Source organism: Mycolicibacterium arseniciresistens, assembly GCF_030519285.1.
In the GTDB taxonomy this organism is placed as follows: domain Bacteria; phylum Actinomycetota; class Actinomycetes; order Mycobacteriales; family Mycobacteriaceae; genus Mycobacterium; species Mycobacterium arseniciresistens.
This window is the reverse complement of the sequence record NZ_JAUMSQ010000011.1, coordinates 1-55,023: the sequence shown is the minus strand read 5'-3', so window position 1 is coordinate 55,023 and position 55,023 is coordinate 1. Positions and strand designations below refer to the sequence as shown.

The window sequence follows — 55,023 nt, the reverse complement described above, 5'->3', positions numbered from 1 at the left end:
ACATGGGCCCGTCGGGCTGGCTCGGACTGGATTTCAGCAGGGCCGACGTCGACTGGAACGAGGTGCGCGAACTCGTCGACGCGTCGTACCGGTTGGTGGCCGGCAAGAAGCAGATCAAGCTCCTCGACGGACTCTGACCGGCCGCGCCGCCGGGCGTGGTTCGATGGCAGGCACCATGAGTTTCGCGAGCCCTTACCCCGACGTCCACATCCCCACCACGAGCCTGTTCGACTACCTGTTCGCCGACCTGTCCGAGGCCGATGCGCAGCGGGTCGCGCTCGTCGACGCCGCACCCGGCACCGAGATCAGCTACGGCGAGATGCTCACCCGCATCGACGCGTTCGCGGGCGCACTGGCCGATCGCGGCATCGGCGTCGGCGACGTGGTCGCGCTGCTCGCCCCGAACAGCTCGGCCTTCGCGATCGCGTTCCACGGCATCCTGCGGGCCGGCGCGACGGCCACCACCGTCAACGCGCTCTTCACCGCCAAGGACATCGCCAAGCAGCTGACCGACTCGGGCGCGCGGCTGCTGGTCACCGTCGGCCTGCTGCTGCCCCAGGCGGCCGAGGCCGCCGAGGTAGTCGGCCTGCCCGCCGACCGGCTGGTGGTGCTCGACGGCCCCGGCCTGGGCGCCGACGGCCACCCCAACGCCGACGACCTGCTCGGCCCCGGCCACCCCGCGCCGGACGTCAGCTTCGACCCCGCCACCCACCTCGCGGTACTGCCCTACAGCTCCGGCACCACGGGAAACCCCAAGGGCGTCATGCTGACTCACCGCAACCTTGCCGCCAACGTCGCGCAGATCCGTCCGGTGCAGGGCATGACCGCCGACGACCGGATCCTGGCCGTGCTGCCGTTCTTCCACATCTACGGCATGACGGTGCTGCTCGACGCGGCGCTGCACGCCAGGGCGCGGCTGGTGATCATGCCGAAGTTCGACCTCGGCGACTTCCTGCGCAACATCGCCGAACATCGCTGCACGTTCGCGTTCATCGCGCCGCCGGTGGCCGTCGCGCTGGCCAAGCACCCGATGATCGACGACTACGACCTGTCGAGCCTGCGCGGGATCATGTCCGGCGCTGCGCCACTTGACGCCGACCTCGGCCGCGCGGTCGCCGAGCGACTGGACTGCGCGGTGGTGCAGGGCTACGGCATGAGTGAGCTCAGCCCGGTCAGCCACGTCACCCCGTTCGACGGCGGCACCGAACTGGTGGGCGCGGTCGCGCCGCTGAGTTCGAGCGGCTGGACCGTGCCCAATTCCGAGAGCAGGATCGTCGACGGCGAGACCGGGGACGAGATCGGCGTTCCCGCAGAGGGTCTGAGCGCCACCGGCGAGCTGTGGTTCCGCGGGCCGAACGTGATGGCTGGTTACCTGAACAACGAGAAGGCCACCGCCGAGACCATCGACGACGACGGCTTCCTGCACACCGGCGACCTGGCGCAGGTGGACTCGAACGGCTGCGTGTACATCGTCGACCGGCTCAAGGAGCTGATCAAGTACAAGGGCTACCAGGTGCCGCCCGCCGAACTCGAGGCCGTGCTGCTGAGCCATCCGTCGATCGCGGACGCGGCGGTGATCGGCGTCAACGACGCCGAGGGCGAAGAGGTGCCCAAGGCGTTCGTCGTCGCGCAGTCCGACGCCGAGCTGACCGAGGACGACGTGATGGAGTTCGTCGCCGGTCAGGTGGCACCGTACAAGAAGGTGCGGATGGTCGAGTTCATCGACGCGATACCGAAATCCGCGTCGGGCAAGATCCTGCGCAAGGACCTGCGTCGCTAGTCGTCCTCGACGTGGGCGCGCAACCGCTCGATCGCACGGTCCCACCGGCTCGACAGCGCGGTCAGGTAGTCGCTGGCCTCGGCGAGCGGCTCGGGCAGCATGCGCCAGATCCGCTCGCGGCCCTGCCGGTGACTGCTCACCAGACCCACCGCCTCCAGCTGCAGCAGATGCTTGGTGGCGGCCTGCCGGGTCACCGGGATCACCTGCGTCACTTCCGATGTCGAGCACGGGCCGCCGTCGCAGAGCCGGATGACGATCCGCAGCCGGTTCGCGTCGCCGAGCGCGTCGAACAGCGGTGCGGTCGCCTCGACGGTGGTACTCACACCTTCTCGTCCAGGGCCAGGTACTTGCCGATCAGCTCGGCCTGCAGTCCCCAGCCCTCGCTGTTGGCCTCGAAGGCCGAGGCCCGGCGCGCGGCCGGAACGGCGTCGAAGCCGGACTCGACGATGCGCAGCAGCACACCGCCGTCGGCCTCGGTGAGGGTGAACTCCACCAGGGTCGTCGGTTCGGCGGAGTAGTCGGCGCCCGGCTCTACGGCATAGGGATGCCACCGGAATGCCAACCGGCGCTTGGGTTCCACCGTGACCACCTGCCAGCTGTCGGCCTGCCCGGCGTACGGCTCCTGCATGCCGGCCACCCGGTCGTCCACGGCCGTCGGCGTCATGACGCCGGTGACGGTCGCGCCCTCGACGAACGGCCCGTCGAAGCGCACCCCGAACCAGCGGCCGAACTCGTCGGCGTCGCTGATCGCGCGCCAGACCCGCTCCAGCGGGGCACGCAGCAGTACTTCCTTCTCGATACGATCGGTATTCATATGCAACCTCCTGGTTGCTTCTCACGCTAACAACCATCCTCAGGAAAGGCAACCATCTGGTTGCACCTTTGTGGTGTCAGACAGCTGCGGCGTCGACCGCCAGGACGTCGGCGGCCTTCTGCGCCAGCCCCATGGCCGAGCGCGCCCACTCCGGCGTCGACCCGGCCAGACCGCACGCGGGGGTGATGCCGATCCGCTCGGCGATCACCGACCGTGCGAATCCGAGCCGGTCGGTCAATGTCACCGCGGCCTTCGCGATGTCCTCGGCCGTTGTCGGCGCGCTCGGGGACGCCGACGGCACCACGCCCAGCAGCACGGCGCGGCCGCTGTCGACGAATTCACCGACACCGTCGAGGTCGCCGACGGTGAGTGTCCTGCTGTCGACCGAGATGGCGTGAAGAGCGCTGCGCAGGAACAGTTTCCATGGCAGGTCGGTGGCGCAGCTGTGCAGCGCGACGTCACCGCCGACCGTGGCGACGCACTCGTCGAGCAGGGCGGCGGCCACCGGCTCGTCGACCGGGTGCACCGGGCTGAAACTGGTGACGCCGGTGAGGCGGCCCGCCAGCGCGGCGGGCAGCAGCGGTTCGTCGAACTGCACCACCACCGGGGTGCCAAGGCGCCGCTGCAGTTCCGCGCGATGGCCCGCCACCCCTTCGGCGAGTGAGGACGTCAGATCGCGTACCGCACCCGGGTCGGTGATCGCGCGATGTCCGCCGGGCAGCTCGAGTTCCGCCGACAGGGTGATCGGCCCGGGCGCCTGCACCTTCACCGTGCGACCGGAGCCGGCCAATCCGGCTTTCTCCCAGGCCTCCTCGAGTGCGTCGACGTCCTCGGCGAGCAGGCTGACCGCCCGGCGTCGCGCCGTGCTGCGGCCATGGGCGATGCGGTATCCGCGCGGCACGATGTCGATGCCGATGTCGACCAGCAGCGCCCCCGCCCGGCCGATCATGTCGGCGCCGACCCCGCGCGACGGCAGCTCGACGAGGTGCGGCAGCGTGTGCAGCTCCCCCACCACCACCTCGGCGGCCTGACGCGGGTCGGCGCCGGGCCAGGATCCGATACCGGTCGCACCGGCGAAAACGCTCACCCGTTTGACGATATGCGACGGGGTTAACCTCGTGGCGACGGAAGGGGTCGCGATGAGCGCTCGCGCGAAGAGCGCTCTGGCCCGGTGGCTGGTGCTGTGCGGCGCGGCCGTGCTCGTGGCGGGGTGCGCCCACACCGTCGGCGGGACGGCGGTGCGGCCGGTGCCCGGCATCGACGACGATTCACGCTCACCCGTCGACGTGGACGCCGTGCTGCTCGAACAGTCGCAGATGCGCGCCATCACGGGCGCCGGCGAGGACCTCACGATCATCCCGTCGATGGACGGCAAGTTCCCGGTCGACATCGAGGCGCTGATGCCGACGGTCCCGCCGCAGTGCGGGTGGGTCTACGCCGAGACGCAGACGTTCGGACCCGACGTCGAGGAGTTCCACAAGACGACGTTCCAGAATCCGCCCGACGGTGGGCTCATCTCGCAGGGCGCCGCCGGCTACCGCGATCCGGTGACGGCCCGCCGCGCCTTCGACGGCCTCGTCGCGCACATCGACCGCTGCGACGGCACCGGCGCCGGGCCGTCGATCGTCGGCGACTGGACGGCGTCCGACGATGCGGCACAGACCCGGCCCGGCGGATGCGGCCGCGACTACCGCCTCAAGTCGGTGGTGCTGGTCGAGGTGACGTTCTGCAGTTTCCCGGACTCGGTGCCCGACATCGTGATGACCAACATCCTGGCCAGGATCCGCGAGTAGCTCCGCCGGGCTGTCAGTCGCTTCCCGCGAACGACGTGACGAGCACGTCGAGGCGCTCCGCATCGTGGCCGGGGCGTAGCCGGCCGGCGCGGGTCAGGGTGACCAGGCCGTGCAGCCCGGCCCAGAACGCCTCGGTGAGCGCGTCCGCGTTCCGCCCGCCGGCGACCACGGCGAGCGCCTGCCGAAGCTCGGTGAAGGCCGCCGTCAGCTGCGGCGGGGTGTCCTGGGCGGCGAAGCGCAGGGTGGTCGCCCGGGTGAACATCACGTCGTAGAGGGCCGGGTTGTCGCGGGCGAAGCCGGTGTAGGCGCGGGAGATCCGGGTCAGGACGTCACCGGCCGCGCCGGGGCCGGTGCGGGCGGCGCGGAGCACGTCGACCAACTCGCCGAACCCGTCGAGGGCGACGGCCTCGGCGATCTGTTCCATGCCGGTGAAGTGCTTGTACAGCACCGGCTGGCTGTACTCGATCTCGGCCGACAGGCGACGCGTGGTGACGGCGTCCCAGCCCTCGGCCTCGGCCAGCCTGCGGGCCGTGGCGACGATCAGCTGTCTGCGGGCGGCCCGCTCGCGCTCGCGGCGATCTTCGATCGGCATACCACACGCTATCACCGCTAACTCTACTAGCGCTGCTATTGACGCCCCGACGGGAGGGGGTTAGCGTTGCTAACACGTACTGGAGCACGGAGTCCCCGACATGGCGTTGAACCTCATCACCAGTGCCGCCGCACTCATCGCGGTGCTCGGCACCGCGGTGGTCTACGGCACCGACGTGTTCTGCGCCATCGTGCTGCGGCCCGCCCTGGCCGCGGTCGACGATGGCGCCCTGGTCGCGGTGACCGGACACGTGCACCGCTACGGCGACCGGCGGATGCCGGTGCCCGGAGTGCTCGGCATCCTCGGCGCCGCGGCCACCGCGGTGCTGGCCGCAGTGGCCGCACACTGGGCACAGGCGATCGCAGCGGCCCTCGCGCTGGTCCTGCTGTCGGTCTGGCTCGTGCTGTACCTGCGGGTGAGCGCACCCATCAACCGGCGACTGACGGCGGCCGCCGACGCCGGGCGGCCGCTACCGGACGGACGAATGCTGCAGGCACGGTGGGACCGGATCATCGGCGCCCGCGCCGCGCTGCAAGGTGTGGCACTGGCCGCCCTGTGCATCGCGCTGATCACATGACCCTCTCGATGCCGTTCTCCCCCATTCCCTCTCAGCTCCAGGAGTCTCCATCATGACCGTCACCACCGTCGCCTACGTGCTCGCCGGACTCATTGCCGCGGCCATCATCGTGATCGGCGCGCGGTTCCTCGTCGCGCCGCGTGCCGCCGCCGCCGGCTACGGGGTGGAACCAGATCTCGATCAGCGTTACGCCGGCGCCTATCTGAGCGTCAAGGGCGTCCGTGACATCGCCTCAGGACTGTTCGTCGCCATCCTCATCGCCGCGGGCGCCACGCACCTGCTCGGCTGGGTGCTGTTGGCAGCCACCATCATCCCGATCGCCGACACGGCCATCGTGCTCGCCAACGGCGGTCCGAAGTCGATCGCCTGGGGAGTCCACGGTGTCACCGCCGCCGTCATGGTGACGACGTCGGCGCTGCTGCTGATCTCCTAGGCAGTCACTCGCTAGCCGCGCAGCGTGGCGCTGCCGAGCACCTCGTCGCCGTCGGGATCGGGGCGGTAGAGCACCATCGTCTGCCCCGGCGCGACACCGCGCAGCGGGGCACGCAGATCGACCGTGAGCAGTCCGTCCACCAGCGCCGCGACACCGTCGGCGACGCCGCCGTGCGCCCGCACCTGCACCGCGCACTCCACCGGGCCGTCCGGCGCCGATCCGCTGGTGAACACCGGCCGCTCGCCGGTCAGCCGCCACACGTCCAGATCGGCCCTATCGCCGACGCGGACCGTCCCGCTGGCGGCGTCGATCTCCGTCACGTAGCGCGGCCGCCCGTCCGGGCCGGGTCCGGCGATGCCGAGGCCCTTGCGCTGTCCGACGGTGAAGCCGTGCACACCTTCGTGTTCGGCCAGCACGGCGCCACCGGAGTCGACGACCGCTCCGCGCCGCACGCCGATGCGGGCGCCGAGGAACGCCCGGGTGTCACCGGACGGGATGAAGCAGATGTCGTGGCTGTCGGGTTTGTCGGCGACGGCCAGGCCGCGGCGGGCGGCCTCCTCGCGGATCTGCGCCTTCGGGGTGTCACCGATCGGGAACAGCGCGTGGCGCAATTGACCGGCGGTCAGCACACCGAGCACGTAGGATTGATCCTTGTCGTGGTCGACGGCGCGCCGCAGCCTGCCCTCGGACAGCCGCGCATAGTGCCCGGTCGCGACGGCATCGAAGCCCAGCGCAAGGGCGCGGGCCGCCAGCGCGGAGAACTTGATCTTCTCGTTGCACCGCACACACGGGTTCGGAGTCTCACCGCGGGCGTAGGACGCCACGAAGTCGTCGATCACGTCCTCTTTGAAGCGGTCCGCGAAATCCCAGACGTAGAACGGGATGTCGAGGACGTCGGCGACCCGCCGAGCATCGCCGGCGTCCTCTTTCGAGCAGCATCCGCGCGATCCGGTGCGCAGCGTGCCGGGCGCGGCCGACAGCGCCAGGTGCACACCCACGACGTCGTGGCCGGCGTCCACCATCCGGGCGGCGGCGACCGAGGAGTCGACACCGCCGCTCATCGCGACCAGGACCCGCATCTACTCCAGCACCCCTGAACTGGCCAGCGCCGCCTGGCGCGCGCGCTCCACCGCCGCGGGCAGGACCGCAAGCGCGGCGTCGACATCGGCGTCGGTGCTGGTGTGTCCCAGCGAGAGCCGCAGCGATCCGCGGGCATTCACCGGGTCGACACCCATCGCGACGAGCACATGCGAGGGCTGGGCCACCCCGGCGGTGCAGGCCGAGCCGGTCGAGCATTCGATTTCCTTGGCGTCCAACAACATCAGCAGCGAGTCGCCTTCACATCCACGGAAGGTGAAGTGCGTGTTGCCGGGCAGCCGGCCGCCGTCGCGGGCGCCGTTGAGGTAGACGTCGTCGATGCCGGAGAGCACGCCGTCGATCAGCCGGTCGCGCAGCTGCTGCACGCGCGCGCTGGTGACGGCCATCCCCTCGATCGCGATCCGCGCCGCGGCTGCCATCGCCACCGCACCCGCGACATCCGGTGTGCCCGAACGCACGTCGCGCTCCTGGCCACCGCCGTGCAGCAGCGGCACGCAGGTGGTGTCGCGGCGCAGCAGCAGTGTGCCGACACCGGTGGGGCCGCCGAACTTGTGGGCCGCCACACTCATCGCCGACAGGCCGCTGGCGGCGAAGTCGACCGGGATCTGCCCGACGGCCTGGATCGCGTCGCTGTGCATCGGGACGTCGAACTCGGCGGCCACCGCGGCCAGTTCGGGCACCGGCAGGATGGTGCCGACCTCGTTGTTGGCCCACATCACCGACACCAGCGCGACGTCGCCGCCGTCCTGCAGCGCCGTCCGCAGCGCGGCGGGCGTCACCGAACCGTCCGGCTCCACCGGCAACCAGGTCACCTCGGCGCCTTCGTGCTCGGCGAGCCACTCCACCGCGTCGAGCACGGCGTGGTGCTCCACCGGGGTGGTGATGATGCGGCGGCGCCGCGGATCGGCGTCGCGGCGGGCCCAGTAGATGCCCTTGACCCCGAGGTTGTCGCTCTCGGTGCCGCCCGCGGTGAAGATCACCTCGGACGGGCGGGCGCCCAGCAGGTGGGCCAGCGCCTCTCGCGCCTCCTCCATCCGCCTGCGGGCCAGCCGGCCGGTGCCGTGCAGCGACGACGCGTTACCGACCGTCGCCAGCACAGCGGTCATCGCCTCGATGGCGGCGGGATGCATCGGGGTGGTGGCGGCGTGGTCGAGATAGACCGGCTCGGACATAACCGTTCAAGGATACCGGCCACCCCTGGGCCGCTCGCTTCGCCTGGTCAGGCCGCCAGGGCGTGCGCCGACGCCGGTGTGGTGGACAGCGCCTGCCGGTCCTGGCCGCGGACCAGTGCCTCGCAGCGTGCGGCGAGGTCGCGCCGGTCGGCGCCGGGCAGCTGCAGCGACGCGACCTCGATGTGGCACACCGTCAGGCGGGCGCCGGTGACCCGGCGCAGGGACTCCACCAGCGTGTCGTCGCCGACGAAGGCGGGCACCGTCGACGGCCTGCCGTCACGGTGGTGGTAGTTCAGCCGCAGCGGCTGCACCGGCCTGCCTGCGTCGACCGCGGCCTGGAACATCGCGGGGCGGAACCGGCCGTAGCCCAGCCCGCACCAGGTGGTGCCCTCGGGGAACGCCACGACGGTGTGGCCGGCCCGCAGCCGGTCGGCGACCGCCGACACGACGGCGGGCAGGCGCCGCAGGCTGGCCCGGTCGATCGGGATGACCTTCACCATCCGCGCCAGGCGGCCGATGGCGGGCCACTCGATCAGGTCCGCCCGCGCGACGAACGACCCCGGCAGCACGGCGCCGATCGCGAAGATGTCCAGCCACGACACGTGCCCGCTCACCACCAGTACGCCCCGCAGATTGCGGATCGGGCCGCCGGACACGGTGATGCGCACGCCGAGGCAGCGCAGCATCAGCCTGCAGTAGGCGCGCTGGACGTGCGCGCGCCCGGGCAGCGGTACCGCGAGCAGCGGCAGCGCCGGCGCCAACAGCAGGGCCATGGTCAGCCGGAGCACCGTGCGCAGCCGCACCAGGACCGGCCGGCTCGGTTGGCCGACGCCGGCGCGGACACAGCTGGAGTCGCAGGAGGCCCGGGGCAGCCAGGGGTGGTCGGCAACCACGGGAGCCGGCAGCGCGGCGGATGCGGAACCGGGCGCCAGGCCGGTCATCGGGCCACCCCTTCGGCCATCGTCGACGCCGCCGAGACCGACCGGAGTCGTTTCAGGTAGCGGGTGTCGGCCTGACGCTTGTCCAGCAGCGCGGGGAAGTCGCCGACGCCGAAGTCCGGATCGTGGGCGGGATCGCCGCAGATCCGGGCGCCGAGACGCAGGTAGCCGCGCATCAGTCCGGGAACGGAGACGCGGGCCGGCGGTTCGATGTCGTCGAGTCCGCGCCCGCCGAGCACCACCGGCCGGTACGGGCGCACGGTGAACCGCTCGGGGGCGGCGTGCCTGCGGCGGACGAAGTCGCGGACCCCGCGGATCTGGCTGCCCGGCGCATCGTCCGCGCCGTCCGTGTGCGTGGGCACCGAGACGCAGCCGGTGACGTAGTCGTAGCCGCAGCGGTCCAGATAAGCCAGGATGCCCGCCCACATCAGCAGCACCACTCCGCCGTTGCGGTGGTCCTCGCGCACCACCGCACGCCCCATCTCCACCAGTGACGGCCGCAGCGAGTCGAGCGCGGTGACATCGAATTCCGTTGCGGTGTAGAGGCCGCCGGCGGCGATGGCGCCCGGAGGTGGCAGCATCCGGTAGCAGCCGACCAGCTCACCGGACCCCTCCTCGCGGACCAGCAGGTGATCGCAGTACTCGTCGAAGCGGTCGGCGTCGCGGCCGTCGGTCGCGCCGGCCAGGGCGAAACCCGGCTCGGAGGTGAACACGTCGTGGCGCAGCCGCTGGGCGGCCTCGATCAGGTCGGAGTCGGTGGACAGCAGCAGCGAGTACCGCGGGGTGTGCGCAGAGGTGGTCTGTTCAGCGGCGATGAGTACAGCAGCAGTGCTCATGGTCAGCACGCTCGCCTAGCCGGGTCTCGGGACGGCGTCGTGTGCATGACGTGTCCGTGAGCGCTGGATGACGAAATGTGGTCGTCGGCGCTCTCAGGAGTCGAGGATCACCACGTTCTCGCCCACCGGGTTCCGTGGCATGACGAGGTGATTGGCGGGGAACGCCGGATCGGCATATCCGATCGACAGGCCGCACAGCACCGTCAGGTCGTCGGGGATGTCCAGTTGCTCGCGGAGCACGTCGGGATACAGCGCGATCGACACCTGCACACAACTGCCGAGACCGCGCTCGGTGAGCGCCAGCAGCAGCGTCTGCAGGAACATCCCCACCCCGAGCGCGTCCACCGGGCCGAAGTCGCGGTGCATGCACACCACCCCGGCCACCGGTGCGCCGAAGAATTCCCAGTTGCGCCGCTGGGCTTTCCACCGGCCTTCCCGGTCGTCCCGCTCGATGCCCATCGCGCCGTACACCAGGGCGCCACACTGCATCCGCCGATACGCGAACTTCGGCGGCAGGCCGGCTGCCGCCAGCGCAGGCGGCGTCGCGTCGACGGCAGCCAGCAGAGCCTCGGCCAGCCGCGCCCGGCGCTCCCCGGTGGCGAGGTACAGCTGCCACGGCTGGGTGTTCGAGTTGGACGGCGCCCGCATCGCCAGCTCGAGCGCTTCGTCGAGCAGTTCGCGCGGAACGGCTCTTCCCGGCAGAAACATCCGGTTGGAGCGACGCGCCCGCACCACCTCGTCGAGGTCGGTCATCACATCTCCCTTCAGGCCGCGGCGCCCCCGCCGTCGGCGTGCAGCGTCGATCCGGTGATGAAGCTCGCTCTCGGCGAAGCGAGGAACAGCACCGCCTCGGCGATCTCCGCCGGGCGGGCGGTCCGTCCCAGCGGCAGCGTCCGGCCGAGTTCGTCGTTGGTGTCGCCCCATTCGGCGTAGACACCCTCGGTGGCGGTCGGGCCCGGTGCGACGCTGTTCACCCGGACGCCCATGGGCCCGAACTCGGCGGCCCAGGTGCGGGTCAGTGACTCCTGCGCAGCTTTCGAGGCGCTGTAGGTGGACGCTCCCGGCACGCCCTTGAATGCCACCATGGAGGTGACGTTGACGATGCTGCCGCCGCCGCGGGCGATCATGCCCGGCACCAGCGCGGCGACCAGGAAGTACGCGCCGCGCACATTGGTGTCGAACGTCGTCTCGAACGAGGCCACGTCCTGGTCGACGGTCAGCGCGCCGGGGAAACTGGCCGCGTTGTTGATCAGGATGTCCACGTCGCCGCAACGGCGGACCAGCGATTCGACCGACGCGAGGTCGGCGACGTCGGCCTCGATGAACCGCACGCCGAGTGTGGCAGCCGCCTGCTCGCCGCGGACGGCGTTGCGACCGGTGACGGTCACCGCCGCACCCTCACGGGCGAGCAGTCTGGCGACTTCCAGGCCGATGCCCGCGGTGCCGCCGGTGACCAGCGCGGACTGACCGGTGAGTTCCATGTCAGCGACCCGCCTGCCAGTCGCCGAACCGGATGCCGGCCAGGATGCCGTCGTCGCCGGTGACCAGGCTGGTGCGCTGCACCGGCGTGCCGAAGTAGGTGGCCTGTTTGTCGACCACGACGCGCTGCCCGCCGCCCTGCCGCTGCACCACCGCACGGGCCATGTCGGCGAACGACATCTTCTCCGGGCCGCCGATGTTGACGACGCCGCCCCGCGGAGGTGCCTGCGCCACGCGGGCGACCTGCTCGGCGACGTCGAAGACGGCGATCGGCTGAATCAACGCATCGGGGGCGTGCACCTCGTCGCCGACGATCAGCGATCCGGTGATCATCTCTGCGAATTCGTGAAACTGCGTGGCCCGCACGATCGTGTAGGGCAGCCCGGAGTCGATGATCGCGCGCTCCTGCACCACCTTCGCGCGCATGTAGCCGCTTTCGGGCAGCCCGTCGGCGCCGACGATGGACAGCGCGACGTAGTGCCCGACGCCGGCGTCTGCGGCCGCCGCGGTCAGGTTCGCCGTCGACCTCGTGAAGAAGTCCAGCACCGGATCGTCGTCGAACGAGGGCGAATTCGTGACATCGATTAGGACGTCGGCGCCGGACAGCGCGTCGGCGAGGCCCGCACCGGTGAGCACGTCGGCGCCCGTCGAGCGGGACGCCGCGACCACCTCATGGCCCGCGTTCTCGAGCAGTTCGACCACCTTCACGCCCACCTGTCCCGTGGCGCCCATGACCGTGACCCGCATGCTGTTCGTCATTTCAGAACCCTCCTCGATTGACCTGCCCTCAGCATCGCCGCCCCGTGGCCGTGGTCGCCCCCTGGAGAGTCCGTGGTCTTGCCCCGCCCACGGACAAGACGGAACCCCGGCGCCGCAGGGCGCCGGGGTTCCGGTTGAGCGTGTGCGTCGACCGAGGGGTCAGCCCTTGCGGGCCTTCACCTTCTCGGTCAGCTGCGGGGTGACCTTGAACAGGTCGCCGACGATGCCGAGGTCGGCGATCTCGAAGATCGGCGCCTCCTCGTCCTTGTTCACCGCGATGATCGTCTTCGACGTCTGCATGCCGGCGCGGTGCTGGATCGCCCCGGAGATGCCGAGGGCGATGTACAGCTGCGGCGACACCGTCTTGCCGGTCTGGCCGACCTGGAACTGGCCCGGGTAGTAGCCGGAGTCGACCGCGGCACGCGACGCACCGACGGCGCCGCCGAGCGCGTCGGCCAGCTCCTCCACCACGTTGAAGTTCTCGGCGCTGCCGACACCGCGGCCACCGGACACCACGACCGTGGCCTCGGCGAGCTCGGGACGGTCACCGGCCACCGCGGGCTCACGCGCGGTGATCCTGGTGGCGTTCTCCGCCTGCTCCGGCACCTCGACGTTGACGACCTCGCCTGCGCCGTCGGACGGCTCGGCGTCGAGCGAACCGGCGCGCAGCGTGATCACCGGCAGCTCGCCGGTGGACTCCGCCTCGACGGTGAAGGCGCCACCGAAGATCGAGTGGATGGCCACGCCACCCTCCTTGACCTCGACGACGTCGGTCAACACACCGGACCCGATGCGGGCGGCGAGCCGGCCCGCGATCTCCTTGCCGTCGGCGTTCGACGACAGCAGCACGGCGGCCGGCGACGCCGACTCCACCAGCGATGCCAGCACGTCGACCTGCGGGGTGATCAGGTAGTTCTCCGCGTCGTCGGACTCGGCGACGTAGATCTTCGCGGCGCCGGCGGCTTTGAGGCCGTCGACGAGCGGCTCGGCGGTGCCGGGCTTGCCCACCACGACGGCGGAGGGCTCACCGAGCACGCGGGCGGCGGTGATCAGTTCGGAGGTGACCTTCTTCAGGGCACCTTCGGCGTGTTCGACGAACACGAGTACTTCAGCCATGGGTTTGTCTTTCGCCTCTTCTAGGAATGTCTGGTCGGGTCGCGGCTAGATGATCTTCTGGGCCACGAGGTACTCGGCGACCTTCGCGCCGCCCTCGCCCTCGTCGGTGACCTTCTCGCCTGCCGTCTTCGGCGGCTTGGGGGTCGACGACAGCACCTTGGAACCGGCATTGGCGACGCCGACCTCGTCGGCCTCGACACCGATCTCGGCCAGCGTGAGCTTGACCACTTCCTTCTTCTTCGCGGCCATGATGCCCTTGAAGGACGGGAAGCGCGGCTCGTTGATCTTCTCGTTCACGCTCACCACGGCGGGCAGCGAGGCCTCGAGGGTGAACACGCCGTCGTCGGTCTCCCGCTCGCCGGTGACCTTGCCGTCCTCGACGCTCAGCTTGCGCACGTGCGTCAGCTGCGGCAGGCCCAGGTACTCGGCGATGATCGCCGGCACGGCGCCGCCGGTGCCGTCGGTGGCCTCGTTGCCTGCGATGACCAGCTCGGCGCCCTCGATGGTCCCCAGCGCGCGGGCCAGCGCCCACCCGGTCTGGACCATGTCGGAGCCGTGCAGCTGCTCGTCGACGAGGTGGACCGCCTTGTCGGCGCCCATCGACAGCGCCTTGCGGATGGCCTCGGTGGCGCGCTCCGGCCCGGCGGTCAGCACGGTGACGGTGCTGTCGTCGCCCTGGCGCTCCTTGATCAGCAGCGCTTCTTCGACCGCACGCTCGTTGATCTCGTCGAGCACGGCGTCGGCGGCTTCCCGATCGAGCGTGTAGTCCCCGTCGGACAGCTTCCGCTCGGACCACGTGTCAGGGACCTGTTTGATCAGGACCACGATGTTCGTCATGACTCTGGTTCGTCCTCCTCGGTGAGGCCGATGGGCCGGCCTGCATTACCACGTTTCAAGCAACTGCCACCATGTTACCCGTCGGTAACTTGTGGTGGCCGTACTGACACCATAGCTGGTCGAAGTTTGCGCGCTGACCTCCCCTAAGCAGGGGCGGCGTGGAGGAACTGTTCGCGAATCGGCCATCGGCGCTTCGCCTGGGTTAGCCTGCCTTCCGATGAGCGCATTCCTGACGGGGGCGGTCGGGGACGGCCCTGGCCGGACACCCCCTGCCCTGCCGCTGACCGGCGAGCGGACCATCCCCGGCCTGGCCGAGGAGAACTACTGGTTCCGCAGGCACGAGGTCGTCTACCGGCGGCTGGCGGCCCGCTGCGCCGACCGCGACGTGCTCGAGGCCGGGTGCGGCGAGGGCTACGGCGCCGACCTGATCGCCGACGTGGCGCGCCGGGTGATCGGCCTGGACTACGACGAGGCGACCGTCGCCCACGTGCGCGCCCGCTACCCGCGCATCGAGATGCACCACGGCAACCTGGCCGCGCTCCCGCTGCCCGACGCCTCCGTCGACGTCGTGGTGAATTTCCAGGTGATTGAACACCTCTGGGACCAGCCGCAGTTCGTCGCCGAATGCCTGCGGGTGCTGCGGCCCTCCGGCGTCCTGCTGATGTCGACACCGAACAGGATCACGTTCACCCCCGGTAGCGACACCCCGGTCAACCCGTTCCACACCCGCGAACTCAACGCCGACGAGCTGACCGAACTGCTGACCGGTGCCGGCTTCGCCCTGGAGGGGATCCACGGCGTCTTCCACGGCCCCGGCCTGACCGCACTCGACGCCCGGCACGGCGGCTCGATCATCGACGCCCAGATCGCCCGCGCGGTGGCCGACGCCCCGTGGCCGGCGGACCTGCTGGCCGACGTCGCCGCGGTCACCGTCGACGACTTCGACCTGACGCCCGCGGCCGAGCGCCCGATCGACGACAGCCTCGATCTGGTGGCGATCGCGGTGCGGCCGTGACAGATCCGAACCCCGGGTCGGCCCCCTACCCTCCGGGTGGGAGGTACCCCCGTCGCTCCTGCCCGCCGAGCCCGAACCCCGCAGTACCCGGGCTCTTCACCCTGGTGCTGCACACGCACCTGCCGTGGCTGGCCCATCACGGCCGCTGGCCGGTCGGCGAGGAGTGGCTCTACCAGTCGTGGTCGGCGGCCTATCTCCCCCTGATGCGCGTGCTGCGCACGCTGGCCGCCGAAGGCCGGGGACACCTGCTCACCCTCGGGATGACGCCGGTGGTGACCGCGCAGCTCGACGAGCCGTACTGCCTGACCGGTATGCACCACTGGCTGGCCAACTGGGAGCTGCGGGCACTCGAGGCCGCGACGCTGCGCACGTCGACCGCCACCGGCGCGGCCTCCGCCCCGGAGGCATTACGCGCGTTCGGGGCGCACGAACACCGGGTGGCGAACGAGGCGCTCGAGGACTTCACTACGCTGTGGCGCCACGGCGGCAGCCCGCTTCTGCGCCAGCTGATCGACGCCGACGCCATCGAACTGCTGGGCGGGCCGCTCTCGCACCCGTTCCAGCCACTGCTCAACCCGCGGCTGCGGGAGTTCGCGCTGCGCGAGGGCCTGGCCGACGCCGGCCAGCGGTTCGCCCATGTGCCCACCGGCATCTGGGCGCCGGAGTGCGCCTACGCGCCCGGCATGGAGACCGAGTACGCCGCCGCGGGCGTCGGGCACTTCATGGTCGACGGGCCGTCGCTGCACGGGGACACCGCACTGGGCCGCCCGGTCGGCGCGTCGGATGTCGTCGCGTTCGGCCGTGACCTGCAGGTCAGCTACCGGGTGTGGTCACCGAAGTCCGGCTATCCGGGCCACGGCGCCTATCGCGACTTCCACACCCACGACCACGTCACCGGGCTCAAACCGGCCCGGGTCACCGGGCGCAACGTGGCGTCCGAGGACAAGGCGCCGTACGACCCGCAGCGCGCGAGCGCGGCCGTCGACGGACACGTCGCCGACTTCGTCGACACCGTGCGGCAGCGTCTGATCGCCGAGAGCGAGCGGATCGGCAGGCCCGCGCACGTCGTGGCCGCCTTCGACACCGAGCTGTTCGGGCACTGGTGGTACGAGGGCCCGGAGTGGCTGGCGCGGGTGCTGCGAGCACTTCCCGAAGCCGGCGTCCGGGTCGGCACCCTCTCCGACGCCGTCGCCGGCGGATACGTCGGCGCACCGGTCGAACTACCGCCCAGCTCATGGGGTTCGGGCAAGGACTGGCAGGTGTGGGCGGGCGAGCAGGTCGCCGACCTGGTGCAGCTCAACAGCGAGGTCACCGAGACGGCGCTCAGCACCGTCGACAAGGCCCTCGCTCAGACCTCGGCCGTCGGATCGCCATCGGCGCGTGACCACGTCGCCGACCAGATCCTGCGCGAGACACTGCTGACGGTGTCGAGCGACTGGCCGTTCATGGTCAGCAAGGACTCGGCCGCCGACTACGCGCGCTACCGCGCCCACCTGCACGCCCACGCCACCCGTGAGATCGCCGGGGCGCTGGCCTCCGGCCGCCGCGACACCGCGCAGCGGCTCGCCGACGGCTGGAACCGCGCCGACGGACTGTTCGGCGCGCTCGACGCCCGGCGGCTCCCGCGATGAGCCGGACCCGGTCACGCCCATGAAGGTGTTGATGGTGTCGTGGGAGTACCCGCCGGTGGTCATCGGCGGACTCGGCCGCCACGTCCACCACCTCGCGACCGCACTGGCAGAGGCCGGTCACGAGGTCGTCGTGCTCAGCCGCCGGCCCACCGGCACCGATCCCAGCACCCACCCGTCGACGGACGAGTACAGCGAGGGCGTGCGCGTCGTCGCCGCGGCGCAGGATCCGCACGACTTCGACTTCGGCACCGACATGATGGCCTGGGTCCTCGCGATGGGGCACTCCATGGTCCGGTCGGGCCTCACGCTGCGCCACACCGCCGACGGCGCGCCATGGCGGCCCGACGTCGTGCACGCGCACGACTGGCTGGTGGCGCATCCGGCCATCGCTCTCGCCGAGTTCTTCGACGTGCCACTCGTCTCCACCATCCACGCCACCGAGGCGGGCAGGCACTCGGGCTGGGTGTCCGGCAAGATCAGTCGCCAGGTGCACGCGGTCGAATCGTGGCTGGTGCACGAATCCGATTCGCTCATCACGTGTTCGGCCTCCATGAGCGACGAGATCACCGAACTGTTCGGCCCCGGCCTCGCCGAGGTCCGGGTGATCCGCAACGGCATCGATGCCGGCCTCTGGCCGTTCGCCACCCGGCGCGCCCGGAACGGCGCGCCACACCTGCTGTTCGTCGGCCGGTTGGAGTACGAGAAGGGCATCCACGACGCCATCGCCGCGCTTCCGCGGATCCGGCGCGCGCATCCCGGCACCACACTGACGATCGCCGGTGACGGCACCCAGGAGCAGTGGCTCGTCGAACAGGCACGAAAGCACAAGGTGCGCAAGGCGACACGATTCGTCGGGCGGCTCGGACACGATGACCTGGTGGCGATGCTGCACACCGCCGACGCGGCCGTGCTGCCGAGCCACTACGAGCCGTTCGGCATCGTCGCACTCGAGGCCGCCGCCACCGGCACCCCCCTGGTGACCACGAACGTGGGCGGACTCGGCGAGGCCGTCATCGACGGGGAGACCGGGATGTCATGCGCTCCGCGCGATGTCGCGGGGCTCGCGGCCGCCGTCGTCGCGGTGCTCGACGATCCGCAGGCGGCGCAGCGCCATGCCATCGCCGCCCGCGACCGGCTCACCTCCGACTTCGACTGGCACACCGTCGCCGCCGACACCGCACAGGTCTACCTGGCAGCCAAACGCGGTGAGCGTGAACCACATCCGCGTCGGCCCACGATCGAACACGCCCTTCCCGGCCGGTAGCCGGTACATCAACCGCCCGACGTCCCCGTCCAGTACTCGGCGATGCGCCCATCGGCGATACGCAGGATGTCATTGCCGGAGAACCGCGCCTCCCCCGAACTGTGCCGACCGTGCCCGATCCACCGTCCGGCCATCAGCTCCCCGTCGGTGAACGGGCCCAGCACGATCTGGAAGGTGAGCTCCTCGAAAGCGGAGCGGGTCTCTTCGATGATCGCCGCCAGTTCCGCCGTGCCGCGGATGTCCCGGCCGGGCCAGTGGCCGACGAAGTCGTCGGCGACCAGGTCGGCGGGCACCGGCCCGCCGGACCACACCTCGTGCACCCACCTCTCGAACAGCGTTGCCGCTCCACCGGACTCGCTCATATCCAGTCCTTTCTCCGGTTCAGACGAGGAAGCAGAAGACGCCGACGGCCATGCAGATGACGAGCATGCCCGTCGCATTGAGGAACAGATTCCGGCCGTAATCGCGTGCGCGGACATGGGCGGCGACGGCACACAGGAAGTACGCCACGAGCGCCGCGCAGGTCAACGCCGCCAGGTGAGGGATCCAGAGCCCGGCCACCAGCCCGGCCGCGGCGGCCAGTTTGATCGGCGGCATCAGCCACCAGAGGCGTTGCGGCCAGTTCACCCCCCGGAAGCAGTCTGCGATGAATGCGGCCGGCTTGATGCACAGAACCGCGTCCACGAGCTGAATGACCGCCAGCACCACGACGGGCCACTGCGGGTCGGGGAGCGGCGTCACGGATCAAAACATACCGTACCGTATGCTTTGGCTCAAGCGTCCGAACCGGGGACGAGCGGCAGCAGCGTCTCGTAGACGCGCCCCAGTTCCTCGGGCTCGACGGGCGGAACCGACACCGCAGCGCCGAGGGCGACGAGATACGGCAGCAGTGCGGCCACCCGCGCATCGGCGTCGGTCGCGACATGGGGGCGCCAGATCCGCTGGAGAGCCGTCAGCCTGGCCCTGTCGATGCGACCCTGCACCCGGTTGACCTCGTCGTCCCAGGTCGCCCACGCACGGACCGCCAATTCGAGCTGGGGACGGTAAAGGCCCTCTCCCCCAGCGGAAACGAGACCGGTGAGCCGGGTCAGCACGGCGCGGGCATCACCGGGCGCCCGCGCGGCGTCGATCTCGCGCTCCATGGCATCGACGGCCATCGCCTCGAAATGCGCGAGCAGTTCCCGCTTGTAGCCGTCGGCACCGCTGAAGTGATGGTGGAACGAGCCCTTCGACAACTTCAGCCTGGCCGCGATGCGGTCGATCCGCAAACCGCTCGCGCCGTCGGCGGCCAGCACCCGAAGGCCGGCATCCAGCCACTTCTCCCGCGTGTTGTTCCTGTTCACGAACGCCTCGACATGAGGTCATATCATACTGGACCGTATGGTTTGGTAGGAGGAGCGACGCGTCGAGTTCCTCAGTTCGGAACAGGGGTCAGCGGGCGGCTTTCTTGCGTTCGATGTCGGCCAGCGCCGCGGCGAGTTCGGCGCGCTGCGCGGCCGAGGTCTCCCAGGCGAGCTTGCGGTTCTTGACCACCTTCGCCGGGGCGCCGACGGCGATCGAGAAGTCCGGGACGTCGCCCCTGACCACCGCGTGCGAGCCCAGCACACAGCCGCGCCCGACGGTGGTGTTGCGCAGCACGGTGACCTTGACGCCGACCCAGGTGTCGGGCCCGATCCGCACCGGGCCCTTGACGATGCCCTGGTCCTTGATCGGCAGGTCGATGTTGTCCATCCGGTGGTCGAAGTCGCAGATGTAGCACCAGTCGGCCATCAGCACCGAATCGCCCAGCTCGATGTCGAGGTAGGTGTTGATCACGTTGTCGCGGCCCAGCACCACCTTGTCGCCGATGCGCAGCGATCCCTCGTGGCAGCGGATCGTGTTCTTGTCGCCGATGTGCACCCAGCGGCCGATCTCCATCGTCGACAGCTCCGGGGTCGCCTCGATCTCCACGCCCTTGCCCAGGAACACCATGCCGCGGGTGATGATGTGCGGGTTGCGCAGCTTGAACTTCAGCAGCCGCCAGTAGCGCACCAGGTACCACGGCGTGTACGCCTTGTTGGCCAGCACCCACTTCAGCGAGGCCACGGTGAGGAAATTCGCCTGCCGCGGATCGCCCAGCCGCGAGCCGCGCCAGCGCTTGTGCAACGGCGCACCCCACATCGTCGTCATGGCCGCAAAGCCTACGCGAGCACCAGGTCTGGTTTCCCGGGTCGCCGCGTCACGCTTGCCGGGTGGCCGGGGCGCCGCCCCACCGGGTTACCCTCACGTGGGCCGCGCATCACGCCCCGGACGAGAGGACTGACGGAGCACTGTGTACCGGCGACTGACCGTGCTGGTGATGACGGCGCTGCTCGCGGGCGTGCTCGCCGGTTGCGGGGACACCGACGGCTGGGTCGAGTCGAAGGCCGCCTCGGGGTGGTCCGCCCAGTACGGCGACGCCGCGAACAGCAGCTACACCGCCGACGCCGGGCCGGGAGCCCTCACGCTGGAGTGGACCCGATCGGTCAAGGGTGACCTCGGTGCCGCCGTCGCGCTGGGTTCCGGCAACTATCTGGCCGCCAATGCGCAGACGCCGGCGGGCTGCTCACTGATGGTGTGGGAGTTCGACAACCTCGCGCGACAGCGCTGGTGCACGCGGCTGGTGCAGGGCGGCGGCGGAGCCAGTCCCCTCTTCGACGGATTCGACAACCTCTACGTCGGCCAGCCCGGCGCCATCGTGTCCTTCCCGCCGACGCAGTGGATCCGCTGGCGCCAGCCGGTGATCGGCATGCCCACCACCCCGCGCCTGCTCACCGACGGGCTGTTGCTGGTGGTGACGCACCTCGGCCAGGTGCTGACGTTCGACGGGCACCGCGGAACGGTGGAGGGCGCGCCGCTCGACCTGGTCGCGGGTGTCGATCCCACGGACTCCGTGCGCGGCCTCGCCGACTGCCGGACCGCTCGGCGCGGCTGCCCGGTGGCGGCGGCGCCGGCCTTCTCGGCGCAGACCGGCACCGTGGTGCTGACACTGTGGGAGCCCGCCGCCGACGCGCCCGTCCTCGTCGGACTGCGCTACCGCGCCGGTCAGCGCCCACTGCTGACCCGCGAGTGGACCAGTGAGGCGGTGGGGCGCGGGCCCCTGGCCAGCCCGGTGCTCTCCGCCGACGGCGCCACCGTCTACGTCAACGGCCGCGACTCGCGGCTGTGGGCATTGAACAGCGCCGACGGCACGCCGAAGTGGTCGGTGCCGCTGGAGTACCTCGCGCAGACCCCGCCGTCGGTGTCGCCCGACGGGCTGATCCTCACCGGCGGCGGCCCAGGCTCCCGCCTGCTCGCCGTCCGCGACGAGGGTGACCGCGGCGAAGTCGCCTGGACCCGCGACGACGTCGCGCCGCTGACCACCGCCAGCCGGGCCGGTGCGCTCGCCTACACGGTGGTCCCCGACGGCGAGCGCGGGCAGGCGCTGTTGGTCGTCGACGCAGGCGACGGCCGCACGGTGAACAGCTATCCGCTGCCGGAAGCCACCGGGTGGCCGGTAGGGGTGTCGATCGCGCACGACGGTCGCATCGTCACCGCCACCAGCGACGGTCAGGTGTACGGCTTCGCGCCGGCCTGATGTATCGGCTCCTAGACCGCCAGCATCGGAGCGATCGCGGCCCGCGGGACCGACACCTGGTTCGCCCCCGCAGCGCCGGCCATCAGCTCGCCCTGGGCGAAGAAGAACACCACAGCGTCGTCGGAGATCGCGAAGTTCTGATAGTTGTCGGCGTTCATTCCGTTTTCAGGGGCGATCGCCACGTCGGGGCCGAGCTGGCGCTGCACCTCGCGCTGGACGATCGGGTAGATCGTGTCCAGCGGCAGCGTGCCGGGCTTGAACAGGTTGTCGAACGTGACCGGCCGCTGTCCGTCGAGGTTGTAGTTGAACGCCTTGAACCAGGTGCTCGGGTGGGCGCCGCCGACGTTCTGGTACACCTCGAACACCAGGCTCTGGGTGCCCTTCGGGGCCATGCCCGAGTGGTAGGTGGTGCCCTTCGCGTCCAGCACGTAGGGCAGGTCGCGGTTGCCGGGCGTCTGCGACACGTTGACGAATCCGTCCCGGGTCTGGGTCAGGTAGGCCGCGACCGCCTGCTCGTCCGGATAGCCGGCCGGGAAGCTGTAGTCCAGCGTGTATGTCGAGGTGGCGGCGTGCACGCGACATGTCTGCTCGCCGTCGAGCGCGCCGCCCAGATCGGCGCACGCCGACTGCGCACCCGCGACGGCCATGCCCGGCCAGCCGATAAGGACACCGGCCGCCAGTACGGCGGCCATCTTGGCAATACCCATCGTCAGTCGTCCTCGCAGATGATGTCGGACACCGGTTCGAGTCACCGGCGCGTCCATGTCAGCGTACGTGTCCGCTCAGCGGTCCGGCCGGCAGATGAACGCCGTTGCCCGGCTTGCGGTCCCGGACCCGAGCCGGGTCAGCACCACCGCGACGTGCGCCGAACCGCGCAGCCGCAGCCGCCGCCGCAGCGCATCGGGGTCCACATCGAGGCCGCGCACCAGGATCTCGACCGCCCCCACGTCGTGGGCCGCCAGCGCATCGCGCAGCCGCCGCTCGCTGAAACCGACCTCGTCGAGCACCTCGAATCCGCGCACACCATCGGGCACCGAGTCACCCGACAGGTAGGCGATGTCCGGGTCGAGTTGCCACAGGCCGTGCCGGGCGGCCCAGTGCCGCACCAGCCCGGCGCGCACCACCGCGCCGTCGGGGTCGACGATCCACCGGCCTGCGGGTCCGACCGGGCAGTCGTCGGGTTCGGTGTCGGTGATCTCCTCGGCGCGGTCGAGCACGGTCGCGCGCCGGGTGACACCGCCGGCGGTCAGCCCCGCCGACCACAGGCATGCCTCCCGCACGCTTCCCGCCAACGACGTCACCTCGACCTCGCCGGCGAATCCGAGGTCCGGAAGCCGGCCGAAATCGATTCCGGGAGCGCACTTCACGACGATGTCGCGGCCGCGGTACACGTCGAACAGCGCATCGAGGGCCGGGGTGTAGTCGCGCGGGTCGAACCGCCGTCGCCCGGCACTGCGGCGGGCGGGATCGAGCAGCACGACGGTGTCCCGGCTGACCGGCCGGAGCGCGTCGGCCCGGCACACCAGGACCTCGGCGCCGCCCCGCGCGAGGTTGTGCCGCGCCATCGACAACCTCACAGGGTCGATGTCGCTGCCCATCACCACCGAGGCCGAATCACGAAGCGCGGCAAGCTCACTGCCGATCGAGCAGGTGGCGTCGTGCACACGCGCGCCGCGAAGGCGACGCGCCCGGTGGGCGGCCACCGGGGCGGCCGTCGCCTGCTGCAGCGCCTCGTCGGTGAGCAGCCAGCCCGACGGGTCGCCGACCTTGGCGACGGCGCGCCTGCGCAGCCGCACGGTCTCCACCAGGACGATCGCGCGCGTACCGAATCGGTCTCGCACAGAAGCGATGTCGCGCACCAGCGTGCTGTCGACCAGCTCCAGGCGCGCTACTTCCCGCAGCGCGCTCGCGCCGGCCTCGCCCTGCAGGTACTCGACGTCGTCGAGCGTGAACGCTACGACGGCTTGACCCCGGTGACCATCACGTTGTAGAACCAGCCCTTCGGCACGACGCGGCGCCAGACGTTGGCGTCCACCCAGCTCAGCGTGGTCCAGCCGTTGAACGCGAACTTCGCCCAGCCCCATCCGAGCTTGCCCGGCGGCACCGTCGACTCGAAGGTGCGCACCGGCCAGCCCAGCATCGCCGCGGTGAACTCCTCGCTGGCCGTCTGCACCGAGACCGCACCGGCGTTGGTCGCCATCTTCTCGAGGTCGGCCGGGTCGAAGGTGTGCAGGTCGACGATCCACTCCAGCGCGGCCGCCCGCGAGTTCTCGTCGAGTTCCTCCTGCGGCCGGCGCCAGCTGCTCAGGCCGGGCAGCTTCATCGCCGCGACGGTGGTCTTCCAGGTCAGGTCGGCCAGCGTGCGGGCGTAGGTGTTGCCGATGGTCGTCGGCTCGCCGGCGAAGACGAACCGGCCGCCGGGTTTGAGCACCCGCACGACCTCGCGCAGCGACAGTTCCACGTCGGGGATGTGGTGCAGCACCGCGTGGCCGACCACCAGGTCGAAGGTGTCGTCCTCGTACGGGATGCCCTCGGCGTCGGCCACCCGGCCGTCGACGTCCAGTCCGAGCGACTGGCCGTTACGGGTGGCGACCTTCACCATGCCGGGCGACAGGTCGGTCACCGATCCGCGCCGTGCCACGCCCGACTGGATGAGGTTGAGCAGGAAGAACCCGGTGCCGCAGCCCAGCTCCAGAGCCCGGTCGTAGGGCAGTTCGCGCTGTTCCTCGGCGGGCACGATGGCGTCGAACCGGCCGCGGGCGTAGTCGATGCAACGCTGGTCGTACGAGATCGACCACTTGTCGTCGTAGCTCTCGGCCTCCCAGTCGTGGTACAGCACCTGGGCGAGTTTGGAGTCGTGGCGGGCGGCCTCGACCTGCTCTGCCGTGGCGTGCGGGTTCGGGACCGGAGCCGAATCGGTACTCGTCATGCAGGGCAGCCTAACCGGCGGCCCCGAAGCTGGCTTTCGCGGCGGCCAGCAGCTGCGGCGGATAGTCGGCGAAGCGCAGGGCCCAGGCCAGCGCGGCGTCGTAGACGTGGTCGGGCGCGACCAGCTCGTCGACCAGCCCGAGTGCATGCGCTTCGGGGGCGCCGACGAACCGGCCGCTGAACACCAGGTCCTTGGCCCTGCTCTCGCCCACCGCGCGGGTCAGCCGTGCTGCGGCCGAGGCGTCGGGTGACCGGCCGCCGAGGATCTCCGTGGACCCGAACTTCGCGTTGTCCCCGCTGACCCGCCAATCCGCGGCCAGCGCCAGCGTCAGCCCGCTGCCCAGCGCGTAGCCGGTGATCGCGGCGACGGTCGGCTTCGGCAGAGCGGCCAGCGCGGCGATCGCCTCACGGGCCGTGCGGGCGGCCGCGTCGGCTTCCTCGGGATCCAGGGTGCGCAGTTCCGGGACGTCGTCCCCGGCGCAGAAGATCTCGTGGCCGCCGAAGACGATGACCGCCAGGACGTCGTCGCGGTCGCCGGCCTCGGCCGCCGCGGCGGCCACCTCCCGGTACATCTGCCGGGTCAGCGCATTGGTCGGCGGCCGCGACAGCAGCAGCGTCGCGATCCCCGGCCGGTCATCGACCGGGCCGTTCCCCGGCTTACCCAGGACGACGTCGACGAACTCCCCCATGTTCAGTCGCCGCTGTATCCCTGCGGGGCGCGGTGGTCCCGGGCGGCGTTGTAGCGGTCACTGTCGAAGAACTCGATCTCCCAGTTGCCGTCGCGTGCGGCCAGGTGGGGTTCGACGGCCTCGATCCTGCGCTCCACCGCCAGCACCTCCGCGACGGTGTGGCCGGCCAGCGAGTCGAGCTGGGTCCACGTCGGCGGCAGCAGGAACGTGCGCCCGGCGGCGAAGTCGTCGAGCGCCTCGGTCGGGGTGATCCAGCCGGCCTGATCGGTCTCGGTGTTGTCGCCGTCGGCGCGCTGACCCTGCGGGATCGCGCCCACGAAGAAGTAGGTGTCGTAGCGGCGGGTGCGCTCCTCCTTCGGGGTCACCCAGTTCGCCCACGGGCGCAGCAGGTCGGCCCGCAGCACCAGCTTCTCCGTCTTCAGGAATTCGGCGAAGGACAGCGACCTGTCGACCAGCGCCTGCCGCTGCGCCCGGTACACCGAGGCGTCGTCGACCAGCACGTCGGGATCGTCGGCGGCGCCCGCGAACAGCACGCCGGACTCCTCGAACGTCTCGCGGGCGGCGGCGCACACCAGCGCGCCGGCCAGGTCGGTGTCCACGCCGAGCCGTCCGGCCCACCATGCCGGCTCCGGGCCGGCCCAGGCGATGTCGGCGTTGCGGTCGCGCTTGTCGACGCCGCCGCCGGGGAACACCATCACCCCGGCCACGAAGTCCATCGCCGAGTGCCTGCGCATCAGGAAGACCTCGATGGGTGCGCCCTGACGCCCGTCGCGGATCAGCATCACCGTCGCCGCGGGCCGGGGCACCAGAGGATCGGGGGATCCCTCGGTCATGCACGCCTCCTGTGTGCCGCGCGGCTGCGGGTGCGCCGCGCGAAGTAGCGGCCGTCGACGTTCTCCAGGGCGATCGACTGGCCGAACGCCGTGGACAGGTTCTCGGCGGTGAGCACGTCGGTCAACAGACCCGAGGCGACCACGTGGCCCTCCGACAGGATCAGGCCGTGGCTGAACCCGCGGGGCACCTCCTCGACGTGGTGGGTGACCAGCACCATGGCCGGCGCGTCGGGGTCTGCGGCGAGATCCTCCAACCGCGCCACGAGTTCCTCGCGCCCGCCGAGGTCCAGGCCGGCCGCCGGCTCGTCGAGCAGCAGCAGTTCGGGGTCGGTCATCATCGACCGCGCGATGAGCACCCGCTTGCGTTCCCCTTCGGACAGCGTGCCGTAGAGACGTTCGGCGAGGTGCTCGGCGCCGACGCTCTCCAGCATGTCGACCGCCTGCGCGTAGTCGACGTCCTCATAGGACTCCCGCCAGCGCCCCAGCACCGCGTATCCGGCGGACACCACCAGGTCGCGGACCACCTCGTCGTCCGGAACCCGTTGCGACAGTGCAGAACTGCTCAGACCGACCCGCGAGCGCAGTTCGGCCATGTCGGCCCGGCCGAGCCGTTCGCCCAGCACGAACGCGGTGCCGCTCGACGGATGCTCCATGGCGGCCGCGATCCGCAGCAGCGACGTCTTGCCTGCACCGTTCGGCCCGATGACCACCCAGCGTTCGTCGAGTTCCACCGCCCAGGTGACGGGTCCGACGAGCGTCCGGCCGCCGCGGCGCAGCGTGACCCGGGCGAAATCGATCAGCAGGTCGGGGTCGGCCGTGTCAGCTGCGGTGTCTTCTTCCGGCACTCGCCCATCGTAGTGTTGCGCCGCCGTCGCGACGCCGGCCGCCTCGCGGCGATTCGCCCGCCGGAATCGTCGGCGCCGACCACCGGCGCCCAGCCGCTGACGGCGAGGAGCCGTTTCGGCGTCAGCCACACGAACATCTGCACGAGCGGCCCGATCCCGAACGCGTAGACCAGCGTGCCGACGCCGACGGTGCCGCCGAGCAGCCAGCCGACCGTCAGCACCGTGACCTCGATCGTGGTCCGCACCAGCCGCACGGACCGGCCGGTGCGTGCGACCAGCCCGGTCATCAGGCCGTCCCGCGGTCCCGGTCCTAGGCCTGCGCCGACGTAGAGGACCGTGCTGAACGCGTTGAGCAGGACGGCGGTCACCATCCAGCCGATCCGGACCGGCATCGACACCGGCGCAGGCAGGACGGCGAGGGTGGCGTCGACGGTGACCGCGATGACGATCACGTTGGCCACGGTGCCCACGCCCGGGCGGTTGCGCAGCGGGATCCAGGCCAGCAGCACGGCGACGCCGACCAACGCGGTGGCGAGGCCGAACGACATCCCGGTGTGGCCGGCCAGGCCCTGGTGGAACACGTCCCAGGGGTCGAGGCCGAGGCCGGCCCGCACCATCAGGGCCATCGAGAAGCCGTAACCGATCAGGCCGGCGAGGAGTGCGGCGCCGCGCAGCGACGCCCTTCGGGTCCGCGTCACGCGTGGTCGGGGAACCGGACGCGGATGGCGTCCAGTTCGCTGCGTATCCGGCGCAGATCAGAGTCCAGTTCGCCCGAGGTGGACCCCACCGGGCGGTATGAGAACAGGTTTGCGAGGCGCTCACCCAATTTTAGTATCCAGTTCGAAGCCATATGACGATTCTGGCCTTGACTGGCTTGCGGTCCAATAGCCAGTTGGCTCATACTGGCTGCAAATGAGCATCGACACGATGGCCCGCGCGCTCGACGAGGATCTACTGGCCCGCGATCTGGGCAACTGGCGCACATCGAGCCGGAGTGGCCCGGCGTACCAGGGCCTGGCCGACGGCATCCGGATGCTCCTCATTGACGGCCGGCTGCCGGTCGGCGCCCGGCTGCCGAGTGAGCGGGCGCTGGCCGACGCACTGCGGGTGTCGCGCACCACCGTCACCGCCGCCTACGCGCAGCTGCGCGACGACGGCTACCTCGTGGCCCGCCGCGGCGCCCGCAGCACCACCGCGCTCCCGGTCGCGGCCACGGCGTCCACCACGGTCGAGGCGTTCACGACACCCGGGATCTCGGTCAACCTCGCCAACGCCGCCCTTGCCGCTCCCGCGACGGCGGTGCTCGACGCCTTCACCACCGCGACCCGGCAGATCACGCCCTATCTGCAGGACATCGGCATCGAACTGACCGGTGTGCTGCCGCTGCGCGAGGCGATCGCCGAACGCTACTGCGCGCGGGGGCTGCCCACCGAGCCCGACGAGATCATGGTCACGACGGGAACGCTGCACGCGTTCGGGCTGATCCTGGCGACCTACACCCAGCCGGGCGACCGGGTGCTGGTCGATCAGCCGACGTACCACGGCGCGATCGCGGCCATCACCACCGCGGGCGGTCGCCCGGTGCCGGTGCCGCTCACCGAGGACGGCTGGGATCTCGGCGCGATGCACGCCGCGATCCGGCAGCTGGCGCCGAACCTGGCGTATCTGGTGCCCGACAACCACAACCCGACCGGGCTCACCATGCCGGCCGCCCATCGCCGGGAACTGGCCGACCTGATCGCCGACACCCGTACCCGCACCATCATCGACGAGACGATGACCGAGGTGTGGATCGACGAGCCCGTCCCCGCACCCGTCGCGAGCTTCCTGAACCGGCGGCGCGACCTGGTGATGACCCTCGGTTCGATGTCGAAGTCCTTCTGGGGCGGCCTGCGCATCGGCTGGATCCGCGCCGAGCGCAGCACCCTGGCCACCGTCGCGGCGCTGCGGCCGTCGATCGACATGGGCACGCCGATCTTCGAGCAGCTGGCCGCCGCGGAGCTGCTGCGGGTGGCCGAGGACGTACTGCCGGAGCGGCGTGAGCTGCTGCGCACCCGGCGGGCGCTGATGTTGTCGCTGCTCGAGGAGCACCTGCCCGATTGGCGGCCGTGCCCGGGCGGTGGCGGCCTTGCGCTGTGGGTGCGGCTGCCCGCCCCGATGAGTTCGGCGCTGTCGGCGGCCGCGTCGCGGATGGGGCTCGACGTGCCGCCGGGACCGCGGTTCGGTGTCGACGGCACCCTCGAGCGGTTCGTCCGGATCCCGTACACCCTGCCGCCGGATCAGATGGCCGACGCGGTGCGGCTGCTCGCGCGGGCCTGGCGCAGCGTCACCGGCTCCACCGGCTCCGAACCCCAGGCCCTGGTGGTCTAGTCGTCGAGGATCTCAACGCGGCGGACCATGCCGTCGACCGCGTCGGCGGCCTCGATCTCCCCGCGGGTGACACCCAGGATGAACAGCACGGTGTCCAGGTACGGGTGGCTCAGCGACGCGTCGGCGACCTCACGCAGCGCCGGTTTGGCGTTGAACGCCACGCCGAGCCCGGCCGCCGCGAGCATGTCGATGTCGTTGGCGCCGTCGCCCACGGCCACCGTCTGCTCCATCGGGACCCCGGCCTGCTGTGCGAAATCCCGCAGCGCCCTTGCCTTCCCGGGCCGGTCGACCACCTGCCCGACGACCCGGCCGGTCAACTTCCCGTCGACGATCTCCAGCTCGTTGGCCGCGACGTAGTCGAGCATCAGTTCGTGGGCCAGCGGTTCGATCACCTGGCGGAACCCGCCCGACACCACGCCGCAGTGGTAGCCCAGCCGGCGCAGTGTCCGGATCGTCGTGCGGGCGCCCGGCGTGAGCTCCAGCTGTTCGGCGACCTCGTCGAGCACCTCGGCGGGCAGCCCGGCCAGTGTGGCCACCCGGCGGTGCAGCGACTCCGCGAAGTCCAGTTCGCCGCGCATTGCCGCCTCGGTGACCTCGGCGACGGCGGCGAGCGCGCCGGCCCGGTCGGCGAGCATCTCGATGACCTCACCCTGGATGAGCGTCGAGTCCACGTCGAACACGATCAGCCGCTTGGCACGCCGCGAGATGCTGTAGTCCTCCAGCGCGAGGTCGACCTGTTCGTCGGCGGACACCCGCGCGAGCGCCGACTGCACGTGCTTGGCGAGCACCGTGGTCGGCACCGACACCCCGAGCTCCAGCCCGGTGACCGGATAGTCCGAGATGCCGCGGATGAAGTCGATGTTCACCCCGAGGAACGCCAGCTCGCGCGCCAGCGCATTGAACGCACCGGCGGTGAACGGCCGCCCGAGGGCGACGATGGTGTGCGTCGACAGGTGCCGCAGAACTGGGGAGTTGCCGCTGGGTTCGACGGTCACCTCGAGGCCCAGCCGGTGGATCACCTCGGTCACCTCCGCGCTCAGCGCATCGCCGTCGGCGAAGGCCGGGGGCGCCGACAGGAGCACACCGAGGGTGAGCCGGCCGCGGATGACCACCTGTTCGACGTTGAGCAGTTCGACGTTGTGCCGCGAGAGCACCTCGAACAACGCCGACGTGACGCCCGGCTGATCCACTCCGGTGACGGTGATCAGCACCGACACCTTGTCTGCTGCGTTCATCCCCTGATGTCGCAGCAGTCCATCAACTGGACGCGTCGATGGGCTTGGGCTCGTCCGCATGGTGGTCGCGACCGATGTGCGCCTCGGCGCGCATCCGCTCCACCATGTGCGGGTAGTGCAGCTCGAACGCCGGGCGCTCGGACCGGATCCGCGGCAGCTCGGTGAAGTTGTGCCGCGGCGGCGGGCAGCTCGTCGCCCACTCCAGCGAGTTGCCGTAACCCCACGGATCATCCACGGTCACCGGTTCGCCGTAACGCCAGCTCTTGAAGACATTCCAGACGAACGGCAGCGTCGAGATACCGAGGATGAACGCCCCGATGGTCGACACGATGTTGAGCGTGGTGAAGCCGTCGGTGGGCAGGTAGTCGGCGTAGCGGCGCGGCATGCCCTCGTTACCCAGCCAGTGCTGCACCAGGAAGGTGGCGTGGAAGCCGATGAAGGTGAGCCAGAAGTGCAGCTTGCCCAGCCGTTCGTCGAGCAGCCGGCCCGTCATCTTGGGGAACCAGAAGTAGATGCCGGCGTACGTGGCGAACACGATGGTGCCGAACAGCACGTAGTGGAAGTGCGCGATGACGAAGTAGCTGTCGGTGACCTGGAAGTCGATGGGCGGGCTGGCCAGCAGCACACCGGACAGGCCACCCAGCAGGAAGGTCACCAGGAAGCCGACCGAGAACAACATCGGTGTCTCGAACGTCAACTGGCCTTTCCACATCGTGCCTATCCAGTTGAAGAACTTGATCCCGGTGGGCACGGCTATGAGGAACGTCATGAACGAGAAGAACGGCAGCAGCACCGCGCCGGTGGCGTACATGTGGTGCGCCCACACCGCGACCGACAGCGCGGCGATGGCCAGCGTCGCGTAGATCAGGGTGGTGTAGCCGAAGATCGGCTTGCGCGAGAACACCGGGAAGATCTCCGTCACGATCCCGAAGAACGGCAGCGCGATGATGTACACCTCGGGATGGCCGAAGAACCAGAAGAGGTGTTGCCACAGCAGCACGCCGCCGTTGGCCGGGTCGTAGACGTGGGCGCCGAGGTGGCGGTCGGCGGCCAGGCCGAACAGCGCCGCGGTGAGCAGCGGGAAGGCCAGCAGCACCAGGATCGACGTCACCAGGATGTTCCAGGTGAAGATCGGCATCCGGAACATGGTCATGCCGGGCGCACGCATGCAGACCACCGTGGTGATCATGTTGACCGCGCCCAGGATGGTGCCCAGACCACCGACGATGAGACCCATGATCCACAGGTCTGCCCCAGCTCCGGGACTGCTGATGGCGTCCGACAGCGGCGTGTAGGCGGTCCAGCCGAAGTCGGCCGCGCCGCCGGGGGTGATGAACCCGCCCATGGCGATCAGCGCGCCGAACAGGAAGAGCCAGAACGAGAAGGCGTTGAGCCGGGGGAACGCCACGTCGGGCGCGCCGATCTGCAGCGGAAGCACCAGGTTGGCGAAGCCGAACACGATCGGCGTGGCGTAGAACAGCAGCATCACCGTGCCGTGCATGGTGAACAGCTGGTTGTACTGCTCGTTGGACAGGAACTGCAGGCCCGGCACCGCGAGCTCGGTGCGCATGAACAGCGCCATCAACCCGCCGGCGAAGAAGAAGACAAAACACGTGACCACGTACATGATGCCGATCAGCTTGTGATCGGTGGTGGTGATCAGCTTGTAGATCAGGTTGCCCTTGGGGCCGAGCCGCTCCGGGAAGGGGCGCCGTGCCTCGAGTTCTCCGATTGGGGGCGCTTCGGCTACCAAGAAATCCTCCCACGCGAGACTCGCCCGCTCTTTGCACGATCTACTGTCCGGGTACGTAGGTTAACGTACTAAGGAACTTAGTACTAATCTTCGTAGTTGGGCGGACTTAGACAATTCAGTAGGACCATCACCCGGGACGACGGGTGTGCCCGTTGGGGCGGGTCAGAGCACCCGCGGCATCGGCTCCGGCACCGCTCACCACGGATGGACGACCGCCAGCCAGGTCCACGCGCGAGTTCGCCGAATATCTATGCACTACGTAGTTGCGGTTTCCATGAGCGGTGGCGTCGTCGGTAAAGCGCTGTCCCGCAATCTCTAATGGGGTGAGCACTCCGACAACCAGCCGTCGAGCGCCCGCTGAGTCGCCTTCGGTAGCTTGCTCGATGAGAGGCATTCGGCTAGCGTCTCGGCCATCAGATAACGAACCGGTAACGTTAAGGAACGTCTCGACTTGGTGGCTGAGCGCCGGATCGCGCGATTGAAATCGCCGACGAAACACCGGTGGGATGACGAGATCACAGAGATCATTCCCATCAACGAGTTCGGCGCGGCCACCTCCCCGATGATCGACAGCGGTCCCTTCGCCACCGACATCGACGTACTGACCGCACCCGAACTCGACGACCTCAATGACTTGCTCGTCGAACTTCCGCGACTGCTGCTGCCTCCCGTTCTCGGGACTCGCGCAGCATCGTCCGCTCCGCGGAGGTCCATCAAGTCCGAACGCCTGCGATGCGGAGAAGCGTCGGCCCACCCGGGGGCGACTTCGGCCGGTCCGCGCCGCTCGCGGCCTACGACGCATCGAAGGCCCTCGGAGGGTGCGGCTGCGGTACACAGCAGGCTTGTCATCTCAGCTATGGCCGCCGGGGCGGTCGCCGCGGGGGCCAATGCGGCAGTGGGCGCGTCGGATGCGCCTCACGAGCAGCCGATCCTGCTGGCGGGCAATGCAGGAGTGGAGGGACTGCCTTCAGATGATCCGCCGGGCTTCGAAGTCGTCCAAGTGGTCAGCAACTTCAAGTCCGCCGTCCATCAAGAAGAGTTAAATCGGGCGGCGGCCTTCGCTCAGGAACGAGCGCAGCGAGAGGCACGAATGCGGCGCCCGCAGTTCGCCTTTCCGGCGCGAGGCATCTTGACGTCGGGATTCGGACAACGATGGGGCACCTTGCACGCAGGACTCGACATCGCGAATGCGATCGGTACCCCGATCTACGCCGCCTCGGCGGGCGAGGTGATCGCCTCTGGTCCTACCCCGGGTTTCGGCATGTGGGTCAAGATTCGAGACGCGGAAGGCACGGTCACGCTTTACGGTCACATCGACACCGCCACTGTGCAGGTTGGCGAGCGTGTGCTGGCCGGCTCTCAGATCGCCACGATGGGCAATCGGGGAAATTCGACGGGTCCTCACCTGCACTTCGAGGTGCACATCAACGGTGCGGAGAAGGCCGACCCCATGTCGTGGTTGCGCGAAAGGGGTGTGCCGAGCCGCTAGCGAGGCTTGCCTAGCTCCAGGAGGTCCGGCACCGTCATCTTCCGAAGTCGGTCCGTCTCCTCAAGCTCTCGACGAAGTCAGTGGTGACGACCCGACGTTCGTTTTCCAATGGCGCGCCTCGCGCTTGAGGCCGCTCGACGCCTAAGCTAGCTACTGCCTGACCCAGGAGGTTGACCATGGCTCGTGTGCGCGGCTTCGGAGAACTCGAGGCAGCGATCATCGACCGTCTCTGGAATCGCGACCCGGACACCGATACGACGGTCAGGGAGATCTTCGACGAGTTGAGCGCTGAACGCCACATCGCCTACACCACAGTGATGTCGACGATGGACAATCTGCACGGCAAAGGCTGGCTGTCGCGAAGACGCGATGGCAAAGCGTATCGCTACCGACCAACCTTGACTCGCGAAGAACACAGCGCCCGGCTGATGCTCGAAGCACTGAGTGGGGGCGGCCGCTCAGACGCGGTCCTCAGTCATTTCGTGGCGCAGATCGACGCCGAGGAATCCGCGGATCTGCGCGCTGCGCTGCGACGCCTGGCCCGCAAGTCGCGACGATGACTGTCGCGGCCGCGTTGCTTCTGTACGTCGTGGCGGTATTGGCGGCAGGTCCGAAGTTGCTGCTCGTCATCACCGCTGACGGCGGTGCTCCACGCTTGGCTATTGCCGCCTGGCTGACTGCAGTGGTGACCGTGCTCGGATGCTCGATCGCTGCAATCGCGCTGCTGTTGATCGAAGCCGCCGGGCATTGGAACAGCCCCGACGCGCTCCTCGTGTCGTGTCTCGAGCGCCTCGAAGCGATCCTCCTCGGACAGTCGGGGGGGCCAGCGAGAGTCGTCGCGACAGCTGCGGTGGCCCTCGCCATCGGAAGTGTCGTCGCCATCGGCGTCCGAGTGGGCTGCGCCCTGAGCCGCATGCGCTCGCACACGTTTGCGCATGCCGATGCCGTGCGCCTGGTGGGACAGTCAGACGGCAGCGACGTGGTGATCATCGAGGCGGCCGAGCCCGCAGCGTACTGCGTGGCAGGGCGTCCGCCGGCCATCGTCGTGACCACTGCGGCTCTTGCGGCACTCGATGAGAGGCAGCTCGCGGCTGTCGTCGCACATGAACGGGCTCACCTCGATGGGCGCCACGCCTACCTCGTTGCCGCAGTGCGTGGTCTGGCTGCGGGGTTGCCCAGAGTTCGACTCTTTGCCGACGCCGCGACGCAAGTCTCGTCTCTGCTGGAGATGTGTGCCGATGATGCTGCGGCTCGTCGCCATGGCAATCATCCTCTCCTCGCCGGCCTTTTGACCTTATCGGGTGCCATCACTCCGGCCCATGGACTCGCCGCGGCCGGTGTCGCCGTCCTCGTCCGCGCCGAGCGCCTTACAGCTGCACGAAACGGGCACACCCACATCCGAAGCCGCCTCACGTTGAGTGGCGCGGTCGCGGCGATGGCTGCAACACCATTGGCTATCGCCGTCCTGTCCCTCTCGGGTGCATTGATCTGCTTCGCGTAATCCGCTGATCGCACCTGCACTGCGTACCTCTTGCTTTGGCTCTTCTGTAGTACGGCAGAGGCCAGTGAGCGCATTGGTTAAGGCTCACCTGCTCCGGTCCGATGCTCGCTTTGCGGCCGACCGTGTTCCCACCACAGGCTACTTGCAGCCCCAGACAACCGCTCCCGCCGCGTGTGCAGCGGCCGGATCGGCGGCCAACAATGCTGTCACCGCCAGGGCGAGTGCCACCAGTAGTGCAGCTGCGATCCACCGACCAGCCCGTCGTGAAGGTCGCGGTGCTCGACGCTCCCGGTCCCACGTCGCCCGAGGCCCTACGCAGGACACGGACGATGCGCTCTCCACACGACCAATCTACTATGCGTCTACGTATGTAGCGAGGCGCTTCGAAAGCAACTTCACTGTGAAGCGGGGAGGCCGTCACCTCCTCGCATTGGTTGAACCTCCGCGCTAAATCCATGCCGGCTCGATCTGACGTCGGCGGGCTGCGGGCTCGCTGATCAGTCCTCGTGGGTGGCCGCATTCCGGGAGTGAACCCTCCTAGGTTGCTGCTCGTGCAGTTGACGTAAGAACGCGTTGTACGAAGCAAATTCGGCGTCGTCGCGTTCGACGTCGGCTTCTCTCCTCGCCGACTCCGACTCCTCGTCACGACGCCAGCGAATGGCGAAGATCAATGTGGTCAACAGCGCGACGGGCTCACCGTAGGACCATGCCAGAGCCCCGGCGATCGCCTGATCGGCCACGGGGTCCACATTCCAATTCGCTGGAGGGTTGGCAAAGGTGTTGGTCAGCGCTCGCGGTGCCATCATCAGAATCACGCCGATGAAGACATGCAGGGGCATCTCGACGAAGATGTCGAAGAAGCGACCGAGATTACTTTGTCGGACCGGCAGCGGACCGGTCGACAAGATCGGCAGAATGAACAGCAGCCCGCTCGCGAGGAAGAAGACTTGCAACGCGACGTGTCCGGCCACGCTGGCCGCCGTCGAATCGAACAGGTCGGACAGATACAAGCCGTAGTAGCTGAACAGGAACACCGGAATGGTGAACCCGGGGTGCAGCACGATCCGGCTCGCTCGGCAACGCAATGCGCCCAACGCCGCGATCAGTACGCAACGTCCGACGCCACGGTGAGGCGTCGACCTGAGCAGCAGCCGGCCGGGCGCTCCCAAGACCAGCAGCGGCGGGACGAGGATCGACAGTGTGAGGTGCTGGAACATGAAGGCACTGAACAACCGGTAGCCGTAGCTGTCGATGGCAAGGCCGGTCACCGCCGCCAAGGCGATGCAACCTGAGAGGAAGCTCGCAGTGCGCACCCACGTCCATTCGCGGCCCTGCGCCCTCACGATCCGAACGGCGAGGAGGTACCACACCGCCAATCCGATTGCTATAACCGGAAGTAATGGGATCGGCGGGACAAGCCAGCCGAGCATCGCCGATACGGAGGGGGGTGACGATGGAAGCACCACCTGACCGATCATGTCGTGCCCTCGCAGCGTCGGGCAGCATCATGGCGACCGGATCTCGGGCCGAGCAGCGTGGTGGTGGCGGCCGCGCGTGCAGTCACTGCGGTGGCTCAGCATCTATCGCGGCCTCGGCTGCGAGTCGTCGGACCACGGGTTCCAGGTCCTCGGCGAGCAGTGCCCGCAGGAACACCGCGGCGACGCGATGCGCCCGGTCCAAGACGATGGTAGTTGGGATCACCGTGGTGGGGTATCTGGCCCCCAGGGCAACCATTGTGCGCATCGGTGGGTCGTAGATCGACGGGAAGGTGACCTTGCGGTCGACGATGAAGTCGATCGCGGCTTGGCGGTTGTTGTCACGGACATCAATCCCCAGGAATGCGACTCCCGCGGCCCTCGTCGCGTCGTAAACCCTCTGTAATTCCGGCATCTCGGTGCGGCAAGGGCCACACCACTGGCCCCATACGTTGATCACTACAACTCGGCCGGCGAAATCCTCAACGGACACCGTTCGATTTGGATCCAACAGGTCCGGTCCCCGAATCGTCCCGGGCCGACCACGATTTTCCGGTGGGTCATAGAGGATGTCGACCTGTCCGCCTGGCGAAACGAATTCGAATGAACCCCCCTGCGCGACGGCGTCGTCGCCGCTCGAGCACGCGGGAACCGCAGCACCCACCACTACCGCGCTCACACCGGCAATGCATCGCCGTATAGCCTGTGCGAGACGGGTAGGTCGTCTCCGGCGCTTGCGGTCAGAGCGCACGAGGAGCCCCGCTGAGCGCCTTGGCCGGCCGGTTGATCGAGTCATGTCCCACTCGTGCCGGCCGCTCTGAGTGTGGGTGGTGCTCGAAACCAACAAGTACGGTGATCAGCTGCGTCATCGGCAGGATCACCTCCAAGACTCAGCGTTTCATGCCGTCACCAACCGATGCGTTCAGAAGCGCCGACGTTACATTCCGCCGAGGCCCCGTCCGCAGCGCCGTCTACGTAGGGACTACGTAAGATGGTAGCGCAATGACTTCATGGCGAATGACGGGACGGCACTGATGATGCGGAGCGGCTTCGCGGCGATACACCGACGCAGAGGCATGTGGGTGACGACGGTGGCACTGCTGGCAATCGCCGGCCTGGCATTGACCGTTAGTGCGTGTGGCGGTCCGACATCGCCGCAGCAGGAGCCCGAGGTGATTGTGGACAAGGGCACTCCCTACAGCGACCTCCTCGTTCCGAGCCTGCAGACATCGGTCACCGAGGGTGCAGTGGGGGTCCCCGTGGATACGCCGGTCACCGTCTCCGCGGAGACCGGTGTGCTTGGCGCAGTGACACTGCTTAACGAACAGGGGCGGGTGGTCAAGGGCGAACTGAGCGCCGACGGCGTCACATGGCGCTCAGCGGAGCCGCTGGGATATAACCGGAAGTACACCTTGACCGCGGAAGCCCTCGGTCTCGGCGGCGTGGCGCGCAGCAGCGCGACGTTTGAAACGCACTCGCCCCAGAATCTCACGATGCCGTACGTGCTGCCCAATGACGGAGAGGTCGTAGGAGTCGGCCAACCTATCGCGGTGCGGTTCGACGAGAACATCCCTGACCGACTCGCCGCTCAGCGGGCGATCACCGTCAAGACGGACCCCCCCGTCGAAGGTGCGTTCTACTGGCTCAACGACCGCGAAGTCCGCTGGCGTCCAGCGCAATATTGGAAATCCGGAACATCAGTCGAAGTCCAGGTGAAGGCCTATGGAGTTGACATGGGACAGGGCTTGTTCGGTCAGGACGACGTCTTTACACGTTTCAAGATCGGTGACGAGGTGATTGCGACGGCTGACGACGCGACCAAGACGATGACCGTACGCAGGAATGGTGCGGTCGTCAGGACGATGCCAATCTCCATGGGCAAGAACAAGACACCGACCGACAACGGTACTTACATCATCGGCGACCGGTACTCCTTCCTCGTCATGGACTCGTCGACCTACGGTGTGCCGGTGAACTCGCCTGACGGGTACCGCACCGAGGTCAACTGGGCCACCCAAATGTCCTACAGCGGCATCTACGTTCACTCGGCGCCGTGGTCGGTGGGCAGTCAAGGGCGAGCCAACGTCAGCCACGGCTGCCTCAACGTCAACCCAGACAACGCCAGGTGGTTCTACGACACGACTAAGCGCGGCGACATCGTCGAGGTGATCAACACTGTCGGGCCGACACTGCCGGGTACTGACGGGCTCGGCGACTGGAACATTCCGTGGGACCAATGGAGTGCCGGCAACGCGGCGCTGTAGTGGCACCTGAGCAACGACGAGGGTTTAGTAACGCCGCGCGTTGTAGATCGGAGCGGACGAGATTGGGGCCACCTTGACCGGGGTTCCATAGGTGGATGCATGCACCATGTTCCCGTCGCCGATGTAGATCCCTGCATGCGAGGCGTCCGAGTAGAACGTGACAATGTCACCGGGCCGGAGGTCGGGCACGGCAACGGGTTGTCCGCCAGCCGCAAGAGCTTGACTTGATCGCGGAAGCGACTTGCCGTTCTGAAGAAATGCCCACTTGATGAGTCCTGAACAGTCGAACGCGTCGGGCCCGGTCGCCCCCCAAGAGTACGGCGCACCGACGCGAGTCAGCGCCGCTTGCACGACCGCCGTTCCACCGCCCGTGTCGGGAAGCAGGCCGGGTGCCGGCGGGGAGAATTCCGGCATCGCCACGATGGCCGGGGCCTCCGGTGGAACCGGCTGCGGGGATGGCACAGGCCCGGGGTCGGCCAAGACGGCACGTTGATCCGGGGTCAACGATCGGTACAACGCCTCCACCTCGGTGATCTGCGCGCGAAGCCGACTTTGCTTGGCTTGTAGCTCGGCGCGGACGGCTGCGGCCTGCTGGGCAGCGGTTCGGGCGCCCAGCTCCGCGGCATCCGCAGCCCGCGCAGCAGTGTCAGCCCGCGATGACGCGGCGCGGAAGGCCGTCATGCGTTTTGAGATCTGGGTGGTCATCACCTGCCTCAGTGAGAGTTCGTCGAGCAGCCGTTGCGGCGATTGAGCGGTCAGCGCCGCGCTGATGCCGTCGGCGGGACCGCCCGTGTACGCCGCCGCCGCCAGCTCGTTCACCGCTCCTTGAAAGCGGATAAGGTCGGCTTGTGCAACGGCCGACACATCGGCTTCAATACGCCGACGGTCTTCGGCTGCGCGCTGCGCTGCCAGCTTGTTCTCCAGATCGAGTTCAGCGGAGTAAATGGCTTCCGCTGTGCGTTCGGCTTCGCGGGAAAGCTCCGTCATGCGGGCCACGGCGTCCGACGCCGGGTCTGCTCGCCCAGCGCCCGAAGAGCCAACGAACGTCAGCGCAATCATCAATGCCACGACGAAACCAACAGCCGATCGGGATACCGCGGCAGAACGGCCCATAGTCAAAACAGATCCTCACAGCGCAGGGAATCTACGGCAGAGCTACGTAGGTCACAGGAAGGTTACGAGGATCACTGCTCAATGTCCATGGGTGCGGGACGCCTGTCGACCACGTGCTATCTACTATGTGTAATAGTAGATACTGACTCGCTCAGTAGGCAGCCCACGGGCTTGGTTTCGAGGATGACATGACAAGCGGAACCGCCATCACGGCGCGCGTTCACTCACTTAATCGACCCAACATGGTCTCCGTCGGGACGATCGTGTGGTTGTCGAGCGAACTGATGTTTTTTGCCGGGCTGTTCGCGATGTACTTCACCGCCCGGGCCCAAGCCGATGAGTGGCCTCCGCCGCCAACGGAATTGAACCTCGCGCTCGCAGTACCAGTCACTTTGGTGCTCATCGCGTCGTCGTTCACCTGTCAGATGGGCGTCTTCGCGGCCGAACGAGGCGATGTGTTCGGGTTGCGTCGGTGGTACGTCGTCACGTTAGCCATGGGCATCTTTTTCGTGCTCGGACAGGGCTATGAGTACATCAACCTGGTGCACGAGGGAACCACCCTCTCCAGCAGCGCGTACGGGTCCGTCTTCTACATGACCACGGGATTTCACGGACTGCACGTCATCGGCGGCCTAGTCGCGTTCATCTTCCTGCTCATCCGCACGCGAATGAGTAAATTCACTCCTGCTCAGGCGACGGCCGCCATAGTCGTCTCGTATTACTGGCACTTCGTGGACATCGTGTGGATCGCCCTGTTCGCAACGATCTATTTCGTACGGTGACAGCGGCGCCGCGTTCCCGTCAACGGATCCGACGAGTCAGCCGGCGCTGTTCGCGTGCTTACTTGTTGGTGCTGCTCGCCTGCACTGTGGTCGGGATAGCTGCACCCGTGCCTACGGCGGCCTTTGTCGCCGCAGACCCGCCGCTCGTGGAATCAACAGTCGTGCTCGTCACTTCCAGCACTACCGCGCCGACGACGCACTTCTACGACGATGCGGACAGCGAGCAACAATCCGAGGGCTCAAGCCCTGCGCTGTGGATTCTGGCAGGCGCCATCGCCGGTCTCGCGGCCATAGCCGCCGTCTTGGCACGCGTCGGTAAGAGACCACGGCATTGACCGCATCAAGGACACCACTCCCGGGGCCACACGACGCTCACCCTCCGAACAAAAGGTACAGACCTGCAAATGTGTACCCGACCATCGTGAGCATCATCGCCAGCTGCCCACTAATCTGATGCCGCTGCGGGAGCAGGCGCAGCGCCCGGTCGTGTGCTGCGATGACGGCCACGATATGACCGATCACCACACAGGACACCTTGATCGTCCATAGCACCGACGGATGCTGCGAGAGCACGTACTGCACATCTGCCGGTTCCAGTCCGAGCAGGTGCCAGCCGCGCCCGAGGGGATCGGCCAGCCGCACGATCGTTTCTTGCCCGCGTTCCACCAGATACGACAGGTAGTGGGCGAAGATGTAGCCGACGACGATCGGAATGAGCGAGTGTGCCAGCTTGCCGGGCAACTGGCGACGTTCATCTCGGCTCACCCCGCCGGTTGCCCGCGCGGCTGCCGAGAAGGTAGTCCCTACTACGCAAACGAAAAAAAGAAGTGCGACGGTACGGAGCAGCGACCCGGCCCAGGCCTCGCTGAGCACGGGCACCGAGACCGCTTGCTGATCGACGAAGTTCCGGAACGCCGGCGCCTGCGAGAAACTGTCGAAAGCCGTGGACCCGAGCAGCACCGCCAGTACGGCAACGATTCCGGGACGTACGGGCAATGTGGTCAGATGATCCATCGGATTGATGGCCGCAATCCGATGGGTGACGGGACTGCGTCGGAAGGGAGCGAGCCGTGACACCGCCATGCTGTACACCTCGAACGGATCCGATCGAGCGAACCACCGCGTCCCGAAGAACCATGCGCCCAACATCATCAAGACGGCATAGGCCAGCAACCAGGCTTTGATCGCCACCTGCGAGCCGGCGTCGGGGCTGGCGAGTTCGAGCCAGACGAACGCGAGTAGACCGCCCGCCGCCGGCCAGTATCCCCACCTCGGCGAATAGCGGCGTAGCGGCGACGTCTCGGATGTCTCGCGACGAGTCATGCCGAGCAATCGATACAGCGTGCGTAACGGGGAGATGACCCGCCACACCGGACCCACGACGACCGAGACGGCCACCAGCCCAACCCACAGCAGCACATAGAACACGCCCGGTAGGGCGTTGGCACTACCCTCCGGCCCCCATACGGCGGCAATCGCCACCCAGACCGTGAAGAAGAAGGCTGCAAGGGCCACCGACCAGCGCAGCACTGCAGAGTCAACGACGTGCGTCACCCACACAGGTAGGTCGCGCCCCGGCCTGTCGGGGTCGAATCGCGGCGTTTTCCATGCCAACGCGACGACGGCGAACGTCGCGGTCAAAGCCCAGGCAGCGCCTATCAGCGCGAACGACAGCGGCACCGGCAGATCGGTTGATCCACCCACGCCGTGCGCCCAGACGGTGACGCTCTGGTTCAAGGTCACGGCCGAACTTGCACGGTCACCACCGTGCGATTGAGGTCGTGCAGCTCGATGTCGACTTGGCCCGGCACGTCGACCGTGAATTCGAAGACCTGGTCCCGGCGCGGTTCGACCTGAAAGGTGTTCTCGGGCGACGAGTGCACGTGCAACTGGTCCGCGACGTCGCTGCTCACCTTGAGGACTATGGGTTTGCCGACGACGCCTTGAGCCTGGCCGTTCGTGGGTGTGACCACTCCACCGGCGATGTTGATGTCCACTGTGGTGGCGTCGTCAGGGATAGATGGCGACGGGGCCGGCGACGCCGACGCAGCGGGCGGCGCACTGGTTGCACTCCGACTCGATACTGAAGTCGAAGATTCGCCAGGGGCGGTCGACGAACTGCAGCCCACAAGAGCGATCGCCAAGATCGCCGCCGCGATGACGCCTATGCGGGGTGCTTTATTACTCATGTGGGCCCGTACCTTTCGTCCTGTGAGTCGCCGGCACTGTCGGGATCGTCGGGATGTCGACGCCTGTCCCGCCGGACGATGTAGAAGACGACCCCAACGATCACCAGGGCCGGTCCGAATGCAGGCAGGGACATCCAGAGCCCGACGTCGGTGGCGACGTAGGAGACATCCATCGGAGTCAGGCTGAGCATCGAGCTGAGTCCTCGACAGAGGCGTGCTTCAGGTGTCGGCGGCGAGGTTCAAGGCGCGACATCGTCTTGGCCTCCTCTCATGACTCTCTACGACGACCGGTAGGCGTTCGCTCCTACCACTTAGCTCCGTACGTACCATCCCCTTACCTAGCAGACCGAAACATACACTGGGCTGTACATGCCGCGGGTGTCCGAGGCCGCGATCGAATCGAGGACTGTGAACGCCGTCATTCGCCTGACTGTGACGATCTTGGTAGCGCTGGCTTTCTGGTTGACGGGGAGTGGCATCGCCGTCGCTCACACGTCACTGGCCAATTCCAATCCGGGCGAGAACGCCAACGTGATCTCGGCGCCGACGGTCATCACGTTGACCTTCACCGAGGACATCAATGCCGCGTTCGCCAATGTCGCGGTTACTGGCGCTGACGGGCGAAGCTGGGGATCGGGTGATCCGCAGGTCGAGGGGCCACGAGTCAGCGCTGGAATCCGACCAGATGTTCCCGCAACCGGCACCTACACCGTCGGCTACCGCGTGGTATCAGCCGACGGCCACCCAGTGTCCGGGTCGTACACGTTCACCATCGCCGGTGATCCCGGCAAAACTTCGCCGGCACCCGCAGGCGCCGCAGTCGCACCCAGCACCGCCGCTGCTCCGCCTCAATCGGCGTCTCCGATGGGACCGGATACAAAGACATCGATACTGTCCGCAGGCGCTATCGGTCTCGCACTCGGAGGGGCGATCGCCTTCTGGCAATCGAGAAGACACCGGCGGAAATACGAGGCCGCGGCTTCCATAGAGTCGAATCCTTCTGCGCTTGACGCGAATGCACCGTAAGACATCGCCTCTTCGATTGCTCAGGCAAGCGTGACGCACGGCAATGGACGTGCGGCATGAAGAATTGGGCGACATAGCGAGATGGAGCCTGATGTTGTAGCGCAACAACACGAGGTCGGTGCACATGTGATGCCATCCATCGGCGCCGCTCTCACCCGCAACCTTCACCATAGGCTCAGCGGTGACTGTTACGCGCACAACGCATCACGACTAGAGACCGCGGTTGTAGCCGGCGCCTTGGTCGGTTCGGAGGCCGCGTGACCGATCGCGATCGTCAGAACGGGTTCGACTTCGACTGGTCGAACGATCGAAGTCGTGACGGCGGCGTTGAACCGCCCGGATGCGTCGCTGGAGGGCGTTCTTCACGTGCTCCGGCAGCGCAGCGCCGTCGTCTGCCGAGCGGGACGCCACGTCGTGGGCAGTCCGAGCTGCGGCATCGGCGCCGACGATGTGACGTGCCAGCTCGGCCGCCTGGCGAGTGCTGCCTCGGCGCAGCCGATGCGCTGGATCGGGTAGGCGGTGCTCATGGTCCCGTTCGCCTGCGAGTCGCTCGTAGAGGTAGGCGGTGTTGGTGTCGCGGCCGCGGGTCATCGCTACGTAGAACATTGCACGGCTGACACTCTCGCCGAGGACAGCGTGGGTGGTGTCGGTGGTGACGCCTTGAGCGGAGTGCACTGTGACGGCGTAGCCGTAGGTGATGTGCTCGCGTAGGTAATCGTCCGCGAAGGCGGCGCGGGCGCCGTCGTCGAGGCGGCGAGCGGCGATGCGCTGGTTCTCGGGGTCGACGGCGTAGACCTGCCAGCGGTTGCCGTTGCGGACCGGGTCGGCGGGCCGACCGTCGTTGGCGTTGAGCACCGTGACGGCGGGATCATTGCGGCGACTGATGATGAGGTCCCCGATCGCGATCTGATGTCCTCGCGCAGCTGTCACCGTAGGCGCGTCAGCCTCAATGCTGTCTCGGTGCAAGCGCCGGTTCAGCGCATCGGCCATCTCCTTGGTGTCAGCGACGAGTATCGAGTCCTTCCCGGCGTTGGTGTCGGCCGCGTATGCGGAGAGCGCGTCGGCGGCCATCGCGACTGGATCTCCGGACCGCAAGCGGTCGTTTCTGCGGTACCAGTCAATCGCGCGGCGTCCAGATGAGGGACCGCCGTCGCGCACGGCGAGGGACGCGGCGCGTTCGCCGGGATCGCGCATGCGCCAGACCTCAGAAAGCTTCTGCGTCCATGGAAGGTCGTCACAGAGCTGAGCGAACATGCCGCCGCGGGCCTTGACGGGGTCGAGCTGATGGGCGTCGCCTACGAGGACTGCCTTCGCGTGCTCGGCGGTGGTAGCGGTAAGCAGCCGGCGCAGGTCGTCGGTGCCCGCCATACCCGCCTCGTCGACGATGACCAGGTCGAGATGGCTGAATCGCAGGGAGCCGCTGCGCAGATCTTGCAGGGCTTTCGCGATGGTGTAGCCGATGTCCCCGGCACCGTCGCGCACGGCGATGTCGACAGCTTTGCCGGTCGGCGCCAGCACGAAGACTCGACCGCCGTGACGGCGCCGCGCCATCGCGGCCAGCGCGCGCATGGAGGTCGTCTTGCCGGCTCCGGCGGGAGCACTCAGCGGTTGCACCAAGAACGGCGACGTGGCGATGTTCTTCACGGCGCGTTCCTGATCCGCTGACAGGCCGTCGGTGTCCGCATCTTTCATCCACAACGACGCTCGGGCATCCCTGGCGTCGATGAGGTCGAACACGGCGGCTTCCTCTGCCAGGATCACGTCCAGGGTGAAGCGTTCGTGCCCTTCCCGCTCATGCGCTTCGCGTGGCGCGGTGAGGCGCACCGCTATCTCATCAACGGCGGACTCGACCATCTCCCGTGGTGAGCGCGCGGTGTCGACGGGCAGCTGAGCGCCGACGATCTCGATGAGGTCGGCGCGGGTGAACGCGGCCTTTTCCATACATTCGGCGGCTGTCGCGATCCGGCGTCGGCCGAGGCGCGACTTTCGGCCGGTCAGCCGATCGTGGCGGGCCCGGTGCTGAGCCCCGCCATCGACGGACAGGCCGCGTTCATCGGTACGCCAGCCGGCCCTCAATTCTGTCCAAGACCATTGTTCCGACTTGCTCGAACGTGTGGCCTTTTGTGCCGTGGCGAGCTGGGCTGCCGACAGTTCGCCACCGTCCGCCGCGGCGAGTTTTCCGGCGGCCCAATCGCGCAGCTGACTCGAGCGTCGTGACCAGGCGTTGATGGTCTCCGGGCTGATGCCGGCGACCTCGGCCATACCGGTGGCGGGGTCGACGGGCAGCCACTCGAGGCCCAACGATCGGTGTAGTTCTCGTCGCAGCGTGGCCTGGTAGATCACCCCAGCCGCCTTGGCTTCGTGATAGAGCGACGTGCCATCGATCGACACCGGCACACCGTCGGCGCGGGCCTGACGATTGGGCACGATGACGTGTGTGTGCAGGTGCGGATCTCCCGCCCGAGACGTCTCGTGCTGATAGGCAATCGACACCAATCCGGGCAACCGAACCAGGTCCTTCTTCCCCGTCACCGCGTTGTGCACCCGTGTGTATCCGGCGTGAGTGGTGAGGTATTCCATGGCCTCCGAGATGGCGGTCGCATGAGCCGTGGCGATTGCCTTCTCGACGACATCGTCGGCTCCGATGGCGCGCAGCAGTGACACACTCTTGGGTGCGCAGAAGGTGAGATCGAATCCGTGGACGCTGCCCCTTCCGAAGGACCGACCGCAGGCGCCGTTGGGCGTTTCGCCGTCCTGTAGCCATCGCTCCGCGGCGTCCGGATCGGCTTGGCCACCGGCGCGCTCCACGTCGGACAGCCCGACCAGTTCGGCGGCTCGGCGAGCGTTGCCGGCGCACAACCAGGTCGGGGTCCGGGTGTCGTGTTCGGAGTAGTACTCCCCCAACCCGCCGGCCGTTTTCTGCGGGTACTTGGCGGCCTGCCCGGCTGCGCGTGCGGTGTCGTTGTAGTAGTCGATCGACCACCGCGACAGCTTCGCAACAGTCAACATTGCGATCACCATCCATCACCGAGGCTTCCCGGCATCCAAAGCCGCTTACCGCGCACGCAAGGTGCGCTACCGCCAGCGTCGCACATCCTTGTGCAAATGTGCCATGGGCATTCAAGGCGGATGTGAGTGATTAGCTCTGTGCAGCAGTGCTTTTGAGTGCAGCGGGAACGGATGGGACGCGTCGGGAAGTGTTTGTTGTCCATGTTGGTGCGCGCGGCGGTGTCATGCAAGCGACGGGTCTGTCGTTGCGATCGGCGCTGATTCCGACGGGTGGAAGCGCCGCGGCCATCGCATAGCTTTCCCGCGCGAAGAAGTATGAGGCGAAGATGCGCTGAGAAGGCAGTGATGGGAGTCGCAGTGGACGAAACGTCCGATAGGTGGATCTCGCGCCAAGAGCTCGCGGACCGTTACGGCGTGCCGGTCAAGACGCCGGCGGTGTGGGCGTCGAAGGGGACGGGACCGCCGTTCGCACGGTTCGGCAGGCACGTGCGATACCGGCTTAGCGATGTCCTCGCGTGGGAAAGCGAGCGACTCAATGAAACCGATCGCCGTCGCAGTTAGTGCAACCGCCAAGGGTCGCAACATCGTCCGAGCGTCGCTTCCCGCCGCTCACCCGATGGAGGCAATCTCGCGCGGTGCCGTGCGGCAGTCAAGGCTCGGCCAACGGCCGACCGCGCAGCGGCATCGGCCTTGACGGCCGCCGAGGCACCGTTGAGCATGATGTGGCGACCAAGGGGTGCTGGCGGCGCCTGGCGGCACGGCGCTCATCCGGTCGCCAGCGTGGTGTCTCACTAAGACGTCAAGAGCCTCAATGGTGTGCGCGGTCCATCGAGTCCGAAAAGCTCTCCTGGATTTACCGTTTGAACGCCGAAAGAACTCCATTCCCTGCGCCGCGTTCGCGCCGCCGCCGGAAGCTGGCGGCGCAGAGCCGGGGCCTCGCTGACTCCTGCGTACTTGGGACGGACGGTCTTGCAGGGAGTGGCTGCACCGCCGCGCAGCGGACGTCACGTCGCCGGCGTTCGGCGGGGCGTGGCGGAGAGCGGCCGCAAGCCCTGACCCTCTGCGAGCCGGCTATCCGCTCGGCAGGTTCGGAATGAATGCTGCATTAGCGGCAGCTGCGGCCCGATGATGGCCAAAGGGCGGCCCGCGGCGGGAGGTCCGGACGAGGAGACCTACATGAGTGTGATCGATGACGGAAGGGAAATGCTCACCGCGCAGCAAGTCCGGGAAATCACCGGTGTGCCGGTGTCGACCCTTCACGACTGGGCGGCGAAGCGCGAACGCGGCATTGATGCCCCTGGGCCACATCATTTGCGCCTGAGCGACCGTCACCGCCGCTGGGCACTCAAAGTCGTCAAAGAGTGGCTGGATTCCACTCGGGTGTAGCCGCCGCGCTATGAGAACGCTGAGCTCGAATGAATCGTCCTGCGCGACGCCGGCGGCCGTCGGCAATCGTGTGTCGGAGCGAGCTGAAAGAATCCACTTGAAGACATCGTTGATGGAGAACACCCATGGCTATCACTCGCCGCGAGACACACCTCGGCCCCCGATTCGATGTCGAATGGCGGCTGCCTGACCGGTCGAAGCGTCGCAAGTCCTTCAAGACCGAGCGCGAGGCCCGCGTCTTCGAAGCCGCCGTGGTCACCAAGACTGCATCAGGCGACATCGTCGACCCGCGAGCCGGCCGCATCACCCTTGCCAGGGTTTACGAGTCATGGCTGTCATCTCGGCTCGATATCAGCCCCAAAGTGCGGCGGGGCTATCAGGACATCTGGCGGCTGCGGCTCGAGCCACGGTTCGGCGGATGGTCGGTAGGCAAGATCGATCATCCGTCGATCCAGAAGTGGGTCAACGAGATGGCCGAGGCCGGACTGAGTCCACGGACGCTGCGCTGGTATCACTCCGTACTCAAGATGTGCCTTGACCACGCCGGTGACAACGGACAACTCCTGGGCCGCAATCCTGCCTGCCGAACGAAATTCCCTGCTATGCGGCAAACCGGGCACACCTACCTCTCCACCGCCGAAATCGCGGCGCTCACACTCGCCTGCGGCAGCCAAGGCGACGTCGTTTCGCTTCTCGCCTACACCGGATTGCGGTTCGGTGAACTAACCGGCCTCAAGGTCGAGGACGTCGACCTCAAGGCGCGGCGCATCCGCGTCCGGCGCTCCATTACTCAGGTCGGCGGAAAGCTCATCGAGGGCAACCCGAAGTCCGCCGCGGGGCGCCGCTCAATCCCCATCCCGCAGCGCGTGATGCCGATCTTGAACACCCGACTGGCGGGGCGGCCCCCGGGTGAGCCGGCTATCGCGTCTCCCATGGGATCACTCCTTGGTCTCGAAAACTGGAAGCGATCCGTGCGGTGGCGGCAATCCATCATCGAGATTGGTCGCCCGACTCTGCGCGTGCACGATTTGCGGCATACCTACGCCTCGCTGGCGCGACGTGCTGGCGCAGACCTGAGACTTCTGCAGAAAACGATGGGGCATGCATCGATCACCGTGACTGCCCACACCTACGCCGACTTGTACGACGACGAACTCGACGACGTCGCCTCCGCCCTCGATGCACTCGACGATCGGCGCATTGACCGGTTCTGACGGTCGACGGCCCTAGCCGCAAACTACTACGGCGCGAGCGTGAGGTCGGGCGCGTCCAGATAGATTCCGTCACCGGCAACGAGGTCGAGCCCTTTCGCGATCGCGCATGCCGCCACCCAACGATCGCCGCTGTGCTCTTTGGCGTGTAGAGCGTGGCCGGCCCGTCTGCACCTAGCGGTAAGCCGTGCATAGGCGTCGATCACCTCGTCGTCGGAGCGGATCGTCGGAGTCTGGTCAAGAAGTTCACGGACCTTCGCCACACGCTGCTCGCCCCACCCCGCCATCTGAATGCCGGCGATGACCTCTGCGCGCGTTTGGAACGAGATGGCGACGCGACGACCCGTCAGGTACTCGCGCCAGCCGATGACACGGTGATCATCGGAGTTGCGGCGAAGGTAAAGGATGCTGAAGGCGTCCGTGTCGACAAGCGACGCCTCGACCCGCATCACGATCGGGCGGCTCGCAGGAAGAAGTTGAACTCGTCGTCGGTTAGCTCGATCCCCCCATCGAAGCTCGGCCCCGGAGCGGAGGCGAGGATCTCGTCCAGTGACGAGACTCCGTTTCCCACGAAGTCGGAAGCGGGGTCGATGACCGGCTCGACGGTGACATTGTTCAGGGCGACAAGTCGTCCCGATGCGTTGATCGTGCCTTCGCCGTGAGCGAGGACCCATTGTCCAACCAAGCGTGCGGCCGCCGCATCGTTCAGGACACGCCGGAGTTCGACCGCTTGGCCGATGTCGTCTCGAACTCGGAATTCATGAGTGCGAAGGTCGACCTTCTCCAGTCGACCGGTCGCGTCAACCCCGTCGACGGGCGAGGACTTGGGCAGCCAGGTGTCAACATGAAGCGGAGTCCACTCGATCCGGAATTCGACGCCGTCGGCGTTGCCGATGACAGCCACTGGCGCAGCGCTCTTCAAGGCGGTCACCAGTTTCACCGCACTATCGGCAATGGCGTCCGGAACCCAATCGGGCCTGACGTTCTGTTCGAAAGCGTTCATCATTTGCCAGAAGCGATCGTCGGCTTCGCGAACCTCTGGCAGATCAACATCGAGCTTGTCGAGCGGACTCTTGACGAAATTCAGCACGGTGCTGCCCGCAGTCAGGTTCTGAAGTCGCAACGCCGACAGCTCCTCCATAAAGCGCTTCGTGCGCCCGGGGCCGGTCGTGCCGAGGACCTCCCGACCGATTCGCGTGGTGAGCTCCTGTAGGGCGGCGCCGATGGCGGCGAGATCACTCACGGCGATCTCGCCGTCAGGCACAGGAGCCCCGACAAGTCGAAGCTCAATGGTCCTTCGCATCGCGGCACACCTCCCAGTCACCATTGTGACCTGTGAGCTTCACGAGCGGCGCAATCTCATGGTGAACGGAAGCTTCGACGTGACTACGCGGATCTTCGCAGGCACCGCCGACACGGCCACGCCGAGATACCGATGCGTCGATGACGGCAGGTCTCGTGATCGGAGATTTGGCCCTATTTTGGCCCTATCGAGCCCGTGAAACCGGTCCGCGGCGAGAGGTGCGAGTCCGAAAAAACGCCGCTGAGCTGTGGCTTTGCGTGGTGGTCCCGGCTGGTTTCGAACCAGCGACCTTCCGCGTGTGAGGCGGACGCTCTCCCACTGAGCTACGAGACCGGGTGGGCCGGCCGGATGACGATCGGCCGAACGGTGTCGAAGATTATCACGCGCCGACTTTTCACCTGGAATCCCCTGGTCATTCAGGTCGGCGCCGATACAGTCGCGCCATGACGTGGCACTGGGTGCCGGCGGCGGCGACACCGCGCTGCGAGGTGGCCGAGGCGGGGGTGTCCGGCCGGGATTCGGAAAGCGGCCACGGATTCTCGCTGTTGCGGGAGACGTACCGCCTGTTCTGAACCCTGCGTCGAGGGGATTTGTATAGCCAGGCTCGGGTGGACTATCGTCGTGCTTCGCGACGGGCGACGATCTCGCCCGTGGCGCGCGGATGTAGCGCAGTTGGTAGCGCATCACCTTGCCAAGGTGAGGGTCGCGGGTTCGAATCCCGTCATCCGCTCGAAGGTGCAGAAGCATCAACCCCAGCGGTGGAGTGGCCGAGTGGTGAGGCAACGGCCTGCAAAGCCGTGCACACGGGTTCGATTCCCGTCTCCACCTCCAGCAGGAACCCGGCGCGATTAGCTCAGCGGGAGAGCGCTTCCCTGACACGGAAGAGGTCACTGGTTCAATCCCAGTATCGCGCACCAGGATTGGCGCACGTCAGGCCCGGCTTCGACCGGGCCTTCGTCGTCTCCGCGCAATAGCGGTTCGCTGACCGCTCTCGGTAAGGGCGAACCACGTATCGAAGGACCACGCCTGGTCCTCATGGTGAACCACGTAGCGGTCGTGGATCCGTGCTAGGGCGTCTTCAGTCGTCAGAGGCCACGGTTCGACGCGCTCGTCGGCCCCTCCGACGATGTGGCCGACCACCATCAGCCCGCCATCGAGCAGCGTTCGAATCGAGCGCAGAACGATCTCCTGTTGTGCCGCTAACGGCTCGTCGGGACTTATGCCCGCGATGACGCCATCGACGTGTGACAGCGGTAGGCACTCGCCGACGGCGTCCTTCAACAGCTGATCCCGCATCGCTGCGAGTGTCGGGTCAGCTGCGTAGTTCATACCGCTTCTCGAATCCAAGGTAGGTGGGTAGCGGACGCGGGAGCGCTCCGGGCAGTTGCTCGATCTGAAGGGAATCCGCCTGCCGTACCTGTGATTGCGAGAATCACGCCGCTTGGCGCAGTTCAGCGGTCGCCATAGTTGTCGTGAAGGCGCCACCACTCATAGGGCCGACCCTGCGGCCGCCCGGGCGGCACTTCCTGCCACTCTTCCTGCCGGCCCAGTGGCGTGATGTCGAGGAATGACCACACCGGGCCGATCTCCTCGATCCCGCGTCCGTTGACGAAATAGGTCTGGAAGACACTGTCGCCGTCGCGGATGAACACGGTGAGCCCGAACATCTCCTCGACACCGAAATCGCGCGAGAATTCTTCGTCCACCAGGGTGAAGAACGGTAGATCCTCCCACCCCATCCGCGCCTTGTACGCGGCGACGCGCTCCTGCGGGGCCGCCGAGACGAAGACCAGCGTGGTGTCCCGGGCTGCCAGGTGCGCCGGGTGAACCACCGTGTCGGCGAACAACGAGCACCCCGAGCAGGCCCCATCCGGCCAGTTCTCCACATCGGGGGCATAGAAGAAGCGGTAGACGATCAGCTGGCGCCGCCCGGCGAACAAACCGAGCAGGTCCACCTCGCCGTCAGGGCCGACGAAGCGGTAGTCGCCGCGCACGGGAGTCATCGGCAGCCGCCGACGCTTCGCGGCCAGGGCATCCCGCGCCTTCATCAACGCCTTCTCTTCGGCCAGCAGCTCGTCGCGGGCCGCCTGCCATTCCTCACGCGGAACGATGTCCGGCAGCGCCATCTGTTCCTGCCCCACAGACGGGGGCGCAATCGCGGGACCTTCGTGTTTCGCCATAATGTCACCCGACCCCCGGCACACGACCGATCGCTGTCTCGCCCACGATTCTGACAGGTTCGGTGCAGCCGGCCGTCCGCTTTCGCCCTCGGAGGGACGACCGATCAGTCGCTGATGCGATTGCCCGTCCCGGTGACCGGACCGACCACTGCGCACACCGCGGGGTTGGCGAACGTGCCGACGAGGGTGAAACTCTGGACGATGCCGTCGACATCGGCCACCGGCGTGTAGACGGTCGTCTGCGGCCCGCAGCCCGCAACAGTGGTGAACTGCCATCCGGCGCCGATCCACGTCAGCTGCTGCGTGACACCATCGGCCGTCACCGTCCCACCGCAGCGCCCGCAATCGGAGGCGAATTTGGCCACCGTGGTGGGTGTGGCCGTCCCGTAATGCGTGGTGACGGCGTAGGTTCCGCTCAGCACCGGCCCCTCGGCGTTGGCCGTGGCCGGCGACAGCACGCCGGCGACCCCGCCGATCAGTACGCCGCCCACGACGCCGGCACCCAGCATGCGAGCAATCCTGCGCATCTGCACTCCCCCACCTGCTCGCCCGACCCGATCGCCTTCAGACGATCCGAGAAGTATCGCAGCGGTGGACTGCGGAGTCACCGGTTCAGCGAAACGCTTCGACCGTCTTGACCTGGACAGTTTCCTATTCAAGCAACCTCGGTCGCAGAACGGCTAGGGCAGCCGGATGATGTTGAACGCAGCGGGCCGCATGGGCAGCACGCCCCGCCCGCAGTCCGCGGAGGCGACGTTCTGACCCGCGGTGAACTCCGGGTTGATGAACGTCGTCTGCTCCGCGCCGACCACCTGGCCGTTGTCACAGGTGACGGCGTCGTCCTTGTACCGGGTGAACTTCCACGCATTGTTGACGAAGCGGTACTCGACGACATTGTCTGGTGCGAAATCCATTGTCAGGCAATCGCTGCCGCACGAGGTGATGGTCACGTTCTCCTTGAACGGCGCACCCGTGTACCAGTCGAAGACATACCTGCCGTTGACCGCTGGATTGGCCGAGGCCGGAGCTGCCAGCGCGGTGCCCGCCGCCGCCATTCCGGCGACGCCCGCGGCCACCGCGATCGAATTGACGGCCCCGGCAAATCGCCGCGTCCCGTGTCCGCCCATGTTGTCTGCCTTCCCGCCGCACCCGGTGGCCACCGGTTCGGCGGCCTCGACCGTACGAACCTATCCCGCCGCAACGCCTCGCGCAGCAACTTCTGCGCGGGCTGTGGAGAAACGCTCAGGCCGGCGGCGCCGCCGCGATCAGCCGCACCTCGGAGATCTCCGTACGGCTCTTGCCGTCCATCGTGCCGAGCGTCGAGATCCACACCACCACATTCGACGTCGCCGCCGCGGCAGGCACCGGGATCCGGTTGTGGCCCGGCTGCACCGGCACCGGCGGGGTCAGTTCCGTGGTGTCGGCCAGCGCGCCGGGCGCACCTGTTGTGGCCGAACGGATCTGGATCACGGTGCCGCTGCTCGCCAGATCCACGGTGACCGCGCTGAGGATCGCCGGCTGACGGAGCTTGATCGCCAGGCCGAGGCCCTCCTTGAACGTGGGGAACGGCACGGCATCTCGATACGTGTCGGTGGTCCAGGCCGTCGCCGGGTCGCGGTCGACGGCCTTGCCCGCGTCGCCGGGGTTGTCGGGCGAGCCGCCGGGGGCGAACACCGCGGCCTCGGCGATGTCGATCGGTGCGTCGGCGGCGGC

The 55,023-nt window shown here is 68.1% G+C and carries 58 protein-coding genes, 4 tRNA genes and 2 pseudogenes (1 of these 64 only partly in view); 23 read left to right on the top strand and 41 right to left on the bottom strand.

The genetic code is table 11. From position 1 onward, the window contains the following. Together Q2100_RS03190 and Q2100_RS03185 are read left to right on the top strand one after the other, a co-directional pair. A protein-coding gene (locus Q2100_RS03190) for an MmcQ/YjbR family DNA-binding protein (protein WP_302912835.1) crosses the window boundary here: on the top strand, positions 1-137 show its end. Its footprint begins 259 nt before the window's first position; 137 of the gene's 396 nt are visible here — the last part of the coding sequence; its start codon lies beyond the left edge, outside the window; the stop codon is at positions 135-137. 38 nt (positions 138-175) lie between these two features. Beyond that, positions 176-1,780 (top strand): 4-coumarate--CoA ligase family protein, encoded by a 1,605-nt coding sequence (locus Q2100_RS03185; protein WP_302912834.1) that lies wholly within the window; start codon positions 176-178, stop codon positions 1,778-1,780. Here the strand turns inward: Q2100_RS03185 and Q2100_RS03180 are convergent. The 3 genes from Q2100_RS03180 to Q2100_RS03170 all read right to left on the bottom strand — a co-directional run bounded on the left by Q2100_RS03180 (position 1,777) and on the right by Q2100_RS03170 (position 3,681). Next, a complete protein-coding gene (locus Q2100_RS03180; RefSeq protein WP_302912833.1) occupies positions 1,777-2,103 on the bottom strand; it encodes an ArsR/SmtB family transcription factor in 327 nt (108 codons plus the stop codon). The two genes, Q2100_RS03185 and Q2100_RS03180, sit on opposite strands and share 4 nt — an antisense overlap. Beyond that, positions 2,100-2,594: an SRPBCC family protein gene (locus Q2100_RS03175; RefSeq protein ID WP_302912832.1), complete on the bottom strand. Its 495-nt coding sequence runs from the start codon at positions 2,592-2,594 to the stop codon at positions 2,100-2,102. Before Q2100_RS03175 ends, Q2100_RS03180 begins: the two co-directional genes overlap by 4 nt. Before the next feature lie 76 nt (positions 2,595-2,670). After that, a complete protein-coding gene (locus tag Q2100_RS03170; RefSeq protein ID WP_302912831.1) occupies positions 2,671-3,681 on the bottom strand; it encodes a uroporphyrinogen decarboxylase/cobalamine-independent methonine synthase family protein in 1,011 nt (336 codons plus the stop codon). Positions 3,682-3,733: 52 nt separating this feature from the next. Here Q2100_RS03170 and Q2100_RS03165 point away from each other — a divergent pair, with 52 nt between their 5' ends. Then, on the top strand, positions 3,734-4,387 hold the full coding sequence (locus tag Q2100_RS03165) for a sensor domain-containing protein (RefSeq protein WP_302912830.1): 654 nt from the start codon (positions 3,734-3,736) through the stop codon (positions 4,385-4,387). Positions 4,388-4,400: 13 nt separating this feature from the next. Here the strand turns inward: Q2100_RS03165 and Q2100_RS03160 are convergent, their stop codons facing one another. Next, positions 4,401-4,979 (bottom strand): TetR/AcrR family transcriptional regulator, encoded by a 579-nt coding sequence (locus Q2100_RS03160; RefSeq protein WP_302912829.1) that lies wholly within the window; start codon positions 4,977-4,979, stop codon positions 4,401-4,403. A 100-nt stretch (positions 4,980-5,079) separates the two neighbouring features. Between Q2100_RS03160 and Q2100_RS03155 the strand changes: the two genes are divergently transcribed. Both Q2100_RS03155 and Q2100_RS03150 read left to right on the top strand, forming a co-directional pair. Beyond that, a complete protein-coding gene (locus Q2100_RS03155; RefSeq protein ID WP_302912828.1) occupies positions 5,080-5,556 on the top strand; it encodes a DUF1772 domain-containing protein in 477 nt (158 codons plus the stop codon). Positions 5,557-5,608: 52 nt separating this feature from the next. Continuing rightward, a complete protein-coding gene (locus tag Q2100_RS03150) occupies positions 5,609-5,989 on the top strand; it encodes a DUF4267 domain-containing protein (RefSeq protein WP_302912827.1) in 381 nt (126 codons plus the stop codon). Positions 5,990-6,000: 11 nt separating this feature from the next. Here Q2100_RS03150 and mnmA read toward each other — a convergent pair whose 3' ends face one another. The 9 genes from mnmA to Q2100_RS03105 form a co-directional block, all read right to left on the bottom strand. Then, positions 6,001-7,068, bottom strand: coding sequence for a tRNA 2-thiouridine(34) synthase MnmA (gene mnmA, locus Q2100_RS03145; protein WP_302912826.1), 1,068 nt, complete (start codon positions 7,066-7,068; stop codon positions 6,001-6,003). Beyond that, the gene (locus tag Q2100_RS03140) at positions 7,069-8,259 is read right to left on the bottom strand and encodes a cysteine desulfurase family protein (protein WP_302912825.1); all 1,191 of its coding nucleotides are present in this window, start codon (positions 8,257-8,259) and stop codon (positions 7,069-7,071) included. 47 nt (positions 8,260-8,306) lie between these two features. Then, positions 8,307-9,200, bottom strand: coding sequence for a lysophospholipid acyltransferase family protein (locus Q2100_RS03135; RefSeq protein ID WP_302912824.1), 894 nt, complete (start codon positions 9,198-9,200; stop codon positions 8,307-8,309). Then, positions 9,197-10,033: a GNAT family N-acetyltransferase gene (locus Q2100_RS03130; protein WP_302912823.1), complete on the bottom strand. Its 837-nt coding sequence runs from the start codon at positions 10,031-10,033 to the stop codon at positions 9,197-9,199. The genes Q2100_RS03135 and Q2100_RS03130 overlap by 4 nt, the downstream gene beginning before the upstream one ends. Before the next feature lie 93 nt (positions 10,034-10,126). Then, positions 10,127-10,786 carry a nitroreductase gene (locus Q2100_RS03125; RefSeq protein WP_302912822.1) on the bottom strand — a complete coding sequence of 220 codons (660 nt, stop codon included), beginning with the start codon at positions 10,784-10,786 and terminating at the stop codon, positions 10,127-10,129. Positions 10,787-10,797: 11 nt separating this feature from the next. Further along, positions 10,798-11,514 carry an SDR family NAD(P)-dependent oxidoreductase gene (locus tag Q2100_RS03120; protein ID WP_269895076.1) on the bottom strand — a complete coding sequence of 239 codons (717 nt, stop codon included), beginning with the start codon at positions 11,512-11,514 and terminating at the stop codon, positions 10,798-10,800. Between the two features lies 1 nt (position 11,515). Then, a complete protein-coding gene (locus tag Q2100_RS03115) occupies positions 11,516-12,259 on the bottom strand; it encodes an SDR family oxidoreductase (RefSeq protein ID WP_302912851.1) in 744 nt (247 codons plus the stop codon). A gap of 171 nt (positions 12,260-12,430) precedes the next feature. After that, a complete protein-coding gene (locus Q2100_RS03110) occupies positions 12,431-13,387 on the bottom strand; it encodes an electron transfer flavoprotein subunit alpha/FixB family protein (RefSeq protein WP_264011975.1) in 957 nt (318 codons plus the stop codon). A gap of 45 nt (positions 13,388-13,432) precedes the next feature. Further along, positions 13,433-14,224, bottom strand: a complete 792-nt coding sequence (locus Q2100_RS03105) for an electron transfer flavoprotein subunit beta/FixA family protein (protein WP_264011976.1) — start codon at positions 14,222-14,224, stop codon at positions 13,433-13,435. A 217-nt stretch (positions 14,225-14,441) separates the two neighbouring features. On the opposite strand from Q2100_RS03105, the gene Q2100_RS03100 reads away from it, so the two are divergent. From Q2100_RS03100 to Q2100_RS03090, 3 genes are all read left to right on the top strand, one after another. Continuing rightward, positions 14,442-15,239 (top strand): class I SAM-dependent methyltransferase, encoded by a 798-nt coding sequence (locus tag Q2100_RS03100; RefSeq protein WP_302912821.1) that lies wholly within the window; start codon positions 14,442-14,444, stop codon positions 15,237-15,239. Positions 15,240-15,343: 104 nt separating this feature from the next. Next, entirely contained in the window at positions 15,344-16,870 is a 1,527-nt protein-coding gene (locus Q2100_RS03095; RefSeq protein ID WP_302912820.1) for a 1,4-alpha-glucan branching protein domain-containing protein, read from the top strand. A 19-nt stretch (positions 16,871-16,889) separates the two neighbouring features. Next, complete coding sequence (locus Q2100_RS03090) at positions 16,890-18,134, top strand: glycosyltransferase family 4 protein (protein ID WP_302912819.1); 1,245 nt, start codon at positions 16,890-16,892, stop codon at positions 18,132-18,134. A gap of 8 nt (positions 18,135-18,142) precedes the next feature. On the opposite strand, the gene Q2100_RS03085 is transcribed toward Q2100_RS03090, so the two are convergent. The 4 genes from Q2100_RS03085 to Q2100_RS03070 form a co-directional block, all read right to left on the bottom strand. Then, the gene (locus tag Q2100_RS03085; protein WP_302912818.1) at positions 18,143-18,496 is read right to left on the bottom strand and encodes an ester cyclase; all 354 of its coding nucleotides are present in this window, start codon (positions 18,494-18,496) and stop codon (positions 18,143-18,145) included. A gap of 19 nt (positions 18,497-18,515) precedes the next feature. Then, entirely contained in the window at positions 18,516-18,875 is a 360-nt protein-coding gene (locus Q2100_RS03080) for a DoxX family protein (RefSeq protein ID WP_302912817.1), read from the bottom strand. A gap of 32 nt (positions 18,876-18,907) precedes the next feature. Further along, the gene (locus Q2100_RS03075) at positions 18,908-19,477 is read right to left on the bottom strand and encodes a TetR/AcrR family transcriptional regulator (protein WP_302912816.1); all 570 of its coding nucleotides are present in this window, start codon (positions 19,475-19,477) and stop codon (positions 18,908-18,910) included. 88 nt (positions 19,478-19,565) lie between these two features. Beyond that, the gene (locus Q2100_RS03070; protein ID WP_264011984.1) at positions 19,566-20,303 is read right to left on the bottom strand and encodes an acyltransferase; all 738 of its coding nucleotides are present in this window, start codon (positions 20,301-20,303) and stop codon (positions 19,566-19,568) included. Positions 20,304-20,445: 142 nt separating this feature from the next. On the opposite strand from Q2100_RS03070, the gene Q2100_RS03065 reads away from it, so the two are divergent. Then, positions 20,446-21,729, top strand: a complete 1,284-nt coding sequence (locus Q2100_RS03065; RefSeq protein ID WP_302912815.1) for a BamB-related PQQ repeat family beta-propellar protein — start codon at positions 20,446-20,448, stop codon at positions 21,727-21,729. Between the two features lie 11 nt (positions 21,730-21,740). On the opposite strand, the gene Q2100_RS03060 is transcribed toward Q2100_RS03065, so the two are convergent. The 7 genes from Q2100_RS03060 to yczE form a co-directional block, all read right to left on the bottom strand. After that, positions 21,741-22,436 carry an esterase gene (locus tag Q2100_RS03060; protein WP_302912814.1) on the bottom strand — a complete coding sequence of 232 codons (696 nt, stop codon included), beginning with the start codon at positions 22,434-22,436 and terminating at the stop codon, positions 21,741-21,743. 75 nt (positions 22,437-22,511) lie between these two features. After that, a complete protein-coding gene (locus Q2100_RS03055; RefSeq protein WP_407667569.1) occupies positions 22,512-23,726 on the bottom strand; it encodes a THUMP-like domain-containing protein in 1,215 nt (404 codons plus the stop codon). Then, a complete protein-coding gene (locus Q2100_RS03050; protein ID WP_302912813.1) occupies positions 23,684-24,658 on the bottom strand; it encodes a class I SAM-dependent methyltransferase in 975 nt (324 codons plus the stop codon). The genes Q2100_RS03055 and Q2100_RS03050 overlap by 43 nt, the downstream gene beginning before the upstream one ends. Positions 24,659-24,668: 10 nt before the next feature. Then, positions 24,669-25,346: an enoyl-CoA hydratase gene (locus Q2100_RS03045; protein ID WP_302912812.1), complete on the bottom strand. Its 678-nt coding sequence runs from the start codon at positions 25,344-25,346 to the stop codon at positions 24,669-24,671. 2 nt (positions 25,347-25,348) lie between these two features. After that, on the bottom strand, positions 25,349-26,179 hold the full coding sequence (locus tag Q2100_RS03040; protein ID WP_269895089.1) for an NUDIX hydrolase: 831 nt from the start codon (positions 26,177-26,179) through the stop codon (positions 25,349-25,351). After that, positions 26,176-27,024 (bottom strand): ABC transporter ATP-binding protein, encoded by an 849-nt coding sequence (locus Q2100_RS03035; protein WP_264011990.1) that lies wholly within the window; start codon positions 27,022-27,024, stop codon positions 26,176-26,178. Before Q2100_RS03035 ends, Q2100_RS03040 begins: the two co-directional genes overlap by 4 nt. Continuing rightward, complete coding sequence (gene yczE, locus Q2100_RS03030; RefSeq protein ID WP_264012251.1) at positions 26,976-27,650, bottom strand: membrane protein YczE; 675 nt, start codon at positions 27,648-27,650, stop codon at positions 26,976-26,978. The genes Q2100_RS03035 and yczE overlap by 49 nt, the downstream gene beginning before the upstream one ends. A 286-nt stretch (positions 27,651-27,936) precedes the next feature. On the opposite strand from yczE, the gene yczR reads away from it, so the two are divergent. Continuing rightward, positions 27,937-29,394, top strand: coding sequence for a MocR-like transcription factor YczR (gene yczR / locus Q2100_RS03025; RefSeq protein ID WP_302912811.1), 1,458 nt, complete (start codon positions 27,937-27,939; stop codon positions 29,392-29,394). Here yczR and serB read toward each other — a convergent pair. Next, complete coding sequence (gene serB, locus Q2100_RS03020) at positions 29,391-30,629, bottom strand: phosphoserine phosphatase SerB (RefSeq protein ID WP_302912810.1); 1,239 nt, start codon at positions 30,627-30,629, stop codon at positions 29,391-29,393. The two genes, yczR and serB, sit on opposite strands and share 4 nt — an antisense overlap. A 22-nt stretch (positions 30,630-30,651) precedes the next feature. Beyond that, positions 30,652-32,382 (bottom strand): aa3-type cytochrome oxidase subunit I, encoded by a 1,731-nt coding sequence (gene ctaD, locus Q2100_RS03015; RefSeq protein ID WP_302912809.1) that lies wholly within the window; start codon positions 32,380-32,382, stop codon positions 30,652-30,654. Positions 32,383-32,836: 454 nt separating this feature from the next. On the opposite strand from ctaD, the gene Q2100_RS03010 reads away from it, so the two are divergent. From Q2100_RS03010 to Q2100_RS03000, 3 genes are all read left to right on the top strand, one after another. Further along, complete coding sequence (locus tag Q2100_RS03010) at positions 32,837-33,871, top strand: M23 family metallopeptidase (protein ID WP_302912808.1); 1,035 nt, start codon at positions 32,837-32,839, stop codon at positions 33,869-33,871. A gap of 176 nt (positions 33,872-34,047) precedes the next feature. Beyond that, on the top strand, positions 34,048-34,431 hold the full coding sequence (locus Q2100_RS03005; protein ID WP_302912807.1) for a BlaI/MecI/CopY family transcriptional regulator: 384 nt from the start codon (positions 34,048-34,050) through the stop codon (positions 34,429-34,431). Then, complete coding sequence (locus Q2100_RS03000; RefSeq protein WP_302912806.1) at positions 34,428-35,372, top strand: M56 family metallopeptidase; 945 nt, start codon at positions 34,428-34,430, stop codon at positions 35,370-35,372. Before Q2100_RS03005 ends, Q2100_RS03000 begins: the two co-directional genes overlap by 4 nt. A 497-nt stretch (positions 35,373-35,869) precedes the next feature. On the opposite strand, the gene Q2100_RS02995 is transcribed toward Q2100_RS03000, so the two are convergent. Then, positions 35,870-36,850, bottom strand: a complete 981-nt coding sequence (locus Q2100_RS02995; RefSeq protein ID WP_302912805.1) for a cytochrome c oxidase assembly protein — start codon at positions 36,848-36,850, stop codon at positions 35,870-35,872. An 82-nt stretch (positions 36,851-36,932) separates the two neighbouring features. After that, complete coding sequence (locus Q2100_RS02990) at positions 36,933-37,643, bottom strand: TlpA family protein disulfide reductase (RefSeq protein ID WP_302912804.1); 711 nt, start codon at positions 37,641-37,643, stop codon at positions 36,933-36,935. Between the two features lie 280 nt (positions 37,644-37,923). On the opposite strand from Q2100_RS02990, the gene Q2100_RS02985 reads away from it, so the two are divergent. Then, positions 37,924-39,111, top strand: coding sequence for a L,D-transpeptidase (locus Q2100_RS02985; RefSeq protein ID WP_407667568.1), 1,188 nt, complete (start codon positions 37,924-37,926; stop codon positions 39,109-39,111). A gap of 24 nt (positions 39,112-39,135) precedes the next feature. Here Q2100_RS02985 and ripC read toward each other — a convergent pair whose 3' ends face one another. Further along, positions 39,136-40,224 (bottom strand): peptidoglycan hydrolase RipC, encoded by a 1,089-nt coding sequence (gene ripC, locus Q2100_RS02980; RefSeq protein ID WP_302912803.1) that lies wholly within the window; start codon positions 40,222-40,224, stop codon positions 39,136-39,138. A 188-nt stretch (positions 40,225-40,412) separates the two neighbouring features. Here ripC and ctaE point away from each other — a divergent pair, with 188 nt between their 5' ends. Continuing rightward, positions 40,413-41,006, top strand: a complete 594-nt coding sequence (gene ctaE, locus Q2100_RS02975; RefSeq protein ID WP_302912802.1) for an aa3-type cytochrome oxidase subunit III — start codon at positions 40,413-40,415, stop codon at positions 41,004-41,006. 372 nt (positions 41,007-41,378) lie between these two features. Here ctaE and Q2100_RS02970 read toward each other — a convergent pair whose 3' ends face one another. From Q2100_RS02970 to Q2100_RS02960, 3 genes are read right to left on the bottom strand one after another with little or no spacing between them, the layout of a single operon-like run. Then, positions 41,379-42,749, bottom strand: coding sequence for a hypothetical protein (locus Q2100_RS02970; protein WP_302912801.1), 1,371 nt, complete (start codon positions 42,747-42,749; stop codon positions 41,379-41,381). Continuing rightward, positions 42,746-43,195: a hypothetical protein gene (locus Q2100_RS31815; protein ID WP_302912800.1), complete on the bottom strand. Its 450-nt coding sequence runs from the start codon at positions 43,193-43,195 to the stop codon at positions 42,746-42,748. Before Q2100_RS31815 ends, Q2100_RS02970 begins: the two co-directional genes overlap by 4 nt. After that, the gene (locus tag Q2100_RS02960; RefSeq protein ID WP_302912799.1) at positions 43,192-43,386 is read right to left on the bottom strand and encodes a hypothetical protein; all 195 of its coding nucleotides are present in this window, start codon (positions 43,384-43,386) and stop codon (positions 43,192-43,194) included. The genes Q2100_RS31815 and Q2100_RS02960 overlap by 4 nt, the downstream gene beginning before the upstream one ends. A gap of 178 nt (positions 43,387-43,564) precedes the next feature. Between Q2100_RS02960 and Q2100_RS02955 the strand changes: the two genes are divergently transcribed. Then, positions 43,565-44,221 carry a copper resistance CopC family protein gene (locus tag Q2100_RS02955; protein WP_302912798.1) on the top strand — a complete coding sequence of 219 codons (657 nt, stop codon included), beginning with the start codon at positions 43,565-43,567 and terminating at the stop codon, positions 44,219-44,221. Positions 44,222-44,431: 210 nt separating this feature from the next. On the opposite strand, the gene mobF is transcribed toward Q2100_RS02955, so the two are convergent. Then, entirely contained in the window at positions 44,432-47,230 is a 2,799-nt protein-coding gene (gene mobF, locus Q2100_RS02950; RefSeq protein ID WP_302912797.1) for a MobF family relaxase, read from the bottom strand. A 315-nt stretch (positions 47,231-47,545) separates the two neighbouring features. Here mobF and Q2100_RS31750 point away from each other — a divergent pair, with 315 nt between their 5' ends. The 3 genes from Q2100_RS31750 to Q2100_RS02940 all read left to right on the top strand — a co-directional run bounded on the left by Q2100_RS31750 (position 47,546) and on the right by Q2100_RS02940 (position 49,830). Continuing rightward, positions 47,546-47,791, top strand: coding sequence for a helix-turn-helix transcriptional regulator (locus Q2100_RS31750; protein ID WP_328518102.1), 246 nt, complete (start codon positions 47,546-47,548; stop codon positions 47,789-47,791). Positions 47,792-48,406: 615 nt separating this feature from the next. Beyond that, positions 48,407-48,616, top strand: a complete 210-nt coding sequence (locus tag Q2100_RS02945) for a helix-turn-helix transcriptional regulator (RefSeq protein WP_302912796.1) — start codon at positions 48,407-48,409, stop codon at positions 48,614-48,616. Between the two features lie 125 nt (positions 48,617-48,741). Then, positions 48,742-49,830 carry a tyrosine-type recombinase/integrase gene (locus tag Q2100_RS02940; protein ID WP_302912795.1) on the top strand — a complete coding sequence of 363 codons (1,089 nt, stop codon included), beginning with the start codon at positions 48,742-48,744 and terminating at the stop codon, positions 49,828-49,830. Positions 49,831-49,856: 26 nt separating this feature from the next. On the opposite strand, the gene Q2100_RS02935 is transcribed toward Q2100_RS02940, so the two are convergent. The 3 genes and pseudogenes from Q2100_RS02935 to Q2100_RS02925 all read right to left on the bottom strand — a co-directional run bounded on the left by Q2100_RS02935 (position 49,857) and on the right by Q2100_RS02925 (position 51,463). Further along, positions 49,857-50,276, bottom strand: a complete 420-nt coding sequence (locus Q2100_RS02935) for a PIN domain-containing protein (RefSeq protein WP_302912848.1) — start codon at positions 50,274-50,276, stop codon at positions 49,857-49,859. Further along, a pseudogene (locus Q2100_RS31745) lies at positions 50,276-50,365 on the bottom strand (hypothetical protein); the annotation flags it as partial. The pseudogene Q2100_RS31745 and the gene Q2100_RS02935, both read right to left, overlap by 1 nt. 1,023 nt (positions 50,366-51,388) lie before the next feature. Further along, positions 51,389-51,463, bottom strand: a tRNA-Val gene (locus Q2100_RS02925). A 110-nt stretch (positions 51,464-51,573) separates the two neighbouring features. On the opposite strand from Q2100_RS02925, the gene Q2100_RS02920 reads away from it, so the two are divergent. The 4 genes from Q2100_RS02920 to Q2100_RS02905 all read left to right on the top strand — a co-directional run bounded on the left by Q2100_RS02920 (position 51,574) and on the right by Q2100_RS02905 (position 52,047). Continuing rightward, the gene (locus tag Q2100_RS02920; protein WP_302912793.1) at positions 51,574-51,702 is read left to right on the top strand and encodes a hypothetical protein; all 129 of its coding nucleotides are present in this window, start codon (positions 51,574-51,576) and stop codon (positions 51,700-51,702) included. A gap of 85 nt (positions 51,703-51,787) precedes the next feature. Beyond that, positions 51,788-51,860, top strand: a tRNA-Gly gene (locus Q2100_RS02915). A gap of 27 nt (positions 51,861-51,887) precedes the next feature. Beyond that, positions 51,888-51,961: transfer RNA gene (locus tag Q2100_RS02910), tRNA-Cys, on the top strand. Positions 51,962-51,972: 11 nt separating this feature from the next. Then, positions 51,973-52,047, top strand: a tRNA-Val gene (locus tag Q2100_RS02905). 13 nt (positions 52,048-52,060) lie between these two features. Here Q2100_RS02905 and Q2100_RS02900 read toward each other — a convergent pair. From Q2100_RS02900 to Q2100_RS02880, 5 genes and pseudogenes are all read right to left on the bottom strand, one after another. After that, positions 52,061-52,426, bottom strand: a complete 366-nt coding sequence (locus tag Q2100_RS02900) for a hypothetical protein (protein WP_302912792.1) — start codon at positions 52,424-52,426, stop codon at positions 52,061-52,063. A 155-nt stretch (positions 52,427-52,581) separates the two neighbouring features. Continuing rightward, positions 52,582-53,256 (bottom strand): DUF899 domain-containing protein, encoded by a 675-nt coding sequence (locus tag Q2100_RS02895; protein ID WP_302912791.1) that lies wholly within the window; start codon positions 53,254-53,256, stop codon positions 52,582-52,584. A gap of 158 nt (positions 53,257-53,414) precedes the next feature. Next, on the bottom strand, positions 53,415-53,819 hold the full coding sequence (locus Q2100_RS02890) for a hypothetical protein (RefSeq protein ID WP_302912790.1): 405 nt from the start codon (positions 53,817-53,819) through the stop codon (positions 53,415-53,417). Positions 53,820-53,990: 171 nt separating this feature from the next. Beyond that, positions 53,991-54,437, bottom strand: a complete 447-nt coding sequence (locus tag Q2100_RS02885; protein ID WP_302912789.1) for a hypothetical protein — start codon at positions 54,435-54,437, stop codon at positions 53,991-53,993. A 115-nt stretch (positions 54,438-54,552) separates the two neighbouring features. Next, positions 54,553-55,023, bottom strand: a pseudogene (locus Q2100_RS02880) (serine/threonine-protein kinase); the annotation flags it as partial.

Coding starts and splice junctions, on each gene's coding strand:
- yczE (WP_264012251.1), bottom strand. CDS start 27,650: ATGGCCCTGATGGTGCGGGCCGGCCTCGGCCTCGACCCCTGGGACGTG.
- Q2100_RS03175 (WP_302912832.1), bottom strand. CDS start 2,594: ATGAATACCGATCGTATCGAGAAGGAAGTACTGCTGCGTGCCCCGCTG.
- Q2100_RS03050 (WP_302912813.1), bottom strand. CDS start 24,658: ATGACGAGTACCGATTCGGCTCCGGTCCCGAACCCGCACGCCACGGCA.
- Q2100_RS02985 (WP_407667568.1), top strand. CDS start 37,924: ATGTGGGTGACGACGGTGGCACTGCTGGCAATCGCCGGCCTGGCATTG.
- mnmA (WP_302912826.1), bottom strand. CDS start 7,068: ATGCGGGTCCTGGTCGCGATGAGCGGCGGTGTCGACTCCTCGGTCGCC.
- Q2100_RS02885 (WP_302912789.1), bottom strand. CDS start 54,437: ATGGGCGGACACGGGACGCGGCGATTTGCCGGGGCCGTCAATTCGATC.
- ripC (WP_302912803.1), bottom strand. CDS start 40,224: ATGGGCCGTTCTGCCGCGGTATCCCGATCGGCTGTTGGTTTCGTCGTG.
- Q2100_RS03130 (WP_302912823.1), bottom strand. CDS start 10,033: ATGAGCACTGCTGCTGTACTCATCGCCGCTGAACAGACCACCTCTGCG.
- Q2100_RS02995 (WP_302912805.1), bottom strand. CDS start 36,850: ATGATCGGTCAGGTGGTGCTTCCATCGTCACCCCCCTCCGTATCGGCG.
- Q2100_RS03185 (WP_302912834.1), top strand. CDS start 176: ATGAGTTTCGCGAGCCCTTACCCCGACGTCCACATCCCCACCACGAGC.
- Q2100_RS02940 (WP_302912795.1), top strand. CDS start 48,742: ATGGCTATCACTCGCCGCGAGACACACCTCGGCCCCCGATTCGATGTC.
- yczR (WP_302912811.1), top strand. CDS start 27,937: ATGAGCATCGACACGATGGCCCGCGCGCTCGACGAGGATCTACTGGCC.
- Q2100_RS03135 (WP_302912824.1), bottom strand. CDS start 9,200: ATGACCGGCCTGGCGCCCGGTTCCGCATCCGCCGCGCTGCCGGCTCCC.
- Q2100_RS31815 (WP_302912800.1), bottom strand. CDS start 43,195: ATGAGTAATAAAGCACCCCGCATAGGCGTCATCGCGGCGGCGATCTTG.
- Q2100_RS03005 (WP_302912807.1), top strand. CDS start 34,048: ATGGCTCGTGTGCGCGGCTTCGGAGAACTCGAGGCAGCGATCATCGAC.
- Q2100_RS02990 (WP_302912804.1), bottom strand. CDS start 37,643: ATGACTCGATCAACCGGCCGGCCAAGGCGCTCAGCGGGGCTCCTCGTG.
- Q2100_RS02955 (WP_302912798.1), top strand. CDS start 43,565: ATGCCGCGGGTGTCCGAGGCCGCGATCGAATCGAGGACTGTGAACGCC.
- Q2100_RS03060 (WP_302912814.1), bottom strand. CDS start 22,436: ATGGGTATTGCCAAGATGGCCGCCGTACTGGCGGCCGGTGTCCTTATC.
- Q2100_RS03090 (WP_302912819.1), top strand. CDS start 16,890: ATGAAGGTGTTGATGGTGTCGTGGGAGTACCCGCCGGTGGTCATCGGC.
- Q2100_RS02935 (WP_302912848.1), bottom strand. CDS start 50,276: ATGCGGGTCGAGGCGTCGCTTGTCGACACGGACGCCTTCAGCATCCTT.
- Q2100_RS02895 (WP_302912791.1), bottom strand. CDS start 53,256: ATGGCGCTGCCGGACATCGTTCCGCGTGAGGAATGGCAGGCGGCCCGC.
- Q2100_RS03040 (WP_269895089.1), bottom strand. CDS start 26,179: ATGACCGAGGGATCCCCCGATCCTCTGGTGCCCCGGCCCGCGGCGACG.
- Q2100_RS03160 (WP_302912829.1), bottom strand. CDS start 4,979: ATGCCGATCGAAGATCGCCGCGAGCGCGAGCGGGCCGCCCGCAGACAG.
- Q2100_RS03140 (WP_302912825.1), bottom strand. CDS start 8,259: ATGTCCGAGCCGGTCTATCTCGACCACGCCGCCACCACCCCGATGCAT.
- Q2100_RS03000 (WP_302912806.1), top strand. CDS start 34,428: ATGACTGTCGCGGCCGCGTTGCTTCTGTACGTCGTGGCGGTATTGGCG.
- Q2100_RS02920 (WP_302912793.1), top strand. CDS start 51,574: ATGACGTGGCACTGGGTGCCGGCGGCGGCGACACCGCGCTGCGAGGTG.
- Q2100_RS02890 (WP_302912790.1), bottom strand. CDS start 53,819: ATGCTGGGTGCCGGCGTCGTGGGCGGCGTACTGATCGGCGGGGTCGCC.
- Q2100_RS02960 (WP_302912799.1), bottom strand. CDS start 43,386: ATGCTCAGCCTGACTCCGATGGATGTCTCCTACGTCGCCACCGACGTC.
- Q2100_RS03150 (WP_302912827.1), top strand. CDS start 5,609: ATGACCGTCACCACCGTCGCCTACGTGCTCGCCGGACTCATTGCCGCG.
- Q2100_RS03115 (WP_302912851.1), bottom strand. CDS start 12,259: ATGCGGGTCACGGTCATGGGCGCCACGGGACAGGTGGGCGTGAAGGTG.
- mobF (WP_302912797.1), bottom strand. CDS start 47,230: ATGTTGACTGTTGCGAAGCTGTCGCGGTGGTCGATCGACTACTACAAC.
- Q2100_RS03120 (WP_269895076.1), bottom strand. CDS start 11,514: ATGGAACTCACCGGTCAGTCCGCGCTGGTCACCGGCGGCACCGCGGGC.
- Q2100_RS03105 (WP_264011976.1), bottom strand. CDS start 14,224: ATGACGAACATCGTGGTCCTGATCAAACAGGTCCCTGACACGTGGTCC.
- Q2100_RS03085 (WP_302912818.1), bottom strand. CDS start 18,496: ATGAGCGAGTCCGGTGGAGCGGCAACGCTGTTCGAGAGGTGGGTGCAC.
- Q2100_RS03110 (WP_264011975.1), bottom strand. CDS start 13,387: ATGGCTGAAGTACTCGTGTTCGTCGAACACGCCGAAGGTGCCCTGAAG.
- Q2100_RS03165 (WP_302912830.1), top strand. CDS start 3,734: ATGAGCGCTCGCGCGAAGAGCGCTCTGGCCCGGTGGCTGGTGCTGTGC.
- Q2100_RS02945 (WP_302912796.1), top strand. CDS start 48,407: ATGAGTGTGATCGATGACGGAAGGGAAATGCTCACCGCGCAGCAAGTC.
- Q2100_RS03125 (WP_302912822.1), bottom strand. CDS start 10,786: ATGACCGACCTCGACGAGGTGGTGCGGGCGCGTCGCTCCAACCGGATG.
- Q2100_RS02900 (WP_302912792.1), bottom strand. CDS start 52,426: ATGCGGGATCAGCTGTTGAAGGACGCCGTCGGCGAGTGCCTACCGCTG.
- Q2100_RS03045 (WP_302912812.1), bottom strand. CDS start 25,346: ATGGGGGAGTTCGTCGACGTCGTCCTGGGTAAGCCGGGGAACGGCCCG.
- Q2100_RS31750 (WP_328518102.1), top strand. CDS start 47,546: ATGAGGCGAAGATGCGCTGAGAAGGCAGTGATGGGAGTCGCAGTGGAC.
- Q2100_RS03100 (WP_302912821.1), top strand. CDS start 14,442: ATGAGCGCATTCCTGACGGGGGCGGTCGGGGACGGCCCTGGCCGGACA.
- ctaE (WP_302912802.1), top strand. CDS start 40,413: ATGACAAGCGGAACCGCCATCACGGCGCGCGTTCACTCACTTAATCGA.
- Q2100_RS03070 (WP_264011984.1), bottom strand. CDS start 20,303: ATGACGACGATGTGGGGTGCGCCGTTGCACAAGCGCTGGCGCGGCTCG.
- Q2100_RS03155 (WP_302912828.1), top strand. CDS start 5,080: ATGGCGTTGAACCTCATCACCAGTGCCGCCGCACTCATCGCGGTGCTC.
- serB (WP_302912810.1), bottom strand. CDS start 30,629: ATGAACGCAGCAGACAAGGTGTCGGTGCTGATCACCGTCACCGGAGTG.